The organism is Pseudomonas sp. E6002 (genome assembly GCF_013385565.1).
Taxonomy (GTDB): domain Bacteria; phylum Pseudomonadota; class Gammaproteobacteria; order Pseudomonadales; family Pseudomonadaceae; genus Aquipseudomonas.
Window position 1 is genome coordinate 192,276 of the sequence record NZ_JACAPT010000001.1, and the last position, 56,300, is coordinate 248,575.

At 60.9% G+C, this 56,300-nt stretch carries 58 protein-coding genes (2 of these 58 cut by a window edge); 48 read left to right on the forward strand and 10 right to left on the reverse strand.

Going from position 1 to position 56,300, the window contains the following annotated elements; genetic code table 11:
- On the reverse strand, positions 1 to 1,839 hold the 5' portion of the coding sequence (gene rne / locus HX815_RS00985) for a ribonuclease E (protein ID WP_177027689.1). It extends 1,416 nt beyond the left edge of the window; 1,839 of the gene's 3,255 nt are visible here — the first part of the coding sequence; its start codon is at positions 1,837 to 1,839; the stop codon falls past the left edge of the window.
- A gap of 747 nt (positions 1,840 to 2,586) precedes the next feature.
- Here rne and rluC point away from each other — a divergent pair.
- From rluC to HX815_RS01000, 3 genes are read left to right on the forward strand one after another with little or no spacing between them, the layout of a single operon-like run.
- On the forward strand, positions 2,587 to 3,546 hold the full coding sequence (gene rluC, locus HX815_RS00990) for a 23S rRNA pseudouridine(955/2504/2580) synthase RluC (protein ID WP_004371325.1): 960 nt from the start codon (positions 2,587 to 2,589) through the stop codon (positions 3,544 to 3,546).
- A complete protein-coding gene (locus tag HX815_RS00995; RefSeq protein ID WP_177027690.1) occupies positions 3,533 to 4,195 on the forward strand; it encodes an HAD-IA family hydrolase in 663 nt (220 codons plus the stop codon). Before rluC ends, HX815_RS00995 begins: the two co-directional genes overlap by 14 nt.
- 21 nt (positions 4,196 to 4,216) lie before the next feature.
- Positions 4,217 to 5,209 (forward strand): S49 family peptidase, encoded by a 993-nt coding sequence (locus HX815_RS01000; protein ID WP_004371321.1) that lies wholly within the window; start codon positions 4,217 to 4,219, stop codon positions 5,207 to 5,209.
- Between the two features lie 129 nt (positions 5,210 to 5,338).
- Here the strand turns inward: HX815_RS01000 and HX815_RS01005 are convergent, their stop codons facing one another.
- Entirely contained in the window at positions 5,339 to 5,917 is a 579-nt protein-coding gene (locus tag HX815_RS01005; RefSeq protein WP_004371319.1) for a nucleoside triphosphate pyrophosphatase, read from the reverse strand.
- A 105-nt stretch (positions 5,918 to 6,022) separates the two neighbouring features.
- On the opposite strand from HX815_RS01005, the gene HX815_RS01010 reads away from it, so the two are divergent.
- From HX815_RS01010 to HX815_RS01110, 21 genes are all read left to right on the forward strand, one after another.
- Positions 6,023 to 6,550, forward strand: a complete 528-nt coding sequence (locus tag HX815_RS01010) for a YceD family protein (protein ID WP_004371317.1) — start codon at positions 6,023 to 6,025, stop codon at positions 6,548 to 6,550.
- 13 nt (positions 6,551 to 6,563) lie between these two features.
- Positions 6,564 to 6,746, forward strand: coding sequence for a 50S ribosomal protein L32 (rpmF, locus tag HX815_RS01015; protein ID WP_004371305.1), 183 nt, complete (start codon positions 6,564 to 6,566; stop codon positions 6,744 to 6,746).
- A 4-nt stretch (positions 6,747 to 6,750) separates the two neighbouring features.
- Positions 6,751 to 7,761, forward strand: a complete 1,011-nt coding sequence (gene plsX, locus HX815_RS01020) for a phosphate acyltransferase PlsX (protein ID WP_080673274.1) — start codon at positions 6,751 to 6,753, stop codon at positions 7,759 to 7,761.
- A 126-nt stretch (positions 7,762 to 7,887) separates the two neighbouring features.
- Complete coding sequence (gene fabD, locus HX815_RS01025) at positions 7,888 to 8,826, forward strand: ACP S-malonyltransferase (RefSeq protein ID WP_177027691.1); 939 nt, start codon at positions 7,888 to 7,890, stop codon at positions 8,824 to 8,826.
- Between the two features lie 30 nt (positions 8,827 to 8,856).
- Positions 8,857 to 9,600 carry a 3-oxoacyl-ACP reductase FabG gene (fabG, locus tag HX815_RS01030; protein WP_004371297.1) on the forward strand — a complete coding sequence of 248 codons (744 nt, stop codon included), beginning with the start codon at positions 8,857 to 8,859 and terminating at the stop codon, positions 9,598 to 9,600.
- A 192-nt stretch (positions 9,601 to 9,792) separates the two neighbouring features.
- Positions 9,793 to 10,029, forward strand: coding sequence for an acyl carrier protein (acpP, locus tag HX815_RS01035; protein WP_004371293.1), 237 nt, complete (start codon positions 9,793 to 9,795; stop codon positions 10,027 to 10,029).
- A gap of 110 nt (positions 10,030 to 10,139) precedes the next feature.
- Positions 10,140 to 11,384 carry a beta-ketoacyl-ACP synthase II gene (gene fabF, locus HX815_RS01040; RefSeq protein ID WP_004371291.1) on the forward strand — a complete coding sequence of 415 codons (1,245 nt, stop codon included), beginning with the start codon at positions 10,140 to 10,142 and terminating at the stop codon, positions 11,382 to 11,384.
- Entirely contained in the window at positions 11,384 to 12,199 is an 816-nt protein-coding gene (gene pabC / locus HX815_RS01045) for an aminodeoxychorismate lyase (RefSeq protein WP_177027692.1), read from the forward strand. Before fabF ends, pabC begins: the two co-directional genes overlap by 1 nt.
- Position 12,200: 1 nt before the next feature.
- A complete protein-coding gene (gene mltG / locus HX815_RS01050; protein WP_177027693.1) occupies positions 12,201 to 13,319 on the forward strand; it encodes an endolytic transglycosylase MltG in 1,119 nt (372 codons plus the stop codon).
- A gap of 19 nt (positions 13,320 to 13,338) precedes the next feature.
- A complete protein-coding gene (gene tmk, locus HX815_RS01055) occupies positions 13,339 to 13,971 on the forward strand; it encodes a dTMP kinase (protein WP_177027694.1) in 633 nt (210 codons plus the stop codon).
- Positions 13,964 to 14,953, forward strand: coding sequence for a DNA polymerase III subunit delta' (locus tag HX815_RS01060; protein ID WP_004371282.1), 990 nt, complete (start codon positions 13,964 to 13,966; stop codon positions 14,951 to 14,953). Before tmk ends, HX815_RS01060 begins: the two co-directional genes overlap by 8 nt.
- 63 nt (positions 14,954 to 15,016) lie before the next feature.
- A complete protein-coding gene (locus tag HX815_RS01065; RefSeq protein ID WP_177027695.1) occupies positions 15,017 to 15,802 on the forward strand; it encodes a TatD family hydrolase in 786 nt (261 codons plus the stop codon).
- 438 nt (positions 15,803 to 16,240) lie between these two features.
- Entirely contained in the window at positions 16,241 to 16,894 is a 654-nt protein-coding gene (locus tag HX815_RS01070) for a TetR/AcrR family transcriptional regulator (RefSeq protein ID WP_004371278.1), read from the forward strand.
- A gap of 139 nt (positions 16,895 to 17,033) precedes the next feature.
- Positions 17,034 to 18,002 carry a GTP 3',8-cyclase MoaA gene (locus HX815_RS01075; protein WP_004371275.1) on the forward strand — a complete coding sequence of 323 codons (969 nt, stop codon included), beginning with the start codon at positions 17,034 to 17,036 and terminating at the stop codon, positions 18,000 to 18,002.
- Positions 18,003 to 18,077: 75 nt separating this feature from the next.
- Entirely contained in the window at positions 18,078 to 18,683 is a 606-nt protein-coding gene (locus HX815_RS01080) for a DUF4823 domain-containing protein (protein WP_004371272.1), read from the forward strand.
- Positions 18,684 to 18,700: 17 nt separating this feature from the next.
- Positions 18,701 to 19,261, forward strand: a complete 561-nt coding sequence (locus tag HX815_RS01085) for a DUF1285 domain-containing protein (protein WP_177027696.1) — start codon at positions 18,701 to 18,703, stop codon at positions 19,259 to 19,261.
- A 70-nt stretch (positions 19,262 to 19,331) separates the two neighbouring features.
- A complete protein-coding gene (locus HX815_RS01090; RefSeq protein ID WP_080673275.1) occupies positions 19,332 to 20,045 on the forward strand; it encodes a GntR family transcriptional regulator in 714 nt (237 codons plus the stop codon).
- Positions 20,042 to 21,043 carry an ADP-ribosylglycohydrolase family protein gene (locus HX815_RS01095; protein WP_177027697.1) on the forward strand — a complete coding sequence of 334 codons (1,002 nt, stop codon included), beginning with the start codon at positions 20,042 to 20,044 and terminating at the stop codon, positions 21,041 to 21,043. The genes HX815_RS01090 and HX815_RS01095 overlap by 4 nt, the downstream gene beginning before the upstream one ends.
- A 193-nt stretch (positions 21,044 to 21,236) precedes the next feature.
- Positions 21,237 to 22,703, forward strand: coding sequence for a cytosine permease (locus HX815_RS01100; RefSeq protein WP_063027958.1), 1,467 nt, complete (start codon positions 21,237 to 21,239; stop codon positions 22,701 to 22,703).
- A complete protein-coding gene (locus tag HX815_RS01105; RefSeq protein ID WP_177022191.1) occupies positions 22,696 to 23,616 on the forward strand; it encodes a PfkB family carbohydrate kinase in 921 nt (306 codons plus the stop codon). Before HX815_RS01100 ends, HX815_RS01105 begins: the two co-directional genes overlap by 8 nt.
- 38 nt (positions 23,617 to 23,654) lie before the next feature.
- Positions 23,655 to 24,383: a bifunctional 2-polyprenyl-6-hydroxyphenol methylase/3-demethylubiquinol 3-O-methyltransferase UbiG gene (locus HX815_RS01110; RefSeq protein WP_177027698.1), complete on the forward strand. Its 729-nt coding sequence runs from the start codon at positions 23,655 to 23,657 to the stop codon at positions 24,381 to 24,383.
- Positions 24,384 to 24,512: 129 nt separating this feature from the next.
- On the opposite strand, the gene HX815_RS01115 is transcribed toward HX815_RS01110, so the two are convergent.
- From HX815_RS01115 to HX815_RS01135, 5 genes are all read right to left on the reverse strand, one after another.
- The gene (locus HX815_RS01115) at positions 24,513 to 24,893 is read right to left on the reverse strand and encodes a Rho termination factor N-terminal domain-containing protein (RefSeq protein ID WP_177027699.1); all 381 of its coding nucleotides are present in this window, start codon (positions 24,891 to 24,893) and stop codon (positions 24,513 to 24,515) included.
- Positions 24,894 to 24,950: 57 nt separating this feature from the next.
- Complete coding sequence (locus HX815_RS01120; RefSeq protein ID WP_087692767.1) at positions 24,951 to 25,217, reverse strand: hypothetical protein; 267 nt, start codon at positions 25,215 to 25,217, stop codon at positions 24,951 to 24,953.
- A 48-nt stretch (positions 25,218 to 25,265) separates the two neighbouring features.
- Complete coding sequence (locus HX815_RS01125) at positions 25,266 to 25,613, reverse strand: hypothetical protein (RefSeq protein WP_177008408.1); 348 nt, start codon at positions 25,611 to 25,613, stop codon at positions 25,266 to 25,268.
- Positions 25,614 to 25,698: 85 nt separating this feature from the next.
- On the reverse strand, positions 25,699 to 26,892 hold the full coding sequence (locus HX815_RS01130) for an MFS transporter (protein ID WP_177027700.1): 1,194 nt from the start codon (positions 26,890 to 26,892) through the stop codon (positions 25,699 to 25,701).
- An 86-nt stretch (positions 26,893 to 26,978) separates the two neighbouring features.
- Positions 26,979 to 27,638 (reverse strand): HD domain-containing protein, encoded by a 660-nt coding sequence (locus HX815_RS01135; RefSeq protein WP_177027701.1) that lies wholly within the window; start codon positions 27,636 to 27,638, stop codon positions 26,979 to 26,981.
- Positions 27,639 to 27,750: 112 nt separating this feature from the next.
- Here HX815_RS01135 and HX815_RS01140 point away from each other — a divergent pair, with 112 nt between their 5' ends.
- The 6 genes from HX815_RS01140 (at position 27,751) to HX815_RS01165 (ending at position 33,689) form a co-directional block, all read left to right on the forward strand.
- Positions 27,751 to 28,230 carry a GNAT family N-acetyltransferase gene (locus HX815_RS01140; protein WP_004371239.1) on the forward strand — a complete coding sequence of 160 codons (480 nt, stop codon included), beginning with the start codon at positions 27,751 to 27,753 and terminating at the stop codon, positions 28,228 to 28,230.
- A 149-nt stretch (positions 28,231 to 28,379) separates the two neighbouring features.
- A complete protein-coding gene (locus tag HX815_RS01145) occupies positions 28,380 to 29,201 on the forward strand; it encodes an SDR family oxidoreductase (protein ID WP_004371237.1) in 822 nt (273 codons plus the stop codon).
- 31 nt (positions 29,202 to 29,232) lie between these two features.
- On the forward strand, positions 29,233 to 30,213 hold the full coding sequence (locus HX815_RS01150; protein WP_008434927.1) for a substrate-binding domain-containing protein: 981 nt from the start codon (positions 29,233 to 29,235) through the stop codon (positions 30,211 to 30,213).
- The gene (gene araG / locus HX815_RS01155) at positions 30,210 to 31,718 is read left to right on the forward strand and encodes an L-arabinose ABC transporter ATP-binding protein AraG (protein ID WP_177027702.1); all 1,509 of its coding nucleotides are present in this window, start codon (positions 30,210 to 30,212) and stop codon (positions 31,716 to 31,718) included. Before HX815_RS01150 ends, araG begins: the two co-directional genes overlap by 4 nt.
- A 16-nt stretch (positions 31,719 to 31,734) precedes the next feature.
- Positions 31,735 to 32,700: an L-arabinose ABC transporter permease AraH gene (araH, locus tag HX815_RS01160; protein WP_004371231.1), complete on the forward strand. Its 966-nt coding sequence runs from the start codon at positions 31,735 to 31,737 to the stop codon at positions 32,698 to 32,700.
- Between the two features lie 185 nt (positions 32,701 to 32,885).
- Positions 32,886 to 33,689, forward strand: a complete 804-nt coding sequence (locus tag HX815_RS01165) for an IclR family transcriptional regulator (protein ID WP_004371229.1) — start codon at positions 32,886 to 32,888, stop codon at positions 33,687 to 33,689.
- Between the two features lie 139 nt (positions 33,690 to 33,828).
- On the opposite strand, the gene HX815_RS01170 is transcribed toward HX815_RS01165, so the two are convergent.
- The gene (locus HX815_RS01170) at positions 33,829 to 34,881 is read right to left on the reverse strand and encodes an NAD(P)-dependent alcohol dehydrogenase (protein WP_004371228.1); all 1,053 of its coding nucleotides are present in this window, start codon (positions 34,879 to 34,881) and stop codon (positions 33,829 to 33,831) included.
- 181 nt (positions 34,882 to 35,062) lie between these two features.
- Here HX815_RS01170 and HX815_RS01175 point away from each other — a divergent pair, with 181 nt between their 5' ends.
- On the forward strand, positions 35,063 to 35,953 hold the full coding sequence (locus HX815_RS01175) for an AraC family transcriptional regulator (RefSeq protein ID WP_004371227.1): 891 nt from the start codon (positions 35,063 to 35,065) through the stop codon (positions 35,951 to 35,953).
- Between the two features lie 193 nt (positions 35,954 to 36,146).
- Here HX815_RS01175 and HX815_RS01180 read toward each other — a convergent pair whose 3' ends face one another.
- The gene (locus tag HX815_RS01180; RefSeq protein ID WP_008434918.1) at positions 36,147 to 37,811 is read right to left on the reverse strand and encodes an electron transfer flavoprotein-ubiquinone oxidoreductase; all 1,665 of its coding nucleotides are present in this window, start codon (positions 37,809 to 37,811) and stop codon (positions 36,147 to 36,149) included.
- Positions 37,812 to 38,365: 554 nt separating this feature from the next.
- Here HX815_RS01180 and HX815_RS01185 point away from each other — a divergent pair.
- The 14 genes from HX815_RS01185 (at position 38,366) to HX815_RS01250 (ending at position 50,037) form a co-directional block, all read left to right on the forward strand.
- Complete coding sequence (locus HX815_RS01185; protein WP_004371224.1) at positions 38,366 to 39,115, forward strand: electron transfer flavoprotein subunit beta/FixA family protein; 750 nt, start codon at positions 38,366 to 38,368, stop codon at positions 39,113 to 39,115.
- 2 nt (positions 39,116 to 39,117) lie between these two features.
- A complete protein-coding gene (locus HX815_RS01190; RefSeq protein ID WP_004371223.1) occupies positions 39,118 to 40,047 on the forward strand; it encodes an electron transfer flavoprotein subunit alpha/FixB family protein in 930 nt (309 codons plus the stop codon).
- A gap of 83 nt (positions 40,048 to 40,130) precedes the next feature.
- Positions 40,131 to 40,946, forward strand: coding sequence for an ABC transporter substrate-binding protein (locus HX815_RS01195; RefSeq protein WP_177027703.1), 816 nt, complete (start codon positions 40,131 to 40,133; stop codon positions 40,944 to 40,946).
- A gap of 9 nt (positions 40,947 to 40,955) precedes the next feature.
- Positions 40,956 to 41,318: a DUF4398 domain-containing protein gene (locus HX815_RS01200; protein WP_008434912.1), complete on the forward strand. Its 363-nt coding sequence runs from the start codon at positions 40,956 to 40,958 to the stop codon at positions 41,316 to 41,318.
- Entirely contained in the window at positions 41,315 to 42,127 is an 813-nt protein-coding gene (locus HX815_RS01205; RefSeq protein ID WP_004371220.1) for an OmpA family protein, read from the forward strand. Before HX815_RS01200 ends, HX815_RS01205 begins: the two co-directional genes overlap by 4 nt.
- A 313-nt stretch (positions 42,128 to 42,440) precedes the next feature.
- Positions 42,441 to 43,880, forward strand: a complete 1,440-nt coding sequence (locus tag HX815_RS01210; protein WP_008434911.1) for a PLP-dependent aminotransferase family protein — start codon at positions 42,441 to 42,443, stop codon at positions 43,878 to 43,880.
- 104 nt (positions 43,881 to 43,984) lie between these two features.
- A complete protein-coding gene (locus HX815_RS01215) occupies positions 43,985 to 44,485 on the forward strand; it encodes a translation initiation factor 2 (protein ID WP_102369692.1) in 501 nt (166 codons plus the stop codon).
- A 163-nt stretch (positions 44,486 to 44,648) separates the two neighbouring features.
- Positions 44,649 to 44,903, forward strand: a complete 255-nt coding sequence (locus tag HX815_RS01220) for a YkgJ family cysteine cluster protein (RefSeq protein WP_004371217.1) — start codon at positions 44,649 to 44,651, stop codon at positions 44,901 to 44,903.
- Positions 44,904 to 44,947: 44 nt separating this feature from the next.
- Complete coding sequence (locus tag HX815_RS01225) at positions 44,948 to 45,553, forward strand: START domain-containing protein (protein WP_004371215.1); 606 nt, start codon at positions 44,948 to 44,950, stop codon at positions 45,551 to 45,553.
- A 79-nt stretch (positions 45,554 to 45,632) separates the two neighbouring features.
- Positions 45,633 to 45,893, forward strand: a complete 261-nt coding sequence (locus tag HX815_RS01230; RefSeq protein WP_004371213.1) for a hypothetical protein — start codon at positions 45,633 to 45,635, stop codon at positions 45,891 to 45,893.
- A gap of 213 nt (positions 45,894 to 46,106) precedes the next feature.
- Positions 46,107 to 46,448 carry a ribonuclease E inhibitor RraB gene (locus HX815_RS01235; RefSeq protein WP_003193463.1) on the forward strand — a complete coding sequence of 114 codons (342 nt, stop codon included), beginning with the start codon at positions 46,107 to 46,109 and terminating at the stop codon, positions 46,446 to 46,448.
- Between the two features lie 425 nt (positions 46,449 to 46,873).
- Complete coding sequence (locus HX815_RS01240; protein ID WP_177027704.1) at positions 46,874 to 48,283, forward strand: circularly permuted type 2 ATP-grasp protein; 1,410 nt, start codon at positions 46,874 to 46,876, stop codon at positions 48,281 to 48,283.
- Positions 48,284 to 48,286: 3 nt separating this feature from the next.
- The gene (locus HX815_RS01245) at positions 48,287 to 49,237 is read left to right on the forward strand and encodes an alpha-E domain-containing protein (protein ID WP_004371204.1); all 951 of its coding nucleotides are present in this window, start codon (positions 48,287 to 48,289) and stop codon (positions 49,235 to 49,237) included.
- Positions 49,234 to 50,037 carry a transglutaminase family protein gene (locus HX815_RS01250; RefSeq protein ID WP_004371203.1) on the forward strand — a complete coding sequence of 268 codons (804 nt, stop codon included), beginning with the start codon at positions 49,234 to 49,236 and terminating at the stop codon, positions 50,035 to 50,037. The genes HX815_RS01245 and HX815_RS01250 overlap by 4 nt, the downstream gene beginning before the upstream one ends.
- 560 nt (positions 50,038 to 50,597) lie before the next feature.
- Here HX815_RS01250 and HX815_RS01255 read toward each other — a convergent pair.
- A complete protein-coding gene (locus HX815_RS01255) occupies positions 50,598 to 51,401 on the reverse strand; it encodes a cytochrome c (protein WP_177027705.1) in 804 nt (267 codons plus the stop codon).
- 681 nt (positions 51,402 to 52,082) lie between these two features.
- On the opposite strand from HX815_RS01255, the gene HX815_RS01260 reads away from it, so the two are divergent.
- From HX815_RS01260 to HX815_RS01270, 3 genes are all read left to right on the forward strand, one after another.
- Entirely contained in the window at positions 52,083 to 53,288 is a 1,206-nt protein-coding gene (locus HX815_RS01260) for an acetyl-CoA C-acetyltransferase (protein WP_008434901.1), read from the forward strand.
- Between the two features lie 16 nt (positions 53,289 to 53,304).
- A complete protein-coding gene (locus tag HX815_RS01265; RefSeq protein WP_177027706.1) occupies positions 53,305 to 55,452 on the forward strand; it encodes a 3-hydroxyacyl-CoA dehydrogenase NAD-binding domain-containing protein in 2,148 nt (715 codons plus the stop codon).
- A 203-nt stretch (positions 55,453 to 55,655) separates the two neighbouring features.
- Positions 55,656 to 56,300, forward strand: partial view of an amidotransferase gene (locus HX815_RS01270; protein ID WP_087692757.1) — the 5' portion only. 84 nt of this gene lie beyond the right edge of the window; the window shows 645 of its 729 coding nt (coding positions 1-645); the start codon lies at positions 55,656 to 55,658; its stop codon lies beyond the right edge, outside the window.

Below are 56,300 nucleotides of genomic sequence, written 5' to 3' on the forward strand. Positions count from 1 at the left end.
ACGAGGCTTGCGCTCTTCGTCACGGCGACCGTTGCGATTGCGGCTCTGCTGGCGACCGTTGCGACGCTCTTCATTGCGTGCAGGACGTTCAGTCACAGGCTTCTCGACCACAACTGGAGCCACTGGCTCTTCCTTGGTGGCGAACAGGCTGACCAGCGACTTCACCAGACCCTTGAACAGGCTTGGCTCAGGCAGGGCAGCTGGTGCGGCAACCGGCGCAGCTGCCTCGACCGGAACCGGTGCGTTGGCACGGGCTGGCGCGGTCTTGACGGCGGCTTCCTGGCGAACCAGGGTGCGGGTCGCAGCGGCTGGCTGGACTTCTTCCACTTCGGCAGCGGCAGCAGCGATTTCGTAGCTGGACTGGTTGACGTGGGCTTCCGGGCTGTCATCACGCAGGCGCTGCACTTCGAAGTGCGGCGTCTCGAGGTGATCGTTCGGCAGGATGACGATACGGGCACGGGTGCGCAGTTCGATCTTGGTGATCGAGTTGCGTTTTTCGTTGAGCAGGAACGCAGCGACCGGGATCGGCACCTGGGCGCGCACTTCGGCAGTGCGGTCTTTCAGGGCTTCTTCTTCGATCAGGCGCAGGATCGCCAGCGACAGCGATTCAACGTCACGGATGATGCCGGTGCCGTTGCAACGCGGGCAGACGATGCCGCTGCTTTCACCCAGGGATGGACGCAGGCGCTGACGGGACATTTCCAGCAGGCCGAAGCGCGAGATGCGGCCGACCTGTACGCGGGCACGGTCAGCTTCCAGGCATTCGCGGACTTTCTCTTCCACGGCGCGCTGGTTCTTGGCCGGGGTCATGTCGATGAAGTCGATCACGATCAGGCCGCCGATGTCACGCAGGCGCAGCTGGCGGGCGATTTCTTCAGCCGCTTCCAGGTTGGTCTGCAGGGCGGTTTCTTCGATGTCGCTACCCTTGGTGGCACGCGCCGAGTTGATGTCGATGGACACCAGGGCTTCGGTCGGGTCGATCACGATGGAGCCGCCGGAAGGCAGTTCGACGACGCGCTGGAAAGCGGTTTCGATCTGGCTTTCGATCTGGAAACGGTTGAACAGCGGAACGCTGTCTTCGTACAGCTTGATCTTGCTGGCGTACTGCGGCATCACCTGGCGGATGAAGGTCAGGGCTTCGTCCTGGGCTTCGACGCTGTCGATCAGCACTTCGCCGATGTCCTGGCGCAGGTAATCACGGATGGCGCGGATGATCACGTTGCTTTCCTGGTAGATCAGGAACGGCGCGGAACGATCCAGGGACGCTTCCTTGATAGCGGTCCACAGCTGCAGCAGGTAGTCGAGGTCCCACTGCATTTCTTCGCTGCTGCGGCCCAGGCCGGCAGTGCGCACGATCAGGCCCATGTCGGCCGGAGCGATCAAGCCGTTCAGCGCTTCACGCAGTTCGTTGCGCTCTTCGCCTTCGATGCGACGGGAGATACCGCCGGCACGCGGGTTGTTCGGCATCAGGACCAGATAGCGGCCAGCCAGGCTGATGAAGGTGGTCAGGGCGGCGCCCTTGTTGCCACGTTCTTCTTTTTCTACCTGAACGATGACTTCCTGGCCTTCGCTCAGGACGTCCTTGATGTTCACGCGGCCTTCAGGGGATTTCTTGAAGTATTCGCGGGAGATTTCTTTGAGGGGCAGGAAGCCATGGCGCTCGGAGCCGAAATCGACAAAGGCAGCCTCAAGGCTTGGTTCGATGCGAGTAATCCGGCCTTTATAGATGTTGGCCTTCTTTTGCTCGCGTGCACCGGACTCGATGTCCAGGTCGTAGAGGCGTTGGCCGTCTACCAGTGCAACACGCAACTCTTCGGGTTGAGTTGCGTTAATCAGCATTCTTTTCATGTTGTACCGTCGGTTTCCGGGCTGCCGGAAACGGCGTTCGGCACACACGACTTCTCACGGTCGGTGTCAGGTGCGTCAAGAGTGGTTGGCCACTCCAGTGTCCAGCAATACCCGCCAAAATGGGCGGTATCGCGACGTACGCTTCCTGCTTGCTGTGGTGACTTAAGCACTCAGTCAGGAGGAGGAATCAACCGGCGACTGTGGACGAGATGAAGCGTCTAAATATAAGCCTAGTGCTACACAGTCCGACGGTTGTGCATCTCCACCCTACACGTATCCCTGATAATTCGGGTGCTGCCGCGCGCAGAATCCGCAGCGGGTTGGCATTTACCGTGTTCTCCAATGGGGAGTCCACGCTCATGGCTAAACAAGACCGGGTGTGGGCGATTGTGCTCTCACTCAGCTCGTAACAGGCGTTGTTTCCGAAGCATTCGCCGTGGTCTGGCTCCAGACTGACTGCACTTTGTGAACTGGCCGTAAATATCGGCGCAAAAGGCGAGTAATCACTCTGCTTTTTGCACTCGCTTCAGGCCTCATGTCACCTGCGCTTGTTACAATCTCGAGCCTTCCAGGGTGGCGAAAGCCCCGTAGGACGGCCTCGCGTCCTGATGAATTGCGATGGTCAGGGCCGGCAGTTTGCCGCTAGTCCTCTGTCCAGGCCGCTTTTGGCGGCGTTCGCGACTATAGCAGCAATGATTAAGTGCTTCAATTCCATAAAAAATTGTTATCATCGCCGCCATGACGACTACCGCCCCCCAGACCCCCAGCGTCCAGCTGCTCGAGGTCTCGCCGGAATATGCCGGCCAACGCATCGACAACTTTCTTCTTGCCAGGCTCAAAGGCGTGCCCAAGACCTTGATTTACCGCATTTTGCGTAAAGGCGAAGTGCGCGTGAACAAGGGCCGGATCAAGCCCGAGTACAAGCTGCAGGCGGGCGACATCGTCCGCGTGCCGCCGGTGCGGGTGCCTGAGCGTGACGAACCGGTCCCACTGGCCCAGGGCCTGTTGCAGCGCCTTGAAGCGTCGATTGTCTTCGAAGACAAGGCACTGATCGTGATCAACAAGCCGTGTGGCATCGCGGTCCACGGTGGCAGCGGCCTCAACTACGGGGTGATCGAAGCCTTTCGTCAGTTGCGCCCGGATGCCAAGGAGCTGGAGCTGGTCCACCGTCTGGACCGTGACACCTCCGGCCTGTTGATGATCGCCAAGAAACGCAGCATGTTGCGCCACCTGCATGCCGCCCTGCGCGGTGATGGCGTGGACAAGCGCTACATGGCGCTGGTGCGTGGCAACTGGGCCACCTCGATCAAGAGCGTGCGCGCGCCGTTGCAGAAGAGCAACCTGCGTTCCGGCGAGCGCATGGTCGAGGTGGACGAGGAGGGCAAGGAGGCGCTGACCCTGTTCAAGGTGCTGCGCCGCTTTGGTGACTTTGCCACCATGGTCGAGGCCAAGCCGGTCACTGGCCGTACCCACCAGATTCGTGTGCACACCCTGCATGCGGGGCACTGCATTGCCGGCGATACCAAATACGGCGATGAAGATTTCTCCAAGGAAATCCGCGACCTGGGTGGCAAACGCCTGTTCCTGCACGCCTACATGCTGACCGTGCCGCTGCCCGATGGTGGCGAATTGAAGCTGCAAGCGCCTGTCGATGAAATGTGGGCCAAGACCGTGGAGCGCCTGAGTGTCGCACCCTGACTACAAGCTGTTGATCTTTGACTGGGATGGCACGTTGTGTAATTCCATTGGTCGGATTGTCGAGTCGATGCACGCTGCGTCGACCCGTTCCGGTTATGCGCTGTGCGACGAACTGGCGGTCAAGGGCATTATTGGCCTGGGCCTGCCGGAAGCGATCCGCACCCTGTACCCGGAGATTGGTGATGACGAGCTGATAGCGTTTCGTCAGCACTACGCCGATCACTACATGGCGCTCGACGCCCAGCCTTCGCCGCTATTTGAAGGCGTGGCGCAGGCCATGGAAGCATTTCGCGCCGACGGTTATCACCTTGCGGTCGCGACCGGCAAGGCCCGTCGCGGCCTGGACCGGGTGCTCAAGGCTCATGGCTGGGAAGATTATTTCGACGCCACCCGTGCGGCGGACGAAACTGCCAGCAAGCCCCACCCTCTGATGCTCGAGCAGATCCTCGCTCAATGTGGCGTGTCGCCTCGGCAGGCGTTGATGGTGGGTGATGCGTCGTTCGACCTGATGATGGCGCGTAATGCTGGCATGGACTCCGTGGCGGTCAGCTACGGCGCCCAATCTGCCCAGGCGTTGCAGGCCTACGAGCCGCGCCTGACAATTGACCGTTTTTCTGAGTTGCGGGCCTGGCTCAGCCGGGCCCATTAAGTCTTCGCTGGGGTAGATGGCATGACCGATGAGTGGAAAGCGCCTGAGAAGGCCAATGCCGATAACAATGGCGATGACAGAAGCTGGAAGTTGCTGGAGAAGACGCTGCTGGCCAGTGTCCAGGAGCAGCGTCGCTCCCGGCGTTGGGGGATCTTTTTCAAGCTTCTGACCTTTATTTATCTGTTGGGCATGCTGGTGCTGTTCAGTCCGCTGATGGACATGGAGAAGAGCGCCACCCGAAGCGGTCATTACACGGCGTTGATCGAAGTGCGCGGAGTGATTGCCGACAAGGAGTCTGCCAGTGCAGACAACATCGTCAGCAGCCTGCGGGCGGCCTTCGAGGACTCCAAGGTCAAGGCTGTGATCCTGCGCATCAACAGCCCGGGCGGCAGTCCGGTGCAATCGGGTTACGTGTACGACGAGATTCGTCGCCTGCGCGCCTTGCACCCGGACATCAAGCTGTATGCAGTGATTTCCGACCTGGGTGCCTCGGGTGCCTATTACATCGCCAGTGCCGCCGACCAGATCTACGCCGACAAGGCCAGTCTGGTGGGTTCGATTGGTGTGACGGCGGCCGGTTATGGCTTTGTCGGCACCATGGAGAAGCTCGGGGTTGAGCGTCGTACCTACACGTCGGGTGAGCACAAGTCGTTCCTGGACCCGTTCCAGCCGCAAAAGGCGGATGAAACCCAGTTCTGGCAGGGTGTGCTGGATACCACTCATCGGCAGTTCATTGCCAGTGTGAAGCAGGGGCGCGGTGACCGGCTCAAGGATAAGGAGCATCCGGAGCTGTTCTCCGGTCTGGTCTGGTCTGGCGAGCAAGCGCTGCCATTGGGCTTGATCGATGGCCTGGGCAGTGCCAGTTCGGTGGCGCGGGACGTGATTGGCGAGAAAGAACTGGTGGACTTCACTGTCCAGGAATCGCCGTTTGACCGGTTCTCCAAGAAGCTGGGTGCCAGCGTGGCTGAGAAGCTGGCGCTATACATGGGCTTCCAGGGTCCGACCCTGCGCTGAGAGCTTGAGCGCGACATGGCTCGAAATGTGGGAGCTGGCTTGCCTGCGATAGCATCACCTCGGTGCAACTGATGTACCGAGGTGTCTGCATCGCAGGCAAGCCAGCTCCCACATCTGTTTGTGGTGTCCTTAGGGGATTTGCACGCCCTCGGCCAGCAACATGTCCACCAGTCGGATCAGCGGCAGTCCGACCAGGCTGGTGGCGTCTGGCCCTTCGGTGCTTTGAAACAGGCTCACCCCCAGGCCTTCGGCCTTGAAGCTGCCAGCGCAGTCGTAGGGTTGCTCGATGCGCAGGTAGCGTTCGATGCGTGCGGCGTCCAGCGTGCGCATGTGTACGGTGAAGGGGATGCAGTCGACCTGGCAATGGCCGGTGGCGCTGTTCAGTACAGCCAGGCCGGTGAGGAAGCTGACGCGCTTGCCGCTGGCCGCCAGCAGTTGCTCACGGGCTTTCTCGAAGGTGTGGGGCTTGCCGATGATCTGGCCGTCGAGCGCGGCGACCTGGTCCGAGCCGATGATCAGGTGGCCCGGATGGCTGTCAGCCAGTGCGCGGGCCTTTTCCTCGGCCAGGCGCTTGACCAGTTCCACGGCAGACTCGTCCGGGCGGTGGCTTTCGTCGATATCCGGCGAACTGCAGATGAACGGCAGGTGCAGGCGGTTCAACAATTCCCGGCGATAAACCGAGCTGGAAGCGAGTAATAAAGGCAGCATGGGCGTCTCCTCAAGGCAGTCGCGGATTCTAGCGGGGAGGCCCGGTGACGGACAGGGCTGAATTTCCTTTGACATGGCCGGGTGCATCCCTATAATGCTGCGCCTATGTTGAATGACCCGATTCCACCTCACGTTGACCCGCGCAAATTGGCTGATCGTGGCACCACCCTTCAAGGTGAGCTGCTCCTGGCCGATTTGGAGAGACTCTGCGACCCGCTTTCCGACACTGTCGGTACGGTGCAGGCTAAATTCGTTTTTGAACGAGATGAACGTAAGTCTGTGGTAATCCACAGCTTTATCGACACCGAAGTCAAAATGGTTTGCCAGCGTTGTCTTGAGCTGGTCACCCTGCCGATCCACAGCGAATGCAGTTATGCTGTGGTGAAAGAGGGTGCGAATACCCAGTCGTTGCCGAAAGGTTATGACGTGCTGGAACTGGGCGAAGATCCTTTGGATCTGCAGTCACTGATCGAGGAGGAGCTTTTGCTCGCCTTGCCCATTGTGCCTGCTCATCATCCGGAAGAATGCCAGCAGCCGGCGGGTCTCGATGAGCCCGAACCGAGCGAGGACGAGGTAACGCGGTCCAACCCGTTCAGTGTATTGGCGCAGTTAAAGCGTGACCCAAACGTTTAGGAGTTAATCAATTATGGCTGTTCAGCAGAACAAAAAATCCCGCTCTGCCCGTGACATGCGTCGTTCGCACGACGCCCTGACGGCAAGCACTCTGTCTGTAGAAAAAACCACCGGTGAAGTTCACCTGCGTCACCACGTATCGCCAGAAGGCGTATACCGTGGCCGTAAAGTGATCGACAAGGGCGCTGACGAGTAATCACTTGTCTGCTCAAGTCATCGCGATTGACGCAATGGGCGGGGACTTCGGTCCCCGCAGCATTGTTCAGGCCTGCATTGCTTGCCTGTCTGCCACGCCCTCGCTGCACCTGACCCTCGTCGGTCAACCCTCCTTACTTGAAGAACTGATTGCCAGCCATCCGGCGGTGGATCGCGCGCGCCTGACTATTACACCGGCCAGCGAAACCATCACCATGGATGAAAAGCCTGCGCAGGCCTTGCGCGGCAAGCCTGATTCTTCGATGCGGGTGGCGCTTGAGCTGGTACGCGACGGTAAGGCCCAGGCCTGTGTCAGTGCCGGCAATACCGGGGCGTTGATGGCGTTGTCCCGGCATGTGCTGAAAACCCTGCCGGGCATTGACCGGCCGGCGATGGTTGCGGCTATTCCGACCCAGCAGGGCTATTGCCAGTTGCTGGACCTGGGGGCGAACGTCGATTGCAGTGCCGAGCATCTGCTGCACTTTGCCCTGATGGGCTCGGTGGCGGCCGAAGCGCTGGGCGTGGCCCGGCCTCGGGTGGCGCTGCTGAATATCGGCACCGAAGACATCAAGGGCAACCAGCAGGTCAAGCTGGCGGCGACGCTGTTGCAAAGCGCGCGAGGCTTGAACTACATCGGCTTTGTCGAGGGTGACGGTCTGTACCGCGGCGAAGCCGACGTGGTGGTGTGCGACGGTTTTGTCGGCAATATCCTGCTCAAGTCCAGCGAGGGCCTGGCGACGATGATTGCTGCGCGCATTGAGGCCTTGTTCAAGCGCAACCTGGCGTCACGCCTGGTGGGCGCCCTGGCGCTGCCCTTGATGCGGCGCTTGCAGGCTGACCTGGCTCCGGCGCGGCACAATGGTGCGAGTTTCCTGGGGTTGCAGGGCATCGTGGTGAAAAGTCATGGTTCGGCGGGGGTGCAGGGTTTTCAAAGTGCCATCCAGCGCGCCTTGATCGAGATCCAGGAAAACCTGCCGCAACGCTTGCACGGCCGCCTTGAGGATCTGTTGCCTTAGGCGAATCGGGCCGGAAATGCTTAAATGTGACCGGCCAGTTCAATTGACCATCCAATCTGTCAGTTTCTTGCGCTCCCACGTGTGGGGCGCCAATTTCCGACGACCAGATCATTAGGGGCTTGTTACATGTCTACATCCCTCGCATTCGTCTTTCCAGGGCAGGGTTCGCAGTCCCTCGGCATGTTGGCCGAGCTGGGCGCGGAACATCAGTTGGTCCTGGACACTTTCAAGGAAGCCTCCGATGCCTTGGGTTACGACCTGTGGGCACTGACCCAGCAAGGGCCGGAAGAGCTGCTCAATCAAACCGACAAGACCCAACCCGCCATCCTCACCGCCTCCATCGCCCTGTGGCGCCTGTGGCTGGCTGAAGGCGGCGCACGTCCGGCCTACGTTGCCGGTCATAGCCTGGGCGAATACAGCGCCCTGGTAGCTGCTGGCAGCCTGACCCTCGGTGAAGCGGTCAAGCTGGTGGAGCGTCGTGGCCAGTTGATGCAGGAAGCGGTTCCTGCCGGGCAGGGCGGCATGGCTGCCATTCTCGGCCTGGAAGATGCTGACGTGATTGCCGCCTGCGCCGAAGCGGCCCAGGGCGAAGTGGTCAGCGCCGTGAATTTCAACTCCCCTGGCCAGGTGGTGATCGCCGGCGCCAAGGCGGCGGTAGAGCGCGCCATCGAAAGCTGCAAGGCCCGTGGCACCAAGCGTGCGTTGCCGTTGCCGGTCAGCGTGCCGTCCCACTGCGAACTGATGCGCCCGGCTGCCGAGCGTTTCGCCGAGTCGATCGCTGCGATCAACTGGCAGGCGCCGCAGATTCCGTTGGTGCAGAACGTCAGTGCCGCCGTGGCCTCTGACCTGGAAACCCTCAAGCGCGATCTGCTGGAACAGCTGTACAAGCCGGTTCGCTGGGTTGAGTCGGTGCAGACCCTGGCCGCCAACGGCGCCACCCAATTGGTAGAGTGCGGCCCGGGCAAAGTCCTCGCCGGCTTGAACAAGCGTTGCGCCGAAGGCGTGTCGACTTCCAACCTCAATACCCCGGATGCCTTCGCTGCCGCTCGCGCAGCCCTGGCCTGACGTTAATTTCCGAACCTAGGAGAAGCCTGCATGAGTCTGCAAGGTAAAGTTGCACTGGTCACCGGCGCAAGCCGTGGCATTGGCCAGGCGATCGCCCTGGAGCTGGGCCGTCTGGGCGCTGTGGTCATCGGTACCGCAACCTCCGCCGCCGGCGCTGAACGTATTGCCGCGACGCTGAAGGAAAACGGCGTCCAGGGCACCGGTCTTGAGCTTAACGTGACCAGCGATGAGTCCGTGGCGGCCGTATTGGCTGAAATCACGGCGCAATTCGGTGCACCGGCTATTCTGGTGAACAATGCCGGTATTACCCGCGATAACCTGATGATGCGTATGAAAGACGACGAGTGGCATGACGTCGTTGATACCAACCTGAACAGTCTGTTTCGCCTGTCCAAGGGTGTTTTGCGCGGTATGACCAAGGCTCGTTGGGGTCGAATTATCAATATTGGCTCTGTTGTGGGTGCCATGGGCAACGCAGGCCAAGTAAACTACGCAGCCGCCAAGGCCGGTCTGGAAGGTTTCAGCCGTGCATTGGCGCGTGAAGTAGGCTCGCGGTCGATTACGGTCAACTCGGTGGCCCCAGGGTTCATCGACACCGATATGACCCGCGAATTGCCTGAAGCGCAGCGTGAAGCGTTGCTGACGCAGATTCCGCTGGGCCGTCTAGGCCAGGCTCAAGAGATCGCGAATGTGGTCGCTTTCCTGGCATCCGACGGTGCGGCATACGTGACTGGGGCTACAATCCCGGTGAACGGCGGGATGTACATGAGTTAAATTGTGACGGATCGCTTCAAAAAAATGTCATACGAGCTGTCTAAAATCCGTTATAAAGCTGCAATCTATTTATAGGCAGATGGCCAATAGGGTACGAGGGTGAAGCTTTCAGTTGAAAAGCTGAAAAGTCTTTCTATACACTTACCCACTGGCCAGCTGCCTGAATTTGTCCATTAGGAGTGAAAACAAGGTATGAGCACCATCGAAGAGCGCGTCAAGAAAATCGTTGCCGAGCAACTGGGCGTTAAAGAAGAAGAAGTGACCAACAGCGCTTCCTTCGTTGAAGACCTGGGTGCCGACTCCCTTGACACCGTTGAGCTGGTGATGGCTCTGGAAGAGGAATTCGAGACCGAAATCCCGGACGAAGAAGCTGAAAAAATCACTACCGTTCAAGCTGCTATCGACTACGTTACTAGCCACCAGGCGTAATAGTTTGTAATCGTCGCTTGCTGTGATGGAAAAACCGCACTGCCCTATGGCGTGCGGTTTTTTCCTTTAAGCCTGATGCAAAGTGTCGTCATTAGAAAAAGGAGAGTGCTGTGTCGCGTAGACGCGTCGTAGTCACCGGTATGGGTATGTTGTCGCCACTGGGTACGGATGTGCCGAGCAGTTGGCAGGGCATTCTGGCTGGCCGCAGTGGTATTGGTCTGATCGAACACACGGACCTTTCTGCCTATTCCACCCGTTTTGGCGGCTCGGTAAAGGACTTCAATGTCGAGGAATATCTCTCGGTCAAAGAGTCCCGCAAACTCGACCTGTTCATTCAATACGGCCTGGCAGCCGGTTTTCAGGCGGTGCGTAATGCCGGCCTGGAAGTCACCGACGCCAACCGTGAGCGCATCGGCGTGGCCATGGGTTCGGGTATTGGCGGTCTGACCAATATCGAAGAAACCAGCCGCACCCTGCATGAGTCCGGCCCTCGCAGAATTTCACCGTTCTTCGTGCCTGGCTCGATCATCAACATGATTTCCGGTTTCCTGTCCATCCACTTGGGTGCCCAGGGGCCTAACTACGCCATTTCCACGGCGTGCACCACGGGCACTCACTGCATCGGCATGGCGGCGCGCAATATCGCCTATGACGAGGCCGACGTGATGATCGCTGGCGGTGCCGAGATGGCCGCCTGCGGTTTGGGCATGGGCGGCTTCGGCGCGTCCCGTGCGTTGTCGACCCGCAATGACGAGCCGACCCGTGCCAGCCGTCCGTGGGACAAGGGCCGTGACGGTTTTGTTCTGGCCGACGGTGCCGGTGCGCTGGTACTCGAAGAGCTGGAGCACGCGAAGGCCCGTGGCGCAACCATCTACGCCGAGCTGATTGGTTTCGGCATGAGCGGTGATGCGTACCACATGACCTCGCCTCCGTCGGATGGCGCGGGTGCTGCACGCTGCATCACCAATGCGTTGCGTGATGCCAAGGTCAACGTTGACCAGGTGCAGTACATCAATGCCCATGGCACTTCGACCCCGACCGGCGACCTGGCGGAAGCCGAGGCCATCAAGTCGGTATTCGGCGAGCATGCCTACAAGCTGGCGGTCAGTTCCACCAAGTCCATGACCGGTCACCTGTTGGGTGCGGCGGGCGCGGTCGAGGCAATCTTCAGCGTGCTGGCCATCAAGGATCAGGTCGCTCCGCCGACCATCAACCTCGATGAACCGGATGAGGGCTGCGACCTGAACTTCGTGCCTCACGAGCCGCAGAAGATGCCGATCGACGTGGTGCTGTCCAACTCGTTCGGTTTTGGTGGTACCAACGGTTCCCTGGTGTTCCGCCGGTTCGCCGAGTGATGGAGAGCTGGGTCGACGGTCAGCCGGCGGGCGCAGTGCCCCTGAAAGACCGTGGCCTGGCATACGGTGATGGGCTGTTCGAGACCATTGCCGTCAAGGCCGGGCAGCCCGTGCTGCTTGACCGCCACCTGCAGCGCCTTGAAGAAGGTTGCAGGCGGCTGGCGATTGTTGCGGATCAACCCCTGATCCGCAGCGAATTGCTGGCCTACGCCGCCGCCCTCGGTGACGGTGTACTCAAGTTGATCCTGACCCGTGGCGACAGCCAGCGCGGTTATGGCATCAGTGCTGGCGCTCCGGCGCGGCGCATTCTGCAAGGCAGTCCACCTGCCACTTATCCCCCGGAACATGCAGCGTCAGGCATCCGCCTGTTTGCGTGTACCACGCGTTTGTCCGAGCAACCGTTGCTCGCCGGCCTCAAGCATCTCAATCGCCTGGAACAGGTATTCGCCCGCGCCGAGTGGCAGGATGCCGATCACGCCGAAGGTTTGATGCTGGATATGTCCGGTCGAGTCATCGAAGGCGTGTTCAGCAACCTGTTCCTGGTGTGTGACGGCGTGTTGCTGACCGCTGATCTGAAACGCTGCGGCGTCGCCGGCGTCATGCGGGCCGAGGTGTTGGCCCAGGCGCAGGCGTTGGGCATCCCGACAAGCGTGGCCGATATCAGCTTTGAGCAGCTGCAACAGGCCGATGAAGTCTTGGTGTGCAACAGCGTATATGGCATTTGGCCGGTGCGCGGATGTGCTGCGATGAGCTGGCCGGTTGGGCCGCTCACCCGTAAACTGCAGGGCATTGTTCGCGCACTATTGGATATTTGATTTGAGACGTAAATTTGTATTGTTGCTGGAGATCGGTCTGGTCCTGGCGGGTTTGCTGCTGGGCGCTTCGGCCTGGAAGCTGAACTCGGCCCTTGAACAGCCCTTGAATCTGACCCAGGAGCAATTGCTGGACGTACCGGCTGGCGCGACGCCCACCGGCACCTTCAATCGCCTGGAAAATGACGGCGTGCTCAAGGATGCGTTCTGGTTGCGTCTCTACTGGCGCTTCAACCTCGACGGCCAGCCGCTGCACAGCGGCGAATACCGCATGACCCCGGGCCTCACCGCCGAGGGCCTGATCGGCCTGTGGCAGCGTGGCGAAGTGGTGCAGTACAGCATTACGCTGGTGGAAGGCTGGAACTTCCGCCAGGTGCGCGCGGCCCTGGCCAAGCATGAAAAGATCGAGCAGACCCTGTCCGGCCTGAGTGACAGCGAGGTGATGGAAAAACTCGGTCACCCGGGCGTATTTCCTGAAGGGCGCTTCTTCCCGGACACCTACCGCTTCGTGCGTGGCATGAGCGACGTTGAACTACTGAAAAAATCCTACAACCGTCTGGACGATGTCCTCGCCCAGGAGTGGAGCAAGCGTGCGGCCGATGCGCCGTACACCGACCCCTATCAAGCGCTGATCATGGCCTCGCTGGTGGAGAAAGAAACCGGCGTGCCGGAAGAGCGCGGCCAGATCGCCGGGGTATTCGTGCGGCGCATGCAGATCGGCATGCTGCTGCAAACCGACCCGACGGTGATCTACGGCCTCGGCGAGCGCTACACCGGCAAGTTGACCCGCGCGCACCTCAAGGAAGCCACGCCCTACAACACCTACGTGATCGCCGGCCTGCCGCCGACGCCGATCGCCATGGTCGGGCGGGAGGCGATTCATGCTGCGCTGAACCCGGTGGCGGGCAGCAGCCTGTATTTCGTTGCCCGCGGCGATGGCAGCCATATTTTCTCGGATAACCTGGATGCGCATAACGCAGCAGTGCGTGAGTTCCAGATGAAGCGTCGCGCCGATTACCGTTCCAGCCCGGCGCCGGCGGCAAAGCCTGCGGACGCGCCGGTGGATACGCCCGCCGAGCCGGCTCCGGCACCCGACGACGCCGCGCCGCAAAGCCCGCAATGACTCTGACTAAGGACTGCCTGTGACTGGCTTGTTTATTACCCTGGAAGGCCCGGAAGGCGCCGGCAAGAGCACCAACCGTGAATACCTGGCCGAGCGCCTGCGCGCCGAAGGTATCGAGGTGCTGCTGACCCGTGAGCCTGGCGGCACGCCACTGGCCGAGCGTATCCGTGAAGTGCTGCTGACCCCGGGCGACGAACAGATGAACCCCGACACCGAGCTGTTGCTGGTGTTCGCCGCCCGCGCCCAGCACCTGGCCGAAGTCATTCGCCCGGCACTGGCCCGAGGCGCCGTGGTGATTTGTGACCGGTTTACCGATTCCACCTATGCCTATCAGGGCGGCGGCCGTGGCTTGTCCCTTGAGCGCATTGCGACGCTGGAAACCTTCGTCCAGGGCGATTTGCGGCCCGACCTGACCCTGGTGTTCGATCTCCCGGTGGAAGTCGGCATGGCCCGTGCCACCGCCCGGGGTCGCCTCGATCGTTTCGAACTGGAAACCCGAGTCTTTTTTGAAGCTGTGCGCGGCGCGTTTCTCAAGCGCGCCGAAGCCGACCCCGCTCGTTACTACCTGTTGGACGCCGCACAACCGTTGACTCAGGTTCAGCAATGCATTGACGCCCTGTTGCCGAAGCTTGTGGAGCGTGTCCGTGGCTGAAGCCTATCCATGGCAGGACAGCCTCTGGCAGCAACTGGCGGGCCGTGCCCAGCACGCCCACGCCTACCTGCTCCACGGCCCGGTGGGCATCGGCAAGCGCGCCCTGGCCGAGCGGCTGATGGCCAGCTTGTTGTGCCAGCGGCCCAACGGCCTGGAAGCCTGCGGCGAATGTAAATCCTGCATGCTGCTCAAGGCCGGCAGCCACCCGGACAACTATCTGCTGGAACCGGAAGAGGCCGACAAGGCGATCAAGGTCGACCAGGTGCGTGATCTGGTCAGCTTCGTGGTGCAGACCGCGCAGATGGGCGGGCGCAAGGTGGTGCTGATCGAACCGGTGGAGTCGATGAACATCAACGCCGCCAACGCCTTGCTCAAGAGCCTGGAAGAACCGTCCGGCGATACCGTGCTGCTGCTGGTCAGCCACCAGTCCAGCCGCCTGCTGCCGACCATTCGCAGCCGCTGCGTGCAGCAGGCCTGCCCGTTGCCGAGCGAAGCCATGAGCTTGCAGTGGCTGGCCCAGGCGTTGCCGGACTGCGGCGAGGCGGAGCGCGTCGAGTTGCTGACCCTGGCGGCCGGTTCGCCTCTGGCGGCGGTCAAGCTCCAGGCCCAGGGCGTGCGTGAACAGCGTGCGCTGGTGGTGGACGGGGTGAAGAAACTGCTCAAGCAGGAAGTGTCGGCCACGCAACTGGCCGAAAGCGCCTGGAAAGACATTCCCTTGCTGCTGCTGTTCGACTGGTTTTGCGACTGGTCGAGCCTGATCCTGCGCTACCAGCTGACCCAGGACGAAAACGGCCTTGGGCTGCCGGACATGCGCAAAGTCGTGCAATACCTGGCGCAGAAGAGCGCCCAGGACAAGGTGCTGAACATCCAGGACTGGATCCTCGCCCAACGCCAGAAAGTCCTCGGCAAGGCCAACCTCAATCGCGTGCTGTTGCTTGAGGCCTTGCTGGTGCAGTGGGTCGGTTTGCTCGGCCGCCGTTAATTTCAGTGGCCGACGGGTGTATCGTTGGCCAGACACTTTCCGTGACTCAAGTTGTAGATCCCTATGCTCGTAGATTCCCATTGCCACCTTGATCGCCTCGACCTGGCCCAGCACGGCGGCTCCCTCGACGCCGCCCTTGAAGCTGCGCGCCAGCGTGGGGTAGGGCACTTCCTGTGCATCGGCGTCAGCGCGGAAAACGCCGCCGACGTCAAAGCCCTGGCCGATCGTTATGCGGATGTCGACTGCTCGGTGGGCATTCACCCGCTGGACCTCAAGCCCGGCGAAGCCCCGGCCCTCGACTGGCTGCTCGGTGAACTCAATCACCCGCGCGTGGTGGCCATCGGTGAGACCGGCCTGGATTACCACTACGAACCGGAAGCTGCCGAGTTGCAGCAGGCGTCGTTCCGTCTGCACCTGCAAGCCGCCCAGCAGACTGGCAAGCCGGTGATCGTCCACACCCGTGGCGCCCGTGCCGACACCCTGACCCTGCTGCGCGAAGCCGCGCTGCCCCAGGCTGGTGTGCTGCATTGCTTCACTGAAGACTGGGACATGGCCAAGGCCGCGCTGGACCTTGGTTTCTACATTTCCTTGTCGGGCATCGTGACCTTCCGCAACGCCGATGCCCTGCGCGATGTCGCGCGCCAGGTCCCGGCAGACCGCCTGCTGGTGGAAACCGATTCGCCGTACCTGGCGCCAATTCCCCATCGCGGCAAACCCAACCTGCCGGAATACGTACGGGATGTGGCGGATTACCTGGCGATGCTGCGGGGCGAGTCCTACGAGCACTTTGCCGAACAGACCACCGAAAACTTCAAGCGCCTGTTCCCGCTGGCCCACGTCGGCCACTGAATCGCAGGCAAAAAAAACCCGGGTTCTGGGGGGTGAATCCGGGCTAAGACCATTAGGAGTAAAACAAGGGTACGCAGTCCGTCGGTACCCAGGTCGACGCGTCACTTGGGGGAGATGCCACGCCGACATTTCAAGTATTGATCAGTATCCGATTCAGTCCAGCCACATCTGATCGTTTTTTAAACAGATTTGGAATACGCCCGCTTCGGTTGAGTTCTCATTGGATGCGATGCACACGCGCCAATCACCTGTTTTATTTCTGACTCGAATCGGCACATTCGTTGGCGTGTTGTAAGTTAAGTGCAAAGGTTGTTCATATAGGCGTTGCCCAACGACCGTTCAGTCGGGATAATCCCGCGCACCGGGTAAAACGTTCCGACAAGCACGGCTTGGGGAGCGAACGCCCTTCCAATATCCATCTCTGCAGACCTTTTTCTTATGCACAAAGAACCCCGCAAGGTCCGTGAGTTTCGCCGCCGCGAGCAGGAAATTCTCGACACCGCACTCAAGCTGTTCCTCGACCAGGGTGAAGACAGCGTCACCGTCGAGATGATTGCGGATGCCGTGGGTATCGGCAAAGGCACCATCTACAAGCACTTCAAGTCCAAGGCCGAGATCTACCTGCGCCTGATGCTCGACTACGAGCGCGACCTGAACGAGCTGCTGCACTCGGCCGATGTCGACAAGGACAAGGAAGCGCTGTCCCGCGCCTACTTCGAGTTCCGCATGCGTGACCCGCAGCGCTACCGCTTGTTTGATCGCCTGGAAGAAAAAGTGGTGAAGGGCCATCAGGTGCCGGAAATGGTCGAGGAGCTGCACAAGATCCGTGCCTCGAACTTCGAACGCCTGACCCTGCTGATCAAGGGCCGTATCAGCGAAGGCAAGCTCGAAGACGTGCCACCGTATTTCCACTACTGCGCCGCCTGGGCGTTGGTGCACGGCGCCGTGGCGTTGTACCACTCGCCGTTCTGGAGCAATGTGCTGGAAGATCAGGAAGGTTTCTTCCAGTTCCTGATGGACATCGGCGTGCGCATGGGCAACAAGCGCAAGCACAGCACTGATTTGCCGAACGCCGAAACGCCGGCCACTTGAATCATTCGCCAGCGTGATGGCGATATGATTTCCTGCCCAGCGCAGTAACCCAGGAATATACTCAGGCAAGGATCTTGCTAAAACTTGATTTTTCAGTCAGGTTTTAGTGCGCCCGAATTATCCTCTGCCGGAGTGATCCATGATCGTTGATCGTCAAGGCAGGCGATTCCGCAATTTGCGGATCAGCCTGACCTCAGCCTGCAATTACGCCTGTACCTACTGCGTGCCCAACGGCAAGCGGCTGGTGGCTGCGCAGGACGAACTGTCGGCCGAGGCGATGGCGCGGGGTGTCGAGTACCTGATCGAGGCCGCCGGCATCGAGCGCCTGCGGATTACCGGCGGTGAACCGTTGGTCAGCCCCAAGCTGGAAGCCTTCATGGGCGCGGTGGGGCAGATGGGGCTCAGTGATATCAGCCTGACCACCAACGGCCAACTGCTGGCGCGCAAACTGCCGCTGCTGGTGGACGCCGGGATTCGCCGGATCAACGTGTCCCTCGACACCCTGGACGCCGACGCCTTCCGCAGCATCGCTCGCGGTGGCGACCTGGCCACCGTGCTCGATGGCATGGACCAGGCGAGCGCCGCCGGAATCAAGATCAAGGTCAACATGGTGCCGCTGCGCGGCCAGAACCTCGACCAGGTGATGCCGCTGCTCGACTACTGCCTGGAGCGTGGCTACGAGTTGCGCTTTATCGAATTGATGCGCATGGGCCACCTGGCCAACGATTCCAACGCGTTCCTGCAGCAATTCGTCAGCCTTCAGCAATTGCTCAGCCTGATCGGCGAACAGTACGAATACCTGCAAGCCAACGCCCCGGTGGACGCCACTGCCGTGCGCTACGAAGTGCCCGGCAAAGGTTTCTTCGGTGTCATCGCCAACGAAAGCGTGCCGTTCTGCCGGACCTGTTCGCGTTTGCGCCTGTCGTCCACCGGCTGGCTGCATGGCTGCCTGTCGTCGAGCAACCGCCACTACGTCGGCGACCTGCTGGACAAACCCCGCCACCAGGCCCTGCCGGCCTTGCAGCGCTTGTTGGTCAAGGCCTTGGGTGACAAGCAGGAAGTGGCCTTCTCCGGCGGCGCCACCATCATGAAGATCATCGGCGGCTAGTCTCGCAAGCTGGCGCAAAATCTGCATCTCGTGCCCATTCGCCGGTTTTCCGTCACCGGCCTTTGGAGAATTAGGATGCGTAGTCTGGTTTTGGTGCTGGCGTCACTCGCGCTGGGTGGCTGCATGACCGTCAGTGATATGGCCGAAGGCACGCGCTATCAGATGAGCGATGCCGGGCTGCTGGACCACAGCGATACTCGCCGCGTCAATTCGGTCCGCATACAGCCGGACTCCTTCGTCTTCATCGCCCAGGGCGCCTTCACCCCGCCGGGCAGTGCTTATCCACGGCCTAACGTGGTGGCCGAGGAAGCCTTCAACGGCTTTGTCGAATATTTCCCGATGGTCCGCCGCGCCCGCAAGCCGGAAGGCCTCGAGCAGGCGATGTCGGAAGCCCGCGCGGCGGGTGCGCATTACCTGCTGTACTGCCGCTTCGCCCAGGCGGATGACCGTATCGGCAACGCCGATGAATGGTCTGACCAGGAGGCGGTGGATCGCCTGGGTATCGACACCGGAACCATCCAGGTCATGTTGATCGAGACCAGTACCCAGTATTTGATTGATACTGTGCGGATTCACAGCCGTGGCGGTTTACTGACGTTCCACGACAACAAGCCTGAAGATCTGATCGGCAAGCCCCTGGCGCACTACGCGCGCAGCCTGTTGGGCATGAGCGATCAGTAAGACACAAGGAGTACAGCATGACCGATCCGGCCAAGGCCAATGACCTGTTGGCGCAATTGCCCAAGGGCAAGGGACCTGCACCGGTGCATCTGTGGAATCCGGCGTTTTGCGGCGATATCGACATGCGCATCGCCCGCGACGGCACCTGGTTCTACATGGGCACGCCGATTGGCCGCAAGCCGATGGTCAAGCTGTTCTCCACTATCATTCGCCGCGATGGCGATGATTATTTCCTGATCACCCCGGTGGAAAAGGTCGGGATCAAGGTCGATGACGCGCCCTTTGTCGCCGTGACCCTGGAAGTCGAAGGGCAGGGCGAAAGCCAGGTCCTGCGCTTTACTACCAACGTGGATGAGCAGGTCGAGGCCGGTATCGAGCATCCGCTGCGGGTGGTGATCGACCCGGACACCCAGGAACCCTCGCCATACCTGCGGGTGCGCACCAACCTCGAAGCCCTGGTTCACCGCAATGCGTTCTACCAGCTGGTGGAGCTGGCGGTGACCCGTCCGATCAACGGTAAGAACTGGCTTGGCGTCTGGAGCGGCGGGGTATTTTTCCCCATCGGCCTGGAGCCCTGAGGCTGATTTCTCGCTATCCCTGAAATAAATCGCTTGCTGTAGCCGGGCGCTTTCGGTTATCAATTTGTACATGATTAGACATGTCCGATTTGATAAGAAAAAACGCGTCGTCGACGAGCTGATCCGCCGTATCGAGGGTGGAGTGATGGCTGACGGTGTCCTGCTGCCGGGCGAGCACCAACTGGCCGAAGAGTTTTCCGTCAGCCGCGGCACGCTGCGTGAAGCCCTGGCCGAACTCAAGCGCCGCAGCTACATCGCCACCCAAAGCGGTGTCGGCTCCATCGTCACCTTCGACGGCATGGTGCTCGACCAGCGCAGCGGCTGGGCCCAAGCCCTGGCCGACACCGGCGCGGTGGTGACCTCCGAAATCCTGCGCCTGGAAGCCGTCACCCGTCCGGACCTGCTCAGCCGTCACGGCAGCGACCAATTCATCGCCCTCGACCGCCGCCGTCGCGCTGCCGACGGCACGTTCGTGTCCCTGGAGCGCTCGCTGATGCCGGCCTCCGGTGGCCTGGAAAGCCTGCCGCAAGTCGGCCTGATCGATAATTCCCTGACCATCACCCTGGCGGCCTATGGCTATGTCGGCGCCACCGGCAACCAATGGATCGGTGCCGAGCCTCTGAACGAAGAAGACGCCCAGCTCCTGGGGCGCCCGGTGGGCACGGTGTTCCTCAAGGCCCTGCGCACCACCTACGACCGCCAGGACCGCTTCATGGAATCCGTCGAAAGCCTGCTCGACCCTCTGCATTTCCGCTTGCACCTTCAATTTGGAACACCGACATGACCGCCACCACCCGCGCCCTCGGCGCCTTCTACGGCCTGGCCTTGGGCGATGCGTTGGGCATGCCCACCCAGTCCCTGAGCCGCGAGCAGGTCAAGGCGCGTTTCGGCGCGATCACCGGCCTGGAAGATGCCGACGCCGATCAGCCGATCGCGCCGAACATGCCCAAGGGCTCGATCACCGATGACACCGAACAGGCGATCCTCGTCGGCCAGTTGCTGGTGGACGGGCAGGGCAGGATTGAACCCACCGAACTGGCCCAGCGCCTGATCGACTGGGAAGCGGTGATGCGCGCCAAGGGGTCCCAGGATTTGCTGGGCCCGTCCACCAAACGGGCGATCGACATGATCCTGGCGGGCCATACCCCGGAAGAATCCGGGCGCTACGGCACCACCAACGGCGCCGCCATGCGCATCACCCCGGTGGGCATCGCGGCGGACGTCAACGACCCGGCGCAGTTTATCCAGGCGGTGATCCAGGCGTGCCAGGTCACCCACAACACCAACCTGGGCATCTCCAGCGCGGCGGCGGTGGCGGCGGTGGTTTCCGCCGGGGTCAACGGCGTCGATCTGGGCGAAGCGCTGAACATCGGCACGCAGATCGCCCAGCAGGCGGAAAACCACGGCCACTGGATTGCCGGCGGGCGCATCGCCACCCGCATCAGTTGGGCGCGCACCTTGAGTGTCGACAGCGGCGACAAGGCGCTGTTTACCGACCTGCTTTACGAATTGATCGGCACCTCCGTGGCGTCCCAGGAATCGGTGGTGGTGTCGTTTGCCCTCGCGCAGCAAGTCGCGGTGGGTGAAATGAACGCCATCGAAGCCCTGTGCATGGCCGCCAGCCTCGGCGGCGACACCGACACCATCGCCGCGATTCTCGGTGCGATGCTCGGTGCGTGCCTGGGGATGCAGTGCTGGCCTGAGGCGATGATCGAACAGGTCAAGCAGGTTAACCAACTGGACCTGGAACCCTTGGTCCAAGGCCTGCTCAAGCTGCGCTGAGCACCGCAGATCGAAACATGTGGGAGCTGGCTTGCCTGCGATAGCGGTCGATCAGTTGATGAATCATCGACTGACACCACGCTATCGCAGGCAAGCCACACATTGATCCAGTCGAGTCAGGAAGACCGGAACACAGATTCAACTTGCCAACCTGCCACAACCACAAAAAAACAGGCATCAGGAGCACCCCACCATGAGTACGTCCTCTTCCGGCCAAAGCGCCGGGCAATTGGAAACACGCGGCATCGAGCCGGTCCCGGAAGGCGAGTGCAACGGCCATCCGCTGCAACTGTTCTGGGTCTGGTTTGCGGCCAACATCAGCATCCTCGGCTTGCCCCTGGGCGCGACCCTCGTAGCGTTTCGCGGCCTGGCGATCTGGCAGGCAATCATCGTGGCGATCCTCGGCGCCGCCGGCTCGTTTGCGGTGGTGGGCATCATCTCCATCGCCGGCCGTCGTGGCCGTGCACCGAGCCTGACCCTGTCCCGGGCGATCTTTGGCGTACGCGGCAATATCGGCCCGACGCTGGTGTCGCTGATGTCGCGCCTCGGCTGGGAAACCGTCAACACCACTACGGCTGCGTTCGTGCTGTTGTCGTTGTGCTCGATCCTGTTCAATTCGCCGGTTGCCGCCAAAAGCGCTCCGGTACTGACCCTGCTGTTCATCGGCATCTTCGTGCTGCTGACCCTCGCCGTGTCGGGCCTGGGTCATGCCACCTTGCTGGTGATCCAGAAGTGGGCCACCTACGTGTTCGGCGCACTGAATATCCTGGTGGGCGGCTTCCTCTGCGCCACCATCGATTGGAGCGCGGTGTTCAACGCCACGCCTGCGCCGTTGAGCGCGATGATCATTGGCATCGGCACCATGGCCGCCGGTACCGGTATCGGCTGGGCCAACGCCGGTGCCGACATGTCGCGCTACCAGCATCGCAGCGTCAAGGCCGTGCGCCTGGTGGCCTCTGCGGCATTCGGTGCGGGGATTCCGCTGGTGCTGTTGATCACCCTCGGCGGCTTGCTGTCGGTGGGCAACAACGACCTGGCGTCGGCCACTGACCCGATCATCGCGATCCGCGACATGCTGCCGACCTGGATGGCGGTGCCGTACCTGATCACCGCGTTTGGCGGGCTGTTGCTGTCGAATAACCTGTCGGTGTACTCGGCGGGCCTCACCACCTTGACCCTCGGTTTGAAGGTCAAGCGCGTGCACGCGGTGATCGTCGACATCGTTGCGATCTTCGCCGGTTCGATCTACTTCATGCTGATCGCCGACAGCTTCTACGGCCCGTTCATCACCTTCATCTCGTTGCTGGCGGTACCGATCACCGCCTGGGTCGGGATCTTTGTGGTCGACCTGATTCATCGCCACTACTACAGCCCCAAAGACCTGCTGGACGTAACGCCAAGCAGCGCCTACTGGTACCGTGGCGGAGTTGAATGGCGTGCGTTCGGCGCCTGGGCGATTGCGATCGTGCTGGGCTTCAGCTTCACCACCATCGGCACCACGGCCGAGAACATCTGGTTCGCCGGGCCGCTGTCCGATTCGTGGCTGGGCCATAACGGCCTGGGCTGGATCGTCACCTTCCTGGTGGCCGGCGGGATTTATGCGGTACTGGGTGGCGCGGCTGATCGTCGTCCGGCTTTGGTAGAGAGCGCTAATGTCTAGATTGCTGCACAGCGGCCAGGTCATCGTCGACCTGGTCATGTCCCTCGACACATTGCCCGCCACCGGCGGCGATGTATTGGCCAACTCCGCCAGCTTCGAAGCCGGCGGTGGCTTCAACGTGATGGCCGCGGCCCGACGCAATGGCTTGCCGGTGGTCTACCTGGGCCGCCATGGCACCGGCCGCTTCGGCGACCTGGCGCGCGCGGCGATGCAGGCCGAGGGCATTGAAATGGCCCTGGCCGCCAGCGACGACAAGGACACCGGCCTGTGTGTGTCCCTGACCGAAGCCACTACCGAGCGTACCTTCATTTCTCATATTGGCGCTGAGGGTGACTTGCTGGCGCAAGACCTGGCCAATGCGGTACCACGCGACGACGACTACGTGTACGTCAGCGGCTACAGCCTGCTGCTGGAAGGCAAGGCCCAGGCGTTGCTCGATTGGCTATTGGAATTGCCGCGCCAGATCACGGTGGTGTTCGATCCGGGCCCGCTGGTGAAGGCACCGGACTCGGCCTTGATGGTCGCCCTGTTGCCGCGTATCGATATCTGGACCAGCAACGGTCCGGAAGCGCTGGCCTTTACCGGCGCGAGCGATCTGGCGGGGGCATTGCTCAAGCTCAACGAGCACTTGCCCGCCGACACCTTGCTGGTGGTGCGCGATGGACCGAATGGCTGCTGGATCAGCCGTAATGGCCAGGCCGAGCATGTGCCGGGATTCAAGGTCAAGGCGGTGGACAGCAACGGTGCGGGCGATGCTCACGCCGGGGTGTTTATCGCTGGCCTGGCCAATGGTTTGGCGCCAGCTGTCGCGGCACGTCGCGCGAACGCGGCGGCGGCCTTGGCGGTCACGCGCTGGGGGCCGGCCACCTCACCGGGCACGGCTGAAGTGGATGCGTTGTTGAGCGAGGGCTGATTCGGCAGAATAGTCGCCATTCAGCACGGAGCAGCGTCATGACCCAGAACATCTACGACACCGAGGTTTTCTTCGAGGGCTACAGCAAAATGGGCCGCTCGGTAGAAGGCCTCGCCGGCGCGCCGGAGTGGCCGGCGTTGCAATCCATGCTGCCGCCGATGCCAGGGTTGAAAGTGGTGGACCTGGGTTGCGGCTACGGCTGGTTCAGTCGCTGGGCCCGGGAGCAGGGCGCCGAGCAGGTGCTGGGGCTGGATGTCTCGCAAAAAATGCTGGCGCGGGCAAAGGAGATGACTTCGTCGTCGGCCATCACCTATGGCATCGCCGACCTGGAAAAACTCGACCTTCCGGATGCCGCTTTCGACTTGGCCTACAGCTCATTGGCGTTTCATTACATCGTCGATCTGAAAGGCCTGTTCGCGCGTATCCATCAAGCGTTGGTGCCGGGCGGGCGGTTGGTATTTTCCATCGAGCATCCGATCTTCATGGCGCCCCGGCAGCCGGGCTGGCTGATTGATGAGCAAGGGCGCAAGAGCTGGCCGGTGGACAGCTACCAGTTGCAAGGACCACGGGTGACAAACTGGCTCGCGGAGGGTGTGATCAAGCAACATCGCACCGTGGGCACGTTGCTGACGCTGTTGATCCAGGCGGGGTTCACCCTGACCCATGTAGACGAGTGGGGCCCGAGCGAAGCGGACCTGAAGGCCCGTCCCGCACTGGCAGAAGAGCTTGAGCGCCCAATGATGCTACTGGTGGCCGCCCACCGCTGATTCCTTGGGTGAAAACCCGACCAAAAAATGTGGGAGCGGGCTTGCTCGCGAATGCGGTGGCTCAGCCAATGAATCTGGCACTGATACACCGCCTTCGCGAGCAAGCCCGCTCCCACATTTTGATCCGCTTTAACCGGCCTTTTTCAGCGCCTCAATCAACTCATCCTTGCGCATCGTCGAGCGCCCGGGAATGTCCTTGGCGCGCGCTTCCTTCAGCAAGCTTTCCTTGGTCTGTGTACCCAGCGAAACCCGGCTGTTACGCGGATGCCCCTCACGGCTGGCCGCAGCCCGCTTGGCCGACTCATGCCGGTCCTGGGACTTCTTCGCCGGCGCCTTGCGCTGGCCTGAACCGCCGGCCTTTTCGCCGCCGCCAGACTGCTTGTTGACGGTGGCCCAGGCCCGCGCCTCGGCTTCTTCTTTCGACAAGCCCTGGTGCTCATAACTCGCTTCGATATGGGCGGCCTTGCGCTTCTGTTCGGTGGTGTATTTGGCTTTGCTTCCACGAGGCATTGCGATACTCCTTCTGGCCCTCATACAAGATACAAGGGCCAGACCAGGCAAGGTGTGTTATTGGCTCGCTTCGCTTTCAAGCTTGCGAGCCGCTTCCACGCCGGACGCGGTGAGCTTGATCGGCAGGTTCAGCGAATGTTCACCGGCATCGTTGCAGGTCACATGGCCTTCCTTGATCCACCCGCGGTCCTGCAAGGTGGCCAAGGCGCTGGCCACCACTTTTTCACCTCGGTAGTTGTCCAGCACTTCTTTGCCCAACCCACTGGGATGAGCGTGGAGCAGACGGGTGAGGACTTCTTTTTCAAGGTTGTGATCGACGTTCATGCATACCTCTTCACTGGGAAATGGTTGGGTGTTCGTCTTTCTTGCGCATTAAGGCGCTGGCTGTTTTGGCGCGCCGGGGATGTTGGAGTCATCGCCTTTATTGATCGAGGGCGAAGTGGCACCTGGTCCCATTTTGCCGTTGGGCACCGCACCGCTGTTGCGATTGGTGTCGTCGCCCTGGGTGCGTGGGTCCCTGCTGTTGTCGATGATGGCGCCGCCGTTGGTGTCCATGCCGGTACCCATCGAGTCCTTCGACTCCTGGGCGGCCGGGTTGGGCGGGCTACCGACAGGGTCGGTCGGGCCGGTGCTGGAACCTGTGGTGGCAGCAAAGCTGCTCAGCGAAACAGCAGACAGCAAACCGGTGAGGGCGAGGGCGGCAAATTTGGAAGTCGTCATGATGGTGTCTCCATATGATTAATGTCCTTACCTGATATTGGTCCGCCCCCGTTTGTGATTCGTGCCTCGATACCGACGAACGGTCTTATGTCGCTTGTAAGATTTTGTGTGATGAGATTCGGCGCCAGATCAACCGCGCCACCGTGATCAGCCAATTGAGCAGCGCCACCGCCAGTACGCTCATCAACAGGGTCGGCATGCCGTATTCGACGATGACCTTGCCCGCCAGCAGCGGGAAACCGAACACCCCGATAAAGTACGCCAGGCTGAACAGCAGCAACGCCTGGGACGTGGTGCCAGCGGGTGCCTCGTTCGCAGCCAAACCATTGATCACCGAATACGTCAGGCCGTAACCGACGCCCAGGGTGACGGCTGCCAGCAGGTAGCTGTAGTTGCCGCTGACCCTGAACCCGAACAGGAAAATCGACACCAGCATCAACCCCGACAACACACACGCCGCCCAATACGGATCACGCTTGACCACGATGCCGGCGATCAGCAGGCGGCTGGTAATTGCCGCACTCATGAAGCCCAGGAAGAACAGCGAATAGTCCAGCCCGTGCAGCGTTGCGTAGCTGGTCTGGAAACTCGACAGCCCGCCAAACACGCAACCGCCGAGGCCCACCATGATGATCGCGAACACCGCCCGGGACGACAGCACCTTGCGTGTCGCTGACCAGGAAATCTTCGCCACCGGCGCGGTGTGTTGACTCAGCGCGCGACCCAGTCGCCAGAAAATCAGCACACCCACCAGGCTCGCCAGCGCTGCTATATGAAAGGCCGCCGTCAGCGAAAAATCCAGGGCACTTGCCGCCCGCCCCAGCAGTGGCCCGGAGCCGATTCCGGTCATCATGCTGCCCGACAGCAGGGCAAAATACTTGGCCCGTTGCGCCGGTTCCACCAGCATCGCGACGATGATCGGCCCCAACGTGTAGAACACGCCCCAGCCCAATCCCAACGACAAGCCAAAGAACATCAAGCCCTCGCCGAACCCCGGCGCCAGCGCAAAGCCCAGGCACGCCACCACCAGCAATACGCCGAGCAGGGCGATCGACCTGGCAGCCCCCAGCAGGTCGGCCAGATGCCCGGAAACCAGCACCGCCACAAAGGTGCTGAGCATCGCCATGGAGATCACGCTGCCGGCGTCGTGTTCGTTGCCGCCGCGCGAATGGATCAGCAGCGACAGCAAGAATGTCGAGCCATAGGACAGGGAAAGCAGGTAGCTGGCGAGGCAGAAAAGGGCGAACAGTTTTCCGCCGACCGCAGGTGAGGCGTGCATGGAAGAGCCTTGCGTCTGTTGGATTTATGCCCAACTTTTTACCATGCACGGCACGTGGGATTGTTCTGTGGTTCGCGGTGCTTGCGTTAGCCCGCAGCGGAGTATGGTGTGCCGATTTCTTCGATGAACAGATCCATGAATCCCTTCAGCCGTTCATGGCGCGCCAGGGCCATGCGTTGCCCCGTCGGCGTCTGAAATCCGCTCGCCAGATGCAGCAGCTTGGTCTGGAAATGATCGAGGCAAAAGCGCTTGTCGTCGTACTCGCGATGCTGCGCCGTTGGGTCAGCCGGGTCATACAGCCCGCTGCCCATGCGCCCGGCGATGTAAAATGTGCGGGCCACGCCGATCATGCCGAGGGAGTCCAAACGGTCGGCATCCTGCATAATCTTTGCTTCAAGCGTCACCGGCGTCAGGCCCGCCGAAAAGCTGTGGGTCTCGATGGCGTGGGTCACCGCTGCAATCGTCTCGGGCTGCCACGCCAACCCCTGCAAAATCTGCCCGGCCTTGTCCGCCGCCAATGTTGAGGCCTTGGAACGCAACGGCGAATTCTTCTCCACCGCGACGCAGTCATGGAGCAGCACCGCCGCCAGCAGCACCTCCAGATCGCCACCTTCCTCTGCCTGGATCGACCGCACGTTGTGCCACACCCGTTGCAAGTGCGACAGGTCGTGGGCGCCGTCTTCCGAAGGCTCAAGGGCGTGAGGCAATAACGTCGCGGCGAGGTCGGTCAAGGGCGTGAAGGGCATGGGGATTCTCAAAGGTCGATGGCCTGCAGGTTAGCCGCGAATCAAATTGCACTGCAATCGGTCATTAAAGCGCCTTAGTATGTGTGCTCTCTTTCCCTGACAAGGCCTGCCCATGACCATCGAGATTCGCCCCGCCGTGCCCAGCGATGCTGCGCAGATCCTGACCTTCATCACCGAGCTTGCCGACTATGAAAAAGCCCGGCACGAAGTGATCGCCAGCGTGGTGGACATCGAGCGCAGCCTGTTCAGTGAAGGTGCCACCGCCCACGGCCTGATCTGCCTGCGCGACGGTTTGCCGATCGGCTTTGCGGTGTTCTTTTTCAGCTATTCCACGTGGCTGGGCAGCAACTGCCTGTACCTCGAAGACCTGTACATCAACCCCGAGCAACGCGGTGGCGGGGCGGGCAAGAAGTTGCTGCGCCACCTGGCGAAAATCGCCTGTGACAACGGCTGCGGGCGTTTCGAGTGGAGCGTGCTGGACTGGAACGAGCCGGCCATCGCGTTCTACAAATCCATCGGTGCCCAGCCCCAGGAAGAGTGGGTACGCTACCGCATGGAAGGCGACGCCCTCAGGGATTTCGCACAGGGTTAAGTGTGCATAAAGGACCGGCTTTTAAAGCCGGTTTTTTTATATATTTGCTCACTATATGGGATGATAATTTATATATTGAGATGTTCCGGTTTCTGGGTTTATAGTCTTGCGCATCAGCACTCACTACCAAAAACAAAACAGGTGAAGCGATGCAGGCACAACCGTTGTCGTTACCTCCGGTGCCCGAGCCGACTTACGGCGAGCGACTGAAGAACAAAGTCGTGGTCATCACCGGTGCCGCCCAAGGCATTGGCGAGGCTATCGTCGCCTGCTTCCAGGCTCAGCAGGCGCGCCTGGTGATCGGTGATATCCAGGGCGAGAAGGTCGAGCAGGTCGCCGCCCACTGGCGCGAACACGGCGCCGAGATCTACGCACAACCTGTCGACATCACTTCCAAGGATCAATGGCGCGCCCTGGTGGACGTAGCTATCGAACGCTTTGGCCGCGTCGATGTGCTGGTCAATTGCGCCGGCGTCAACGTGTTCCGCGACCCGCTGGAAATGACCGACGAAGACTGGCGCCGCTGCTTCGCCATCGACCTCGACGGCGCCTGGTACGGCTGCCGTACCGTGTTGCCGCACATGATCGAGCAAGGCATCGGCAACATCATCAACATCGCCTCCACCCACTCCAGCCACATCATTCCCGGCTGCTTCCCGTACCCGGTGGCCAAGCACGGCTTGCTCGGGCTGACCCGCGCGCTGGGCATCGAATACGCGCCCAAGGGCATCCGCGTAAATGCCATCGCGCCGGGCTATATCGAAACCCAACTCAACGTCGATTACTGGAACGGCTTTGCCGACCCGCACGCCGAGCGCCAGCGTGCCTTCGACCTGCACCCGCCCAAGCGCATCGGCCAGCCGATTGAAGTGGCGATGACGGCACTGTTTCTTGCGACCGATGAGGCGCCCTTTATCAATGCCACCTGCCTGATGATCGATGGTGGGCGGTCGGTGATGTACCACGATTAAAACTTTTCCAAATAACAAGAAGAGGTGGTTCATGCTCAAGAAAACACTAGGCACCCTTGCCCTCACGATGGCGCTCAGCGGCCTGGCCTCTGCCGAAGAAGTAAAGATCGGCTTCCTGGTCAAGCAGGCGGAAGAGCCCTGGTTCCAGACCGAATGGGCCTTCGCTGAAAAAGCCGGCAAGGACCATGGTTTCACCGTGATCAAGATCGCCGTGCCCGACGGCGAGAAAACCCTGTCCGCCATCGATACCCTGGCCGCCAACGGCGCCAAGGGTTTCGTGATCTGCCCGCCGGACGTGTCCCTGGGCCCTGCGATCATGGCCAAGGCCAAGCTGAATAACCTCAAAGTGCTGGCGGTAGACGACCGCTTCGTCGACGCCAAGGGCAAGCCCATGGAAGACGTGCCTTACGTCGGCCTGGACGCCTACAAGATCGGCCAGAAACAAGGCGAAGCCATGGCCACCGAAGCCAAGCATCGCAACTGGGACTGGAAGGACACCTACGCCGTCATCAATACCTTCGACGAGCTGGAAACCGGCAAGAAGCGCACCGACGGTTCGGTAGAAGGCCTCAAGGCCGCCGGCCTGCCGGTTGACCATATCCTGTTCACCGCGCAGAAAACCCTCGACGTGCCGGGCGCCATGGACTCCACCAACTCGGCCCTGGTGAAACTGCCCAGCGGCGCGAAAAACCTGCTGATTGGCGGCATGAACGACAGCACCGTACTGGGCGGCGTACGCGCCACCGAAAGCGCCGGCTTCAAGGCCACAAACGTGATTGGCGTGGGCATCAACGGCACCGACGCCATCGAAGAACTGAAGAAATCCGACACCGGTTTCTACGGCTCGATGCTGCTCAGCCCCGATGCGTCCGGCTATAAAACTGCGACCTCGATGTTCGAGTGGGTGACCAAAGGCACTGAGCCTGCCAAGTTCACCGCACTGGATAACGTGACCCTGATCACCCGCGCCAACTTCAAGGAAGAGTTGAGCAAGATCGGTCTGTGGAAATGAACAGCGCCGCTGCAGAGAGCCTGCGCTTCAACGGCATCGGCAAGGAGTTTCCCGGGGTGAAGGCCCTGGCGCAGATCAGCTTTGAAGCGCGGCCCCATTCGGTGCATGCGCTGATGGGCGAGAACGGCGCGGGCAAGTCGACCTTGCTGAAAATCCTCGGCGGTTTTTATCCGCCCAACAGTGGCAGCTTGCAGTTGGGCGAACGCAGCGTAAGTTTCAAGTCGGCGGCCGACAGCATCGCCAGCGGCATCGCAGTGATTCACCAGGAGCTGCAACTGGTGCCGGAAATGACCGTCGCCGAGAACCTGCTGCTGGGGCATATGCCGTCGCGCTTTGGCGTGGTCAATCGCGGCGCGATGGTGCGCAAGGCACGGGAACTGCTCAAGGGCCTGGCGGATGAAATCGATCCGAACATGCGCCTGGGCAGCCTGTCCCTCGGCCAGCGGCAACTGGTGGAAATCGCCAAGGCCATGTCGCGCAACGCCCATGTGATTGCGTTCGACGAACCCACCAGCAGCCTCTCGGCCCGTGAGATCGAGCGGCTGATGGTGATCATCGCCCGACTGCGGGATGAAGGCCGGGTGATCCTCTACGTGTCGCACCGCATGGAAGAAGTGTTCCGTATCTGCGATGCGGTGACGGTGTTCAAGGACGGGCGCTTCGTGCGCACGTTCGAGGACATGACGCAGTTGAACGTCGACCAACTGGTCAACTGCATGGTCGGGCGCGATATCCAGGATATCTACGACTACAGGCCGCGCGAGCACTGCGGTGAAGCGCTGCGAGTCGAAGGTTTGCTCGGGCCGGGGTTGCAGGAACCGGTGAGCCTGCAGGTGAACAAGGGCGAGATTCTCGGGCTGTTCGGCCTGGTGGGGGCCGGGCGCACAGAGTTGTTGCGCCTGCTCGCCGGGCTGTCCCGCAGCACCCAGGGGACCCTGGTGCTGCATGGCCAGGCGCAGACGTTCAAGACACCACGGGATGCGATTGCGGCGGGGGTGTTGCTCTGCCCCGAGGACCGCAAGAAGGAAGGCATAGTGCCCCGCGCGAGTGTTGCGGAGAACATCAATATCAGTGCGCGGCGTGACCATGCGCGCTTCGGCTGGCTGATCCAGGGCGGCTGGGAACGCAGCAACGCCCAGCGGCAGATCAGCGCGCTGAACGTGCGCACGCCGTCGGCGGACCAGCCGATTCTGTTCCTGTCGGGCGGCAATCAGCAGAAGGCGATTCTCGGCCGCTGGTTGTCGATGCCGATGAAAGTGTTGCTGCTGGACGAGCCGACCCGCGGCATCGATATCGGTGCCAAGTCGGAGATCTACCAGATCATTCACAACCTGGCGGCCAGTGGCATCGCGGTGATCGTGGTGTCCAGCGACCTGATGGAAGTGATGGGCATCTCCGACCGCATCCTGGTGATGAGCGAAGGCGCCCTGACCGGCGAATTGACCCGCGATCAAGCGGACGAAGCACGGCTGCTGCAACTGGCTCTTCCGCGTACGCGGGACTGAAGAATACGAGGTGGGTATGTCACAGGTAAAAACTGCAAGAAGCTTCTGGCCGGGGTTCAACCAGCGCAAGTTTCTCGATGATTGGGTCATGCTGCTGGCGGCCTTGAGCATCTTTGTGCTCAGCGCCATCTTCATCGACAACTTCCTCTCGCCGCTGAACATGCGTGGCCTGGGGCTGGCGATTTCCACTGTGGGGATTGCGGCCTGCACCATGCTGTTTTGCCTGGCGTCGGGGCACTTCGACTTGTCGGTGGGTTCGGTGATCGCCTGTTCGGGCGTGGTGGCGGGGATCGTGATTCGCGACACCGACAGCGTGTTCTTCGGCGTGTCGGCGGCGTTGGCCATGGGCCTGGTGGTGGGGCTGATCAACGGCATCGTGATCGCCAAGCTGCGGATCAACGCGTTGATCACGACGCTGGCGACGATGCAGATCGTGCGTGGGCTGGCGTATATCTTTTCCAACGGCAAGGCGGTCGGCGTGATGGACGAAAACTTCTTCGTCTTTGGTAACGGCCAGCTGTTTGGCGTGCCGGTGCCAATCGTCATCACCGTGCTGTGCTTTGTGTTTTTTGGCTGGTTGCTGAACTACACCACCTACGGGCGCAACACCATGGCCATCGGCGGCAACCAGGAAGCGGCGCTGTTGGCCGGGGTGAATGTCGACCGCACCAAGATCATCATCTTTGCCGTGCACGGGGTAATCGGCGCGTTGGCCGGGGTGATCCTGGCGTCGCGGATGACCTCGGGGCAACCGATGATTGGCCAGGGGTTCGAGTTGACGGTGATCTCGGCGTGCGTGCTGGGCGGGGTGTCGCTGAGCGGCGGGATCGGGATGATCCGGCATGTGATTGCCGGGGTGCTGATTCTGGCGATCATCGAGAACGCGATGAACCTGAAGAACATCGACACCTTCTACCAATACGTGATTCGCGGCTCGATCCTGTTGCTGGCGGTGATCATCGACCGCATGAAACAGCGATAAAAAGGGCGCCACACGACCAATGTGGGAGCGGGCTTGCTCGCGAAAACGGTGTGTCAGTCAGCGTATGCATTAACTGGAAAACCGCCTTCGCGAGCAAGCCCGCTCCCACATTTTGATCTCCTCTGTTTTGCTGGTCCGCATTTGCCATAATGCTCGCCGTTTTCGTACTTCCCAATAGGCCCGATATGCAGGAAAACGCCCAAACTCCCGTCAAAGAAGCCGCGCCCACCGGCACTCAAACCCTGCTTCGTGGCCTGGGCGTGGTGCAGGCAGTGGCGGCCGGTGCGCGGGATCTGAAGGAAATCGCCAAGCGCATCGGCACCACCCGCAGCACCACTCACCGCCTGGCCAGTTGCCTGGTGGAAGAACGCTACCTGCGCGTAGTGCCGCAAGTCGGTTATCTGCTGGGCCCCAAATTGATCGAGCTGGGTTTCCAGGCCCGTGAAGAACTGCCTTTGGTCAGCCTGGCAGTGCCGTATCTGGACGAGTTGTCGGCGTTGACCGGCGATACCATCCACCTGGCTATCCGCGAATACGACGACGTGCTGTACCTGCACAAGAACCCTGGCCGCAACGGCCCGGAAATGCGCTCGCGCGTCGGCCATCGCATGCCGCTGGCGCGCACCGGGATCGGCAAGGCGTTGTTGCTGGATGACAGCGTGGAAGAGTGGCAGCGCCTGTATCAGGTCAGCTTGCCGACGGGCGGGAAGAATCTGCAGTGGCCGCAGCACCCCGAGCAATCCTGGGCGCAGTTTGAACAGCGCATGCAGGAATACGTGGCGGGCGGTTATGCATTCGATCTGGAAGACAACGAACCGTCGATCCGTTGTGTCGCGGCACCGGTGCGCGATGCCAGCCGGCGAATCGTCGCCGGCATCAGCATCGCCAGTACCGTGCCCTACATGCCGCTGGAGAAAATGGCCGAGCTGATCCCTGTGATCAAACAGGTCGCAGCACGGCTGTCAGCGGAGTTGGGCGCGAAGGCCTGATCAGGCCGTGATCGTTCCCATGCTCCGCGTGGGAATGCCGCTTCGGACGCTCCGCGTCCAGCAGGACTTGAGCCCTGCGCAACGGTGACGCAGAGCGTCACAGCATGCGTTCCCACGCAGAGCGTGGGAACGATCATGATCAGGCCTTCAGGGTCGCCATGTCGATCACGAAGCGGTACTTCACATCACCGGCAATCATGCGGGTGTAGGCTTCGTTGATCTGGCGGATGTCGAGCATCTCGATGTCGCAGGTGATGCCGTGCTCGGCGCAGAAATCCAGGACTTCCTGGGTTTCGGCAATCCCACCGATCAACGAACCGGCCAGCACCTTGCGGCCCAGCACCAGCTTGGCAGCGTTGACGGGCGGGTCGACCGGCTCGATCAAACCTACCAGGATGTGCACGCCGTCAAAGCGCAGTACGTCGAGGTAGGGATTCAAGTCGTGCTGCACCGGGATGGTGTCCAGCAGGAAGTCGAAATGCCCGGCAGCGGCTTTCATCTGGGCTTCGTCGGTGGACACGATCACGTGGTCGGCGCCCTGGCGACGGCCTTCTTCAGCCTTGCTCGCGGAGCGGGTGAACAGCGTCACTTCCGCGCCCATGGCCTTGGCGAACTTGATGCCCATATGGCCCAAACCACCCATGCCCAGAACGCCAACCTTGTCGCCAGCCTTCACGCCGTAGTGCTTGAGCGGCGAGTAGGTGGTGATGCCGGCGCAGAGGATCGGCGCGGCGCTGGCCAGGTCGAGCTTGGCCGGGATCTTCACCACGAAGTGCTCGCTGACCACGATGCTGTCGGAGTAGCCGCCCATGGTGTTGCTGCCGTCGACCCGGTCCGGGGTGGCGTAGGTCATGGTCGGGCCTTCGAGGCAGTATTGCTCGAGGTCCGCGTGGCAGGCGTCGCAGTGACGGCAGGAGTCGACCATGCAGCCAACACCCACCAGGTCACCGACTTTGTGCGCGGTGACGCTGGCGCCGACGGCGGTGACTTTACCGACGATCTCGTGGCCCGGCATCAGCGGGTACACGGCGATGCCCCATTCGTTGCGTGCCTGGTGGATGTCGGAGTGGCAGACGCCGCAGTAGAGAATTTCGATCGCCACGTCATCGGCGCGCGGGCTACGGCGTTCGAAGGACATGGGGGCGAGGGGAGTGGTGGCCGATTGAGCGGCATAACCGATGGCGGTGTACATGGAGAAACCTCGCAGGTGCAGTAACAGGTGAGGTGGCGCATTCTCCGCGCCGTGCCTGGGTGCGGCCATGGCGATTGCTCCGAGTCTCATGCCTATTCGTCCGGGAGTGCACCTGGATTGGATCGTTGTGGCGCCAGACCTGCGATGATGGTCTCATCCCCTTTTTCGCGAAGTTTTTGCCATGTTGTTGACCCGCCATGTCGATGCCAATGCCGCGTTGGTTGCCTTGATCGAACCCCTGACACCCCGTGATGGGTTCTCGCCCACGAACCTCCCGGGCGTGCAGGTATTGCGTGCCAGTTGCGATGTGGCGCGGGGCCCGCAGATTTATGAACCGAGCCTGATGATCGTCGCCCAGGGCAGCAAGGTCGCGTACCTGGGCCCGCGTACCCTGGAGTACGGCGCGGGGCATTACCTGATCCAGGCGATGCCGGTGCCGTTCGAATGCGAGACTTTTGCCATGCCGAATGCACCGCTGTTGGGGGTGACGGTGGGCATTGATCGGGTGGTGCTGGGTGAGCTGGTGATGGCGATGGGGATCCAGAGCGGGCCACCGCCAGCGGCGCAAACGTTGGAGTCGATGAGTTCGGTGGTGCTGGACGACGCCATGCGCGGCTGTGTCGAACGCCTGTTGCAGTGCCTGCACGATCCGCTGGAGAGCCGGATCATGGGTCCGGCGCGGGTGCGGGAATTATTGTTCACCGCATTGCGCGGGCCACAGGCGGATGTGTTGCGCGCGCTGGTGGAGCAGCAGGGGCAGTTTTCGCGGGTGGCGACTTCGTTGAATCACCTGCATGCCCATTACGCCGAGCCGCTGAATATCGAGACGTTGGCGGGTTATGCGCACATGAGCGCGTCGACCTTCCACGAACACTTCAAGCGCTGCACGCTGTTGTCGCCGGTGCAGTACCTCAAGCGTCTGCGGCTGCTCAAGGCGCAGCAGTTGCTGCTGGTGGAAGGCATGGGCGTGGCGCAGGCGGCCCATAGTGTGGGGTATCAGAGCACGTCGCAGTTTAGCCGGGAATACAAGCGCTACTTCGAGCGCAGCCCTGGGGATGAGCGGGCGGCATAACTCTCCCGGGCACAATTCGGTCAAAAATGTGGGAGCGGGCTTGCTCGCGAAAGCGGTGGTTCAGCCAAAACATCTGTGACTGATACACCGCTTTCGCGAGCAAGCCCGCTCCCACATTTGACCGAGTCGATGGGTCTTTTTCTGGGCTACAAAAAAGGCCCCCATTTGGGAGCCTTCTGTTCAAGCAGCGGATTTACATATTCGGGTAAGTCGGCCCACCCGCACCTTCCGGCGTCACCCACGTAATGTTCTGCGAAGGGTCCTTGATGTCACAGGTCTTGCAGTGCACGCAGTTCTGGGCGTTGATCTGGAAGCGCTTCTCGCCGTCTTCCTTGGTGATCACTTCATACACGCCGGCCGGGCAGTAGCGCTGCGCCGGTTCATCGTAAAGCGGCAGGTTGGTGCCGATCGGGATGCTCGGGTCTTTCAGCTTCAGGTGGCACGGTTGTTCTTCTTCGTGGTTGGTACCGGAGATGAACACCGAACTCAGCTTGTCGAAGCTCAGCTTGCCGTCGGGTTTCGGGTAGTCGATCTTCTTGCTGTCCTTGGCCAGCTTGAGGCAGGCGTAGTCCGGCTTGGTATCGTGCAGGGTAAACGGCATTTTGCCGCCGAGGATGTTCTGGTCGAACCAGTTGAAGCCGGCACCAATGATCGGGCCGAACTTGTGCATCGCCGGGCCGAAGTTACGGCTGGCGAACAGTTCTTCGTAGAGCCAGCTGTTCTTGAAGCTGTCGACGTAAGCGGTCAGTTCGTCACCGCCTTCGGATTCGGCGAACAGGCGGTCAGCCACGGCGTCAGCGGCGAGCATGCCGGACTTCATAGCGGTGTGGCTGCCCTTGATCTTGGCGAAGTTCAGGGTGCCCAGGTCGCAGCCGATCAGCGCGCCGCCCTTGAACACCATTTTCGGCAGCGAGTTCAGGCCGCCTTTGCAGATGGCACGGGCGCCGTAGCTGATGCGTTTGCCGCCTTCCAGGTACTGGGCCAGCACGGGGTGATGCTTGAGGCGCTGGAACTCGTCGAATGGCGACAGGAAGGTGTTGCTGTAGGACAGGTCGACGATCAGGCCGACGACCACCTGGTTGTTTTCCAGGTGATAGAGGAACGAACCGCCGGTGTTCTCGGCGCTCATGATGTCCAGCGGCCAACCGGCGGTGTGCACTACCAGGCCTGGCTGGTGTTTGGCAGGGTCGATTTCCCAGATTTCCTTCAGGCCGATGCCGTAGTGCTGGGCGTCGGCGTCGCTGTCCAGGTTGAAGCGCTGGATTAGTTGCTTGCCGATGTGGCCACGGCAACCTTCGGCGAACAGCGTGTACTTGCCACGCAGTTCCATGCCCGGGGTGTAGACGCCTTCTTTCGGGTTGCCTTCACGGTCGACGCCCAGGTCACCGGTGATGATCCCGCGCACCACGCCGTTTTCGTCGAACAGCGCTTCCTGGGCGGCGAAGCCTGGGTAGACTTCCACACCCAGGTTTTCGGCCTGCTGGGCGAGCCAGCGACACAGGTTGCCCAGGGAAATAATGTAGTTGCCTTCGTTGTGCATGGTCTTGGGCACAAAGAAGTCAGGCACTTTGGTGGAAGCTTCGCTGGAGCGCAGTACATAGATGTCATCACGCACAACAGGGGTGTTGAGCGGTGCACCGAGTTCTTTCCAGTCCGGGAACAGTTCGTTCAGGGCACGGGGTTCAAACACGGCACCGGACAGGATATGAGCGCCGACTTCGGAGCCTTTTTCGACCACGCAGACGCTGATTTCCTTACCGGCTTCGGCGGCCTTCTGCTTCAATCGGCAGGCGGCAGACAGGCCTGCCGGGCCAGCGCCGACGATGACCACGTCGAATTCCATGTATTCGCGTTCCACAGGCTATCTCCTACTCAAGGCTCAACGGCTTTTTTTTCTAATGGGTGGAGGTTCGGTGATCCGTCCCACAATGCCTGCATCAATCTCATGCAAAGGGCAGGGGACGACCCACCTTTCTCTCTAGGTGGCGCATTATATCTACACCACTCTCAGCGTCCAATACAAACGTTTGTTTGAATTGCCCGCAAGCTAGGTAAATCAAAGCAACGCGGCTTATAACTGACCATTTTGGCGTATTGACCGGAATAGGCGTTCCGGTCAATATACGGTCGGTTTTGCGCATCCCGTAGGCAGACTGTGGGTTTCAAGGCCACCTCGAAAGACAGGCTGAAGGCAAATAAGGGTGACGCGCGAGCCACGATGGCGCGCAGTTTACACGCCACGATAATGAATGACCTCTCAGTCACCGCTGACGAACGGTCATCACTCCCGTGAGCAAGGTCCCCCGGCGACAATTGCCGGTGTTTTTGGAGGTGCCCTTGTGTGCCGATGAGCATCAAACCGCCAGGTTCGCCTAGGCGACTTTCTTTTCACCGGAGAGTAACGAGGAATCCATGAAGGTTCTTGTAGCTGTCAAACGCGTTGTCGATTACAACGTGAAAGTTCGCGTCAAGGCGGACAATTCCGGCGTCGACCTCGCTAACGTCAAGATGTCGATGAACCCTTTCTGCGAAATCGCCGTGGAAGAAGCCGTACGCCTGAAAGAGAAAGGCGTTGCGACTGAAATCGTCGTCGTTTCCATCGGTCCGACCACTGCTCAAGAGCAGCTGCGTACCGCCCTGGCGCTGGGTGCCGATCGCGCCATCCTCGTCGAATCCGCTGAAGAGCTGACTTCCCTGGCCGTTGCCAAGTTGTTGAAAGCCGTTGTCGACAAGGAACAGCCATCGCTGGTGATCCTCGGCAAACAAGCCATCGACAGCGACAACAACCAGACTGGCCAGATGCTGGCTGCACTGACCGGTTACGGTCAGGGCACCTTTGCCTCGAAAGTCGAAGTGAGCGGCGACAAGGTTGCCGTGACCCGCGAAATCGACGGCGGCGCGCAAACGGTTTCCCTGAAACTGCCAGCCATCGTCACCACCGACCTGCGTTTGAACGAGCCGCGCTACGCGTCCCTGCCAAACATCATGAAAGCCAAGAAGAAGCCTCTCGAAGTGCTGACTCCGGATGCTTTGGGCGTTTCCACCGCCTCCACCAACAAGACCGTAAAAGTCGAAGCGCCGGCTGCACGCAGCGCGGGCATCAAGGTCAAGTCGGTGGCTGAACTGGTCGAGAAACTGAAAAACGAAGCGAAGGTAATCTAACCATGACTATCTTGGTAATCGCAGAACACGACAACAAGGTCGTGGCTCCGGCCACCCTGAACACTGTCGCCGCCGCCGCCAAAATCGGTGGTGATATCCACGTCCTGGTCGCTGGCCAAAACGTTGGTGCCGTGGCTGAGGCCGCTGCCAAAATCGCTGGCGTGAGCAAAGTACTGGTTGCCGATAACGCAGCCTACGCTCACCAATTGCCGGAAAACGTTGCGCCGCTGGTAGCAGAGCTGGGCGCTGGCTACAGCCACATCCTGGCTGCCGCCACCTCCAACGGCAAAAACATCCTGCCGCGCGTTGCTGCGCAACTGGACGTTGACCAGATCTCCGAGATCGTTTCGGTAGAAAGCGCCGACACCTTCAAGCGTCCGATCTATGCCGGTAACGCCATCGCTACCGTGCAGTCCACTGCGTCGGTAAAAGTCATCACCGTGCGTGCCACCGGTTTCGACCCGGTTGCAGCTGAAGGTGGTTCGGCTGCGGTTGAAGCTGTGGCCGCTGCCCACGACGCTGGCACTTCCAGCTTCGTTGGCGAAGAGCTGGCCAAGTCCGATCGTCCGGAACTGACCGCTGCCAAGATCGTCGTTTCCGGCGGCCGCGGCATGCAGAACGGCGACAACTTCAAGCACCTGTACGCCCTGGCCGACAAGCTGGGCGCTGCGGTCGGCGCTTCCCGCGCAGCCGTCGACGCAGGTTTTGTACCGAACGACATGCAGGTCGGCCAGACCGGCAAGATCGTTGCGCCACAGCTGTACATCGCCGTCGGTATCTCCGGCGCGATCCAGCACTTGGCCGGTATGAAAGACTCCAAGGTGATCGTTGCGATCAACAAGGACGAAGAAGCACCGATCTTCCAGGTGGCTGATTACGGCCTGGTGGCGGACTTGTTCGAAGCCGTACCCGAGTTGGAGAAGCTGGTCTAATCCAGCCGCTTCACTTATAAAGAGCCCGGTCTTTTGACCGGGCTTTTTTTTGCCCGGTAATTTTTCAACTGGAGAACCCTGCCATGGAATTGCGTTCCTGGACTGTACTGCTGGCCCTGTCACTGCTGCCGGCGGTGTCGCTGGCGGCTGGCAAATGTGATCGCCTGGTGATCACCGGCAGCCCGGACGCACCGCCTTATCTGTGGCGTGATCCCCAGGACCCCACGCACTTGATCGGCGCCACCGCCGACATGCTGCAGCAAGTGGCCAAGGACCTCGGGGTGAAAATCGACCTGCTGTACGGCGGCAAACGTTCCCTGGCGCTGGAAGAAGTGCGCAGCGGGCGCATGGACATCCTCGCCGACGCGCCATTGACCCTCGACGCCCTGGACTCCCTCGACTACATCCACCCGGCATTGGTGCAAACCGATTATCTGGTCTGGACCCGCAAGGATTCCTCCCTGGCCTACAGCCAGGCCAGCGACCTGCAGGGCCACAAGGGCGCGGTGTCGGAAAGGGCGCGCCTGAGCCGCGACTTTGAAACCTTGGCCGCCGAGCAACTGACCTTGCAACGCTTGCCCAGCCTGACCCCGGCGTTCCAGAAGCTGCTGCTGGGGGAAGTGGACTACGTACTCGCCGGACGTTATTCCGGCATGGCCATGGCCCAGACCCTGGGCATGAGCAACGACCTGGTGGCGCGGGAAATCCCCATCGACCAGCCGGGCCTGTACCTGGCCATTTCCCACAACTCCGCCTGCAACGATCCGTGGTTGCGCGGACAGCTCGCCAAAAAGATGACAGAATTGCCCGCGTCCGGTCTGGCGGAAACCGCGCTGCAGAGCAATCTTGAGCGCTGGAAAGCGCAGTTGCAGCAACCCGTCGGCACCCCAACAAAGTAGGGATTTTCAGTGACTATTCGACCTCTTTTCGCGGCCCTCGCCGTTGTAGCTCTGGCGGGATGTGCAGCCGATCCTGCGCCGAATGAACAGATGCGCCTGACCCAGCAAGCCCTGGAACAAGCCAGCGCCGTGGGCGCCGTTGCCAGCGATTCGCCCGAGCTGAAGCTGGCGGAAGACAAGTTCACCCAGGCCCGTGCCGACATGGCCGATGAATCCTACAAGGACGCCCGCATGCAGGCTGAAGAAGCCGAGCTGGACGCCCGCCTGGCGGAAGCGCGGGTGCTGACCCGCAAAAGCCAGGAGCAACTGAACGTGCTCAACACCCGCATCACCCGCCTGCGCAAGCAGTTGCAGTTGGGAGACGCCCAATGAGCCCGTTGATGCGTGGGTTGAGCTGTGTGGTGTTGCTGGGCAGTGCGCTGGGTGGTTGTGCGACCCATCCCGACAGTAACCTCGCCTTGCAACAGGCCAGCACTGACTTCCAGAAGGTCAAGGAAGATTCGAATGTGCTGCGTATCGCACCCAAGGACGTGATTCGCGCCGGTGAGTCCCTGGCCCGTGCCGACCGTTTCTCCAGCTTCTGGGGCAGCGGCGCCGATGTGGCGCATTACGCCTACCTGAGCCAGCGCTACAGCGCGATTGCCCGGGAACACACCGAGCAGGCACTCAATCAGGAGCGTGGGGTCAAGCTGGAGCTGGAACGCCAGCGCCTGCAACTGGCCCTGCGTGAAGCCAAGCTCTCCAGCGTTCAGCAACAGGGCAAATGGATTGAGGCGCAGATATCCAGCCTGACCACCGTCCAGCCTGATCGCGGGCTGGTGATGACCCTGGGTGACGTGCTGTTCGATACGGGTGATGCAGAGCTGCAAAACTCGGCCAACCGCACCGTGCTCAAAGTGGTGCAGTTCCTGCAACTGAACCCCAAGCGCGTGGTGCGCATCGAGGGTTACACCGACAATACCGGCGGCGAACAGGAAAATATCAAACTGTCCCGGGACCGCGCTCAAGCGGTTGCGGATGTACTGAGCGACCTGGGGATCGACGAAAAACGCATTCAGGTCGAAGGCTACGGCGATCAGTATCCGGTCGAAGCCAACGCGTCTGAGCGGGGCAGGGCGCAGAACCGTCGGGTAGAAATTGTGTTCTCCGACGAAAAAGGCCAGCTGGGCGCTGCTCGCTAAACCTGTTGTTCAAGATGGAGGGGTGATTCCTGTAGGAGTTGTCGAGCCCCAGCGAGGCTGCGACAGGATCGCCTCGGTGGACCTGCGAGACCGCAGCGCCTGCATCGCAGCCTCGCTGAAGCTCGACAGCTCCCACATAAGCCCGATCAATGATCGGGTTTTTTATGCCCGCGATTCAGTTCGCAACCCTTACAGTTTTTTCTATCACTGCCGCCCGCGCTCGACTATTGTGGCAACTGTCCCCGTACACTTCTAAACTGTGCCGGTATGTTTCACACAAAAATAAAATACCCGTGAAATCGAGTGCTGCGTCATGACCAATCTGTTGCTCTACCAACGTATCGCCCAGCAGCTGGCTGAGGATATCCGCCGCGGTGTCTATCAACCGGGCGAGCGCGTGCCTTCGGTACGCAAAATGAGCTCCCAGCTCAACGTCAGCCACGCCACCGTGTTGCAGGCCTACGCGAACCTGGAAGACCAGGGTTTGATTCGCGCGCGGCCGCAGTCCGGGTATTACGTGCACCAGACGCCGGCGCTCACTGCGCCCACGCCGGACATCGCCCGGGTCGAGCGTCCAGGGTTGGTCACCCGCAGCAGCATCATTCAACAGGTGTTGGTGGAATCCCGTCGCGAAGGCGTGTTCCCGCTCGGCGCCGCCGTGCCGAGTGTCGACTACCTGCCTGTGCGCGCGCTGCATCAGCAACTGGCCAAGGTCACGCGTTTCCAGAGCCCGCGGGCGTTCAGTTACATGTTCAGCCCGGGTTTCGAGCCGCTGCGGCGCCAGGTGGCGATCCGTATGCGCGATGCCGGGGTGGTGGTCGACCCCTCCGAAGTGGTGATCACCCATGGGTGTGTCGATGCATTGCAGATGTCGCTGCGGGTGCTGACCCGCCCCGGCGACCTGATCGCCGCCGAATCGCCGACCTATTACGGCTTGCTGCAACTGGCCGATCTGCTGGGCCTGAAGGTCATCGAAATCCCCAGCGACCCGGCCACCGGCATGAGCCTGGAAGCCCTGCAACTGGCAGCCAACCAATGGTCGATCAAGGCCCTGGTGCTGACCACGCGCCTGAGCAATCCCCTGGGCGGCACCATGCCCGAAGAGCGGCAGAAACAGTTGCTGCGCCTGGCCTCGGATTTCGATATCCAGGTGGTCGAGGACGATATCTATGGCGAACTGATGTTCGAACTGGGCCGCACCAAGGCCCTGAAAGCCTACGACCGTCTGGACCGGGTCATCTATTGCTCGAGTTTCTCGAAGACCCTGTCACCGGGCATTCGCATTGGCTGGATGATTGCCGGCAAGTACCAGCAGGAAATCCAGCGCCTGCAAATGTTCAGCACCCATTCGGCCTGCAGCGTGACCCAGATGGGCACGGCGGCGTACCTGGAGAATGGCGGTTACGACCGCCACCTGCGCTATATCCGCCAGGAGTACCGCAAGAACCTCAGCGCGTTCCAGCTGGCCGTGCAGCAGTATTTTCCCGAAGGCACCCAGATGACCCGCCCGACCGGCGGTTTTATCCTGTGGGTCAGTTTGCCTGGACGGGTCAATACCCAGGAACTGCACGTGCGCGCCTTGCAGCAGGGCATCAGCATTGCACCGGGGCTGATCTTCAGTAATACGGAACAGTTCAACCACTGTATTCGCCTGAACTGCGGCACCCCGTGGAACCGCGAGGCGGAGCGCGCCTTGATGACCCTCGGGATGCTGGCAAGCCAGTTATGCCAGGAGACTGCGGCGGGTTTTTGAGGCATGGAAAGGGGACACGACGGGTAGCTGGCTAATTACCATGCTTGTCATACCGTCCTCAACAAGCGAGCATATGGCCTTCTGCCGTTAATGCTGCTGGCGATATGACTTATACCTTTCCTGCTGCCCTGCTGATCTGCGTGTTAAGCCTGTGTAACGCTGGCGCTGTCCTGGCGGCTCCCGCTAGTGAAGCGGTGCCTGCTGCCAGCTCCCAGCAAACGGTGCCGGCGAAAAAAGCCGCTGCGGCCAAGAAGGCACCGGTCGCGAAGAAAGCCCCCGCAAAGAAAGCAACGCCGGTTAAAAAACGTGCGCCTATCGCCAGCAAGTCAAAGTCGGCCCACGAAGTCGCCAAGACGCCGCTGCCGCCCGCGGAGCTGGATTTGAGCCTGCCGTCGAACATGGTTCGCCACCTGCAACCCCTCGGCACCATGCCGCAGCCGAAGAACGTGCCGCTGCTGCCGCCGATGTTTGCCGAAAAGCCCACTGACAACAGTGCCTTCCAGATCAACGGGCGCCTGCTCAGCAATGAAATGCAGCTGCAACTGCGCAACGAAGAACGCCGCGAAGTAGAAGGCGCAGCGCTGGATTTCCAGTTCAAGCAATAAACCCGACGAGTAAACGTGACGCGCACCCCTGACCTTCTGTCGCAGACTGGTCAGTCACTTTTGTTTTCGGTGAAAAACCCCTGTTAAGCCAATTTAAAACGTCTGTTTAAGGGCGTAGTCTTACGTGGCCATCAACACTTGAGTTGTCGAGGATCTGTTCGTCATGAAATGCCGTGAAGGCTGTGGCGCTTGCTGCATTGCCCCATCCATCAGTTCTCCGTTGCCGGGAATGCCTGCCGGCAAACCGGCGGGCGAACGCTGCCTGCATCTTTCGGTCGAACAACTGTGCCAGTTGTTTGGCCAGCCTGAGCGGCCGGCAGTGTGTAGTTCGTTCCAGGCGGATATCGAGGTCTGCGGCAGTAGCCAGGCAGAAGCGATCAGGTTGATCGGCTGGTGGGAACAGATGACGGCGGCTTAGTGGGCTGTTCAAAGTACTGAACTTCAACAATAAGGAATAAGACCATGGGTTCACTGAAACGAATTGCTGTGTTGTGCGGTTTTACCGCGTTGTTCGCTGCCGCAGCGCATGCTGAAGACTGGCAGACGGCCAAGGATGAAGACGGCATCAAAGTGTCCTTGAGTGAAATTGCCGGTTCCAAGTACAAGGCTTATCGCGGTGTGACGACCATCAAGGCGCCGCTGGCCAAGATCCAGGCGCTGCAGGAAGACGTGGCGGGGGCCTGCTCCTGGATCCACGAATGCAAGTCGCAGAAACTGCTCAAGCAGGAAGGCGACAAGAGCTGGACCTACACCCAGTTCAAGGCACCGTTCCCGGTGACCGATCGTGACTCGATCCTGGAAATCACCACCACCAAGGCTGCCGACGGCACCGTCACCCGCAAGCTGTTGGAAGTGCCGACCTACCAGCCAGAAGTCAAAGGCTATGTGCGCGTAGCCCAGGTCGATGGTTACTGGAAGCTGGTGCCTAAAGGCGACAACCTGACCGAAGTGACCTACCAGGTGCACACCGAGCCAGGTGGCAGCGTGCCGTCTTGGTTGGCCAACAAGTTCGTGGTGGACGCACCGTTCAACACCTTGAAAGCCCTGAAAGAACACGCTGAAAAATAACTGCAGTTGATCAGGTGCCTCCTGCCTTGAGTGGAACGATTTCCAGGCCCTCAAGGTCCAGATAGATGTAAGCCCACCCATGGGTTTTATCGAGGAGGCTCTGATGCCAAAGTGGAACGTTTCCTTCACCAATGATCATGGTGAGTCGGTAGTCGAGCAATTCGAGTGCGAGCAGAAACCCACGCTTGAAGAAGCTGCGCGCCTGGTTCGCGCCCGCGTATCACCGGTGCTGGAGGAACTGGATCTCAACGATCTGGAGGGGCGTATTGCCGAACCCACGGTCAAGATTCTGAAAGATCAAAACAGCATCAAAGACCTCAAGGTCGACCCCGCCGCCTGAACATTCCCTGTACGCCTTTAAACAGACTCTGGTGGAGGTGATAGCTTCGCGCTACTCTGCAATGGAGATCAGCGAATGAATCGCTAAGGTCTGGTCTTGTCAGCTACATGCTTGTCTCCCAGCGGCGACGTCACTGCCGTAACACCCGCGCCCTTGCAGCGCGGGCCTTGGGAAGCACGGAAAGTCTATCCATCGGTTTGAGGAGGACGTTTCATGAGCACAGCCTATCAAGAAGACATCAGCACCAACGTGTTGCGCCGCATGAAAGAGGGCGGCTTTGACTTCTCGCGTTTCCATCCCATCGAGTTCTACGCCATTTTCCCGGATGAGGAACGGGCGCGGCGGGCTGCGGGTCGGTTTCGTGGGGAATCCCTGAATGCCCAGGTCAGCGCACGGGATGACGGCGCCTGGTACCTGGAATTGAGCAAAATCATGTTCGCCACCTACGACGGCATAGGAGACTTCGAGCAGGACTTTGAGGCGGTGGTCGAGCCCTTGGGCGGAATCATCGAGGGATGGGGCGTGAAACAGGAGGTGCGTGGGTTACCCATGTAGCGACATGAGCAACAACACAGCGTATCGGCTGACCTTTGGGTCGGCCGTTTTTGTTTCTGGCGCGGGAAAAATCCTACGCAAAAAAAAGCCACCCGAGCAGGGTGGCCAAAGGGAAGATCGCAAAGGAGGAGAGCGATTCGGTACAAACGGTAATGCCCAATGGATGAGGCTGTAGGACGCGTCCTGTTCAGCTGATGGAGGTGATTATCCGCGGGGTTTGCCGGGCAGTGAAATCAACTCTGACTATGCTGGTGATAGTCATGGCCTGCATTGCAATGAGGCGCCGCCCATGACAGCGGGCATTTGCTGCACCGGGACGGTGCGATGAGACCTGCGTCTATATCCAACTGATTGATACTTAAGTGTTTATGCCGCTGGCACGGGCCTTGCGATGGTTCTGGCGTCCGGGTGACAAGGAGTACGGCATGATCCGCACTTATTATGATGAGATGTACGACGGGGCAGGGCAGGTGCGCCCCCATTACCGCGAATTCGCCCGCTGGTTGGCCGACACGCCGGCCGAACTGCTGGCCCAGCGCCGGCGCGAAGCCGATTTGCTGTTTCACCGGGCCGGTATCACCTTCACCTTGTATGGCGATGAGCAAGGTACCGAGCGCCTGATCCCCTTCGACACGATCCCCCGCAGCATCCCGGCCAGTGAATGGCGGATCGTCGAGCGCGGCTGCATCCAGCGGGTCAAGGCGCTGAACATGTTCCTCGCCGACCTCTACCACGAACAACGCATTATCCAGGCCGGGATCATCCCCGCCGAGCAAGTCCTGGCCAACGAGCAGTACCAGTTGGCGATGCAGGGCCTGGACCTGCATCGGGATATCTATTCCCACATCTCAGGTGTCGACCTCGTACGCGATGGCGACGGCACTTACTACGTCCTCGAAGACAATCTGCGTACTCCCAGCGGCGTGAGCTACATGCTCGAAGACCGCAAGATGATGATGCGCCTGTTCCCCGAACTGTTCGCGGCCCAGCGCATCGCGCCCATCGACCACTATCCCAACCTGTTGCTCGACACCCTGAAAAGCTCCAGCCCGCTGGATAATCCCAGTGTGGTGGTGCTGACGCCTGGGCGTTTCAACAGTGCGTTCTTCGAGCATGCATTCCTGGCCCGGGAAATGGGCGTGGAACTGGTGGAAGGCGCCGACCTGTTCGTGCGTGATGACCGCGTGTTCATGCGCACCACCGATGGTCCCAAGGCGGTGGATGTGATCTACCGTCGCCTCGACGACGCGTTCCTCGACCCGCTGGCCTTCAACCCGGACTCCATGCTCGGCGTACCGGGCCTGCTGGCGGCGTATCGCTCGGGCAACGTGGTGTTGGCCAATGCCATCGGCACCGGGGTGGCGGATGACAAGTCGGTGTACCCCTTCGTCACCGAGATGATCCGTTTTTACCTGGATGAAGAACCGATCCTGAAGAATGTTCCGACGTTCCAGTGCCGTAATCCCAGTGAACTGTCCCACGTACTGGCCAACCTTCCGCAACTGGTGGTGAAGGAAACCCAGGGCTCCGGTGGCTATGGCATGTTGGTCGGCCCGGCCGCCTCGGCGGCGGAAATCGAAGCCTTCCGCGCACGTATCAAGGCCAAGCCCCACGCCTATATCGCGCAACCGACCCTGTGCCTGTCGACATGCCCGACCTTCGTCGAAAACGGCATCGCGCCACGCCACATCGACCTGCGCCCGTTTGTGCTGCAAGGCAAGGAAACCCGTGTGGTGCCCGGCGGCCTGACTCGTGTGGCGCTGCGGGAAGGTTCGCTGGTGGTCAACTCGTCCCAGGGCGGCGGCACCAAAGACACCTGGGTGGTCGAGGATTGAAATATGTTGAGTAGAACTGCCTCGGATTTGTATTGGATGTCACGCTACCTGGAGCGCGCGGAAAACCTCGCGCGGATGCTCGATGTCAGTTATTCGCTGTCGCTGATGCCCCAGGACGGGCGCGGCGATGGCCTGCATGAACTGGCGATGCCGCTGCTGATCACCGGCACCCTCGACGATTACCGCGAGCGCCACGGTGAACTGCACGCCGAACGCCTGCTGCACTTCTTCGCCCTGGATGCTGCCAACCCGGCCAGCATCTACAGCTGCCTCGGCGCTGCACGCGCCAGTGCCCATGCCGTGCGTGGGCGAATCACCGCCGACATGTGGGAAAACATCAACGCCACCTGGCTGGAAATTCGCGACATCGCCCAGCAAGGCCTGAGCCGCTACGGCATGAGCCGGTTCTGCGAGTGGGTCAAGGAACGTTCCCACCTGTTCCGCGGTGCCACCTACGGCACCATCATGCGTAACGACGCCTTTCGTTTTATTCGCCTGGGCACCTTTATCGAGCGCGCCGACAACACCCTGCGCTTGCTCGACGCCCGCTATGAAATGGCCGGCGACCAGGCCGAAGCGGTCACCGATGGTACCGCCCATGCCTACTATCAATGGAGTGCGTTGTTGCGGGCGTTGTCGTCGTTCGAGGCCTACACCGAGATCTACCGTGATGCCCCCGGCGCCCGGCAAGTCGCCGAACTGTTGCTGCTGCGCGCCGACGTGCCGCGGTCGCTGCGGGCCTGCAGTGAAGAGATCGACCAGATCCTTGGCAGCCTGCCCGGCATCAACGGTCGCCCGGCCCAACGCCTGGCAGCGGAAATGGACGCACGCCTGCGCTATACAGCCATCGACGAAATTCTCGAGGAAGGCCTGCACGCTTGGCTGACCGACTTCATCCCGCTCGTGCGCGAGTTGGGCGATGCTATTTACAGTTCCTACCTGGAGGCGGCATGAGACTTTCCATCAGCCACGAAACCACCTACCACTACGAAGACCAGGTGCGTGCCAGCATCCAGTACCTGCGGCTCACGCCCCACGACAGCGAGCGCCAGCATGTCCTCAGTTGGCAGTTGGACTTGCCCCGGCCGGTACGGGCGCAACTGGACCCGTTCGGCAACATCCTGCACGTGTTGACCCTGGACGAGCCCCATGAAGCCATCATCATTGGCGCCCGTGGCCAGGTGGATATCGACGAATTGCGCGAGGCCGAACATGAAAGCCAGTCGGCCTTCCCGTTCCTGCGCTGCACCCGTTTGACCGAACCGGACGAGGCCCTGCGCAGCTTTGCCGAAAAGCATTGCCATCAACGCCGCGACCGCAGCGCATTGATCGACCTGATGCACGCGCTGAACCAGTACATGACCTATTCGCCCGGCTCTACCGAAGTCGACACCTGTGCGGCCAAGGCGTTTGCCGGGCGTGCCGGGGTGTGCCAGGACCACACCCACGCCTTCCTCGCCTGTGCCCGCAGCCTGGGGATTCCGGCGCGTTATGTGTCGGGGTATTTGTACAGCGAAGACTGCGAGCACCTCGCCAGCCATGCCTGGGCTGAAGCGTGGCTGGATGACGCCTGGTACAGTTTTGACGTGACCAATCAACTGGCGCGGCCGGAGCGGCATTTGAAGCTGGCGGTGGGTCTGGATTACCTGGACGCCTGCCCGGTACGAGGCATGCGTCGTGGGGGAGGGCATGAGCAGATGCATGCCAAGGTATTTGTAGCGCCGACACCGGTGATTTCGGTGCAGCAGCAGTAGGATCCAGGGAGAGAGGGAGCTCTGTGTAGCAGGAAAGCTCTCCGTGCCAGGACAGCTTTTTGTGGCGAGGGAGCTTGCTCCCGCTGGGCCGCGAAGCGGCCCCAAGGCATGCCCCCGAGTTCTGTCTGGAGAAATGTTATTGCCTGATTGGGGCTGCTGCGCAGCCCAGCGGGAGCAAGCTCCCTCGCCACAGGTTTACCCGAGCCTTAAGGCTGCTTTCTGCCCGCCATATGCTTCAAATACCCCACCAGCAGATCCAGGTCCGCATCCGGCAGCACGCTGGCGGCAAACGCGGGCATTTTCGCCTGTGGCCAGTGCCGCATGCTTTTCGATTTCGGTGCAGCAGCAGTAGGATTCCGGGAGAGAGAGGAAGCTTTGTGTAGCAGGAAAGCTCTCTGTGCCAGGAAAGCTTTTTGTGGTGAGGGAGCTTGCTCCCGCTGGGCTGCGAAGCGGCCCCAAAGCATGCCCCCGAGTTCTCTCTGGAGAAATGTGATTGCCTGATTGGGGCTGCTGCGCAGCCCAGCGGGAGCAAGCTCTCTCGCCACAGGTTTACCCGAGCCTTAAGGCTGCTTTCTGCCCGCCATATGCTTCAAATACCCCACCAGCAGATCCAGGTCCGCATCCGGCAACACGCTGGTGGCAAACGCCGGCATCTTCGCCTGTGGCCAGTGCCGCATGCTTTGCGGATCGCGGATGTAGCGCTTGAGGAAATCCCCGGCAAAATATTCAGTGGGGTTGTAAGGAATATTCAGGTCCGGCCCCACCTGCGCATCGCCGGCCCCGTTCAGGCGATGACATGCCAGGCAGTTCTTCTGGAACAGTGCGAACCCCTGATTCACCGGGTCATTCGCCGCCAGTTTCGGATCCGGCAACAACGCCGGGAAGCGCTCCGCCACCGTCTTCAACTGCTTGATCCCGGAAATCTGAAACGGCCATTGCTCAGGGCTGATATGCCCGGCTTGTGGATCGGTCCACACCAGATAAAACGGCCCGGCACTGGGCTTGCCGTCTGCCAGTGGCGGCCACGGATGCGCCGGATCTTCCACCGCCAGCCAGGCCCGCGCGCCGCTTTTTGATAGCAGCGGTGCCGCCGTCAGTTCCGCGGCAAAGCCGTCGAGGGCCACTGCCTGCAGATGGTTATCCGGCATGATGCCTGGCAACAGCGCTGCCAACGGCACTGCGCGATACGTCATGTTGCGCTTGTAGGAAACGTCATCAACGATCTGCACCGTCTGCACATCCGGACGCTTGAGCAGTTCGGTGGTTTCCCAGGTTTTGCTGGCGTGATCCAGCTCGACGGTCAATTTCGCGGCGTGCGCCGGCAAGGCCAGCAGCAGGATCAGGAGGACGATGATCTGTTTCAAGGAAGGGCCACATATCGGAAAAGGCGGTGGAACTCACGATACCGCAAAATCAAAAAATCTCGGCGCGCAAAACGGCAGCCCCTGACGGGATCGCTATACGCAATATCCCGAAAGGCGCTGCCAAAGGCTGCGATCCTGGCGCTGTGTCTGCGCAGAATGTGGGGTGTGAGAGGTCACCCAATGACCTTGGTGAGGTTGGGCAAGATCAGAATCAGGGTGGTGGCGAACAGAATAAGTCCCGCCTGACGTACTTTCGAATGCTTGAACATGGCTGACTGCCTTTTGTTGTTATTCCTGAGCGTCAAATGCGTGCCGGTCGATTCAACTATGACGGTGCTACATGACTCTTTTCTTACAGTTCCTACAGGTGCTCCAGCAAAACCCGGCAGCAACCTTTAACTTCTCTTACAGATTCAACCTTAGAGCCCTCGTTCTACATGGCTTAGATCCATTTCGTCTCATCACCTGAAGAAAAATTATTAAAAAGGCATGAGGCCAATTGCCAGCCAGACGCCAGCCCTACGGCTAGACAGCTAAAACGATTAATCAGCCGATTCCCGTAGCCTCCTACCGTTCGTCTGAGCGTGAGCGTCAAGGTCAATGAGCGGTTCGGTCATTGAATCCGGCGCCCCGGCGCCTAAGGTAAGGGCACGATTCGTTGCATAGTGATTCGAGGACGTCATGACCCAAGCTTTGATCTTTGATGCGATACGCACGCCCCGGGGCAAAGGCAAGGCGGATGGCGCCCTGCACAGCGTCAAGCCGGTGAACCTGGTGGCCGGTTTGCTGACGGCACTGCAACAGCGCACCGACCTCGACACCCGGCAAGTGGATGACATCGTCCTGGGCTGTGTCACACCGATTGGCGACCAGGGCGCCGACATCGCCAAGACCGCCGCCTTGGTGGCGGACTGGGATATCAGCGTCGCCGGGGTGCAGATCAACCGGTTTTGCGCCTCGGGCCTGGAAGCCGTGAACCTCGGCGCGATGAAAGTGCGCTCCGGCTTTGAAGACCTCGTGGTGGTGGGCGGCGTCGAGTCCATGTCCCGAGTGCCCATGGGCAGTGACGGCGGCGCCTGGGTGCTCGACCCGCAAACCAATATGCACAGCCACTTCACCCCGCAAGGCATCGGTGCCGACCTGATCGCCACCCTGGAAGGCTTCACCCGCCAGGACGTCGACGCCTTTGCCCTGCACTCACAGCAGAAAGCGGCGCGGGCCAGATCAGACGGTTCCTTCAACAAGTCGCTGATCGCCGTGCAGGACCAAAATGGCATTGTGCTGCTGGATCAGGACGAATTCATCCGTGCCGATTCCACCCTCGAAGGCCTGGGCAAACTCAAGCCCAGCTTCGAAATGATGGGCCAGATGGGCTTCGACGCCACGGCGTTGCGGGTCTACAGCCACGTCGAACGCATCAACCACGTGCACACACCGGGCAACAGTTCCGGGATCGTCGATGGCGCGGCGCTGATGCTGATCGGTTCTGAAGCAAAAGGTCGCGAACTCGGCCTGCAACCCCGGGCGCGGATCGTCGCCACCGCTGTCACCAGTACCGACCCCACCATCATGTTGACCGGCCCGGCACCGGCAACCCGCAAGGCACTGGCCAAGGCGGGTTTGCGGGTTGAAGACATCGACCTGTTCGAGGTCAACGAAGCGTTTGCGTCGGTGGTGCTCAAGTTCATCAAGGACATGGGCATCGACGCCGCCCGGGTCAACGTCAACGGTGGCTCCATCGCCATGGGCCACCCGCTGGGCGCCACGGGCTGCGCGATTCTCGGCACCTTGCTTGATGAGCTGGAGGTACGCCAGCAGCGTTATGGCCTGGCCACCCTGTGTGTCGGCGGCGGCATGGGTATCGCCACTATCATCGAACGCCTCTGAGCCTAAGGAATCAGTCATGACCGATGCCATTCGTTACGAAAAGGGCCAGGACCAGATTGTGGTGCTGACCATCGACATGCCCGGCCAGAGCGCCAACACCATGAACGGGGTGTACCGCGAGGCCATGGCGGCCACCGTCGTCCGCCTGGACGCCGAGAAGGATTCGATTGCGGGCGTGATCATCACCTCGGCGAAGAAGACCTTCTTTGCCGGCGGCGACCTCAATGAACTGATCAAGGTCGACAAGCCCCACGCCAAGGATTTCTACGACAGCGTGCTGGTGCTGAAGGCGCAACTGCGCACCCTGGAAACCCTCGGCAAACCGGTAGTGGCCGCGATCAACGGCGCAGCGCTGGGCGGTGGCTGGGAGATTTGCCTGGCGTGCCAGCACCGTGTGGCGCTGGACCACAAGTCGGTACAGATTGGCCTGCCGGAAGTCACCCTCGGGCTTTTGCCGGGTGGCGGCGGTGTGGTGCGCATGGTGCGGATGCTGGGCCTGGAAAAAGCCTTGCCCTACTTGCTGGAAGGCAAAAAGATTACGCCGCAGCAGGCGCTGCAAGCCGGGTTGATTGATGAGCTGGCGGCAGACCGTGACGAGCTGCTGGCCAAGTCCCGGGCGTGGATTCTGGCCAACCCCGAGGCGAAACAGCGCTGGGACATCAAGGGCTATCAGATCCCGGGTGGTACGCCGTCCAACCCGAAAGTCGCGCAAATGCTTGCCATTGCGCCATCGATCCTGCGCGCCAAAACCAACGGCTGCTTCCCGGCCCCGGAGAAAATCCTCTGCGCCGCCGTGGAAGGTGCCCAGGTGGATTTCGACACCGCGCACTTGATCGAGACCCGCTACTTCACCGAGCTGGTCACCGGGCAAGTGGCGAAAAACATGATTGGCACCTTCTGGTTCCAGCTCAATGAAATCAATGCCGGCAGTTCGCGGCCCAAGGGCTTTGCGCCGTATGTGACACGCAAGGTCGGCGTGCTCGGCGCCGGGATGATGGGCGCGGGCATTGCCTACGTCAGCGCCTCGGCGGGCATTGAGGTGGTGCTCAAGGACGTCAGCCAGGCGGCGGCAGAGAAGGGCAAGGCCCACTCGGCCACGTTGCTGGACAAGAAGGTCGGGCGTGGGCAATTGACCGCCGAACAGCGGGAAACCATCCTCGCGCGGATTGTTCCTACCGAATCCGATGCTGATCTTGCCGGCTGCGACCTGATCATCGAAGCCGTCTTCGAGGATCGGGAACTCAAGGCCAAGGTCTCGGCGGCCGCGCAAAACGTGGTGGGCGCCGAAGCGGTGATCGCCTCCAACACCTCCACCTTGCCCATCAGCGGGTTAGCCACCGCCGTTCCAGACCAGGGCAAGTTTATCGGCCTGCACTTCTTCAGCCCGGTGGACAAAATGCCCTTGGTGGAAATCATCAAGGGCGCCCGCACCAGCGACGAAACCCTGGCGCGGGGGTTCGACTTCGTACTGCAAATCAAGAAAACCCCGATCGTGGTCAACGACAGCCGCGGCTTCTTCACTTCAAGGGTGTTTGGCACCTTCACCAATGAAGGTATCGCCATGCTCGGCGAAGGCGTGGCCGCACCGATGATCGAGACCGAGGCACGCAAGGCCGGCATGCCTGTGGGACCGCTGGCGGTCTCTGACGAAGTTTCCCTCAGCCTGATGAGCCATATCCGTCAACAGACGGCCAAGGACCTACAGGCCGAGGGCAAGCCGTTACCGCAGCACCCGGCGTTTGCCGTGATCGACCTGTTGCTCATTGAATACAAGCGCCCGGGCAAGGCGGCGGGTGGCGGTTTCTACGAATACCCGGCGGGCGGGCAGAAACACCTGTGGCCGGAGCTGAAAAGCCGCTTCGAAAAGCCCGGCCAACAGATCTCGCCGCAAGACGTGCGCGACCGTTTGCTGTTCATCCAGGCCATCGAAACCGTGCGCTGTGTGGAGGAGGGCGTATTGATGTCGACGGCTGATGCCAACGTCGGCTCGATCTTCGGTATCGGCTTTGCCGCCTGGAGCGGCGGAGCGCTGCAATTCATCAACCAGTACGGCCTGAACGATTTCGTCGCCCGCGCCCGCTACCTGGCCGAGCAATATGGTGAGCGCTTCACGCCGCCGGCGCTGCTGTTGGAGAAAGCTGCACAGGGTGAAGCGTTTCGGTGATCCAAATGTGGGAGCGGCGGTGCGACGATTCGACTTGCTCGCGAAAGCGGTGGATCAGCTAACGAGTGTGTTGACTGACACACCGCATTCGCGAGCAAACCCGCTCCCACATTGAGCATGGCGATGGGGCTTGCCTTGGAAGGGTATTTCAAGGCAGGCTCTGGGGGTGTTCATTATTCCCATCGCCGTGTCAGGTATTTTTTATGTCGTTACGCGTGTGCATCCTGGAAACCGATATCCTGCGTCCTGGGCTGATCGATCAGTACCAAGGGTACGGGCAGATGTTCAAGCGCCTGTTCTCCAAACAGCCGATTGCCGCCGAGTTCGTCATCTATAACGTGGTGCAGGGTGAATACCCGGCGGATGAAGAAGTGTTCGACGCGTACCTGGTGACGGGCAGCAAGGCCGACTCCTTTGGCACCGATCCGTGGATCCAGACCCTCAAGACCTACCTGCTGGACCGCCATGCCCGCGGCGACAAGCTGATCGGCATCTGCTTCGGCCACCAGTTGCTGGCGCTGCTGTTGGGTGGCAAGACCGAGCGGGCGACCAAGGGCTGGGGCATGGGCATCCATGACTACAAACTGAACGCCAAGGCACCGTGGATGAGCCCGGTGGTGGAAGAACTGACGCTGTTGATCAGCCACCAGGACCAGGTCACCACCTTGCCGGAAAACGCCACCGTGATCGCCTCCAGCGAGTTCTGCCCGTTTGCGGCGTACCACATTGAAGACCAGGTGCTGTGTTTCCAGGGCCACCCGGAATTTATCCACGACTATTCCCGCGAGTTGCTGGAGATTCTTCAGACAACGCTGGGGGAGAAGGTCTACACCAACGGTGTGGCCAGC

Bases quoted from the DNA above. Each gene is read 5' to 3' on its own strand.
- HX815_RS01250 (WP_004371203.1), top strand. From the start codon at position 49,234: ATGAGACTTTCCATCAGCCACGAAACCACCTACCACTACGAAGACCAG.
- HX815_RS01095 (WP_177027697.1), top strand. From the start codon at position 20,042: ATGACCGCCACCACCCGCGCCCTCGGCGCCTTCTACGGCCTGGCCTTG.
- HX815_RS01235 (WP_003193463.1), top strand. From the start codon at position 46,107: ATGAGCACAGCCTATCAAGAAGACATCAGCACCAACGTGTTGCGCCGC.
- fabD (WP_177027691.1), top strand. From the start codon at position 7,888: ATGTCTACATCCCTCGCATTCGTCTTTCCAGGGCAGGGTTCGCAGTCC.
- rluC (WP_004371325.1), top strand. From the start codon at position 2,587: ATGACGACTACCGCCCCCCAGACCCCCAGCGTCCAGCTGCTCGAGGTC.
- araG (WP_177027702.1), top strand. From the start codon at position 30,210: ATGAACAGCGCCGCTGCAGAGAGCCTGCGCTTCAACGGCATCGGCAAG.
- HX815_RS01070 (WP_004371278.1), top strand. From the start codon at position 16,241: ATGCACAAAGAACCCCGCAAGGTCCGTGAGTTTCGCCGCCGCGAGCAG.
- HX815_RS01100 (WP_063027958.1), top strand. From the start codon at position 21,237: ATGAGTACGTCCTCTTCCGGCCAAAGCGCCGGGCAATTGGAAACACGC.
- HX815_RS01145 (WP_004371237.1), top strand. From the start codon at position 28,380: ATGCAGGCACAACCGTTGTCGTTACCTCCGGTGCCCGAGCCGACTTAC.
- HX815_RS01195 (WP_177027703.1), top strand. From the start codon at position 40,131: ATGGAATTGCGTTCCTGGACTGTACTGCTGGCCCTGTCACTGCTGCCG.
- HX815_RS01240 (WP_177027704.1), top strand. From the start codon at position 46,874: ATGATCCGCACTTATTATGATGAGATGTACGACGGGGCAGGGCAGGTG.
- HX815_RS01110 (WP_177027698.1), top strand. From the start codon at position 23,655: ATGACCCAGAACATCTACGACACCGAGGTTTTCTTCGAGGGCTACAGC.
- HX815_RS01010 (WP_004371317.1), top strand. From the start codon at position 6,023: ATGTTGAATGACCCGATTCCACCTCACGTTGACCCGCGCAAATTGGCT.
- HX815_RS01210 (WP_008434911.1), top strand. From the start codon at position 42,441: ATGACCAATCTGTTGCTCTACCAACGTATCGCCCAGCAGCTGGCTGAG.
- HX815_RS01225 (WP_004371215.1), top strand. From the start codon at position 44,948: ATGGGTTCACTGAAACGAATTGCTGTGTTGTGCGGTTTTACCGCGTTG.
- HX815_RS01135 (WP_177027701.1), bottom strand. From the start codon at position 27,638: ATGCCCTTCACGCCCTTGACCGACCTCGCCGCGACGTTATTGCCTCAC.
- HX815_RS01005 (WP_004371319.1), bottom strand. From the start codon at position 5,917: ATGCTGCCTTTATTACTCGCTTCCAGCTCGGTTTATCGCCGGGAATTG.
- HX815_RS01085 (WP_177027696.1), top strand. From the start codon at position 18,701: ATGACCGATCCGGCCAAGGCCAATGACCTGTTGGCGCAATTGCCCAAG.
- HX815_RS01205 (WP_004371220.1), top strand. From the start codon at position 41,315: ATGAGCCCGTTGATGCGTGGGTTGAGCTGTGTGGTGTTGCTGGGCAGT.
- HX815_RS01120 (WP_087692767.1), bottom strand. From the start codon at position 25,217: ATGAACGTCGATCACAACCTTGAAAAAGAAGTCCTCACCCGTCTGCTC.
- HX815_RS01165 (WP_004371229.1), top strand. From the start codon at position 32,886: ATGCAGGAAAACGCCCAAACTCCCGTCAAAGAAGCCGCGCCCACCGGC.
- HX815_RS01080 (WP_004371272.1), top strand. From the start codon at position 18,078: ATGCGTAGTCTGGTTTTGGTGCTGGCGTCACTCGCGCTGGGTGGCTGC.
- HX815_RS01245 (WP_004371204.1), top strand. From the start codon at position 48,287: ATGTTGAGTAGAACTGCCTCGGATTTGTATTGGATGTCACGCTACCTG.
- HX815_RS01265 (WP_177027706.1), top strand. From the start codon at position 53,305: ATGACCGATGCCATTCGTTACGAAAAGGGCCAGGACCAGATTGTGGTG.
- HX815_RS01185 (WP_004371224.1), top strand. From the start codon at position 38,366: ATGAAGGTTCTTGTAGCTGTCAAACGCGTTGTCGATTACAACGTGAAA.
- acpP (WP_004371293.1), top strand. From the start codon at position 9,793: ATGAGCACCATCGAAGAGCGCGTCAAGAAAATCGTTGCCGAGCAACTG.
- araH (WP_004371231.1), top strand. From the start codon at position 31,735: ATGTCACAGGTAAAAACTGCAAGAAGCTTCTGGCCGGGGTTCAACCAG.
- HX815_RS01260 (WP_008434901.1), top strand. From the start codon at position 52,083: ATGACCCAAGCTTTGATCTTTGATGCGATACGCACGCCCCGGGGCAAA.
- fabG (WP_004371297.1), top strand. From the start codon at position 8,857: ATGAGTCTGCAAGGTAAAGTTGCACTGGTCACCGGCGCAAGCCGTGGC.
- HX815_RS01075 (WP_004371275.1), top strand. From the start codon at position 17,034: ATGATCGTTGATCGTCAAGGCAGGCGATTCCGCAATTTGCGGATCAGC.
- HX815_RS01090 (WP_080673275.1), top strand. From the start codon at position 19,332: ATGATTAGACATGTCCGATTTGATAAGAAAAAACGCGTCGTCGACGAG.
- rpmF (WP_004371305.1), top strand. From the start codon at position 6,564: ATGGCTGTTCAGCAGAACAAAAAATCCCGCTCTGCCCGTGACATGCGT.
- pabC (WP_177027692.1), top strand. From the start codon at position 11,384: ATGGAGAGCTGGGTCGACGGTCAGCCGGCGGGCGCAGTGCCCCTGAAA.
- HX815_RS01000 (WP_004371321.1), top strand. From the start codon at position 4,217: ATGACCGATGAGTGGAAAGCGCCTGAGAAGGCCAATGCCGATAACAAT.
- HX815_RS01170 (WP_004371228.1), bottom strand. From the start codon at position 34,881: ATGTACACCGCCATCGGTTATGCCGCTCAATCGGCCACCACTCCCCTC.
- HX815_RS01065 (WP_177027695.1), top strand. From the start codon at position 15,017: ATGCTCGTAGATTCCCATTGCCACCTTGATCGCCTCGACCTGGCCCAG.
- HX815_RS01140 (WP_004371239.1), top strand. From the start codon at position 27,751: ATGACCATCGAGATTCGCCCCGCCGTGCCCAGCGATGCTGCGCAGATC.
- HX815_RS01130 (WP_177027700.1), bottom strand. From the start codon at position 26,892: ATGCACGCCTCACCTGCGGTCGGCGGAAAACTGTTCGCCCTTTTCTGC.
- HX815_RS01115 (WP_177027699.1), bottom strand. From the start codon at position 24,893: ATGCCTCGTGGAAGCAAAGCCAAATACACCACCGAACAGAAGCGCAAG.
- HX815_RS01125 (WP_177008408.1), bottom strand. From the start codon at position 25,613: ATGACGACTTCCAAATTTGCCGCCCTCGCCCTCACCGGTTTGCTGTCT.
- HX815_RS01220 (WP_004371217.1), top strand. From the start codon at position 44,649: ATGAAATGCCGTGAAGGCTGTGGCGCTTGCTGCATTGCCCCATCCATC.
- HX815_RS01190 (WP_004371223.1), top strand. From the start codon at position 39,118: ATGACTATCTTGGTAATCGCAGAACACGACAACAAGGTCGTGGCTCCG.
- HX815_RS01105 (WP_177022191.1), top strand. From the start codon at position 22,696: ATGTCTAGATTGCTGCACAGCGGCCAGGTCATCGTCGACCTGGTCATG.
- HX815_RS01175 (WP_004371227.1), top strand. From the start codon at position 35,063: ATGTTGTTGACCCGCCATGTCGATGCCAATGCCGCGTTGGTTGCCTTG.
- HX815_RS01215 (WP_102369692.1), top strand. From the start codon at position 43,985: ATGACTTATACCTTTCCTGCTGCCCTGCTGATCTGCGTGTTAAGCCTG.
- HX815_RS01230 (WP_004371213.1), top strand. From the start codon at position 45,633: ATGGGTTTTATCGAGGAGGCTCTGATGCCAAAGTGGAACGTTTCCTTC.
- HX815_RS01150 (WP_008434927.1), top strand. From the start codon at position 29,233: ATGCTCAAGAAAACACTAGGCACCCTTGCCCTCACGATGGCGCTCAGC.